Annotated in this window: 43 protein-coding genes, 1 other RNA gene and 1 riboswitch; of the genes, 28 read left to right on the forward strand and 16 right to left on the reverse strand. The window is 56.1% G+C overall.

Going from position 1 to position 48,780, the window contains the following annotated elements:
- Together QJ48_RS30210 and QJ48_RS30215 are read left to right on the forward strand one after the other, a co-directional pair.
- Positions 1-546: UDP-glucose 4-epimerase (locus QJ48_RS30210; RefSeq protein ID WP_157261806.1), on the forward strand; the 546-nt coding region annotated here is incomplete at its 5' end.
- Positions 547-603: 57 nt separating this feature from the next.
- Positions 604-2,196: a UDP-glucose--hexose-1-phosphate uridylyltransferase gene (locus tag QJ48_RS30215; protein ID WP_054977067.1), complete on the forward strand. Its 1,593-nt coding sequence runs from the start codon at positions 604-606 to the stop codon at positions 2,194-2,196.
- Between the two features lie 151 nt (positions 2,197-2,347).
- Here the strand turns inward: QJ48_RS30215 and QJ48_RS30220 are convergent, their stop codons facing one another.
- The 3 genes from QJ48_RS30220 to QJ48_RS30230 form a co-directional block, all read right to left on the reverse strand.
- Complete coding sequence (locus QJ48_RS30220; RefSeq protein ID WP_054977068.1) at positions 2,348-5,263, reverse strand: ATP-binding protein; 2,916 nt, start codon at positions 5,261-5,263, stop codon at positions 2,348-2,350.
- A 345-nt stretch (positions 5,264-5,608) separates the two neighbouring features.
- Positions 5,609-8,650 carry a DEAD/DEAH box helicase gene (locus QJ48_RS30225; protein ID WP_082420738.1) on the reverse strand — a complete coding sequence of 1,014 codons (3,042 nt, stop codon included), beginning with the start codon at positions 8,648-8,650 and terminating at the stop codon, positions 5,609-5,611.
- Positions 8,638-10,239 (reverse strand): SWIM zinc finger domain-containing protein, encoded by a 1,602-nt coding sequence (locus QJ48_RS30230; protein ID WP_054977070.1) that lies wholly within the window; start codon positions 10,237-10,239, stop codon positions 8,638-8,640. The genes QJ48_RS30225 and QJ48_RS30230 overlap by 13 nt, the downstream gene beginning before the upstream one ends.
- A gap of 169 nt (positions 10,240-10,408) precedes the next feature.
- On the opposite strand from QJ48_RS30230, the gene QJ48_RS30235 reads away from it, so the two are divergent.
- Together QJ48_RS30235 and QJ48_RS30240 are read left to right on the forward strand one after the other, a co-directional pair.
- On the forward strand, positions 10,409-10,822 hold the full coding sequence (locus tag QJ48_RS30235) for a hypothetical protein (protein WP_237763115.1): 414 nt from the start codon (positions 10,409-10,411) through the stop codon (positions 10,820-10,822).
- Positions 10,823-10,837: 15 nt separating this feature from the next.
- Positions 10,838-11,149 (forward strand): 4a-hydroxytetrahydrobiopterin dehydratase, encoded by a 312-nt coding sequence (locus QJ48_RS30240; RefSeq protein WP_054977071.1) that lies wholly within the window; start codon positions 10,838-10,840, stop codon positions 11,147-11,149.
- An 8-nt stretch (positions 11,150-11,157) separates the two neighbouring features.
- Here the strand turns inward: QJ48_RS30240 and QJ48_RS30245 are convergent, their stop codons facing one another.
- From QJ48_RS30245 to QJ48_RS30255, 3 genes are read right to left on the reverse strand one after another with little or no spacing between them, the layout of a single operon-like run.
- Complete coding sequence (locus tag QJ48_RS30245) at positions 11,158-11,715, reverse strand: hypothetical protein (RefSeq protein WP_054977072.1); 558 nt, start codon at positions 11,713-11,715, stop codon at positions 11,158-11,160.
- Between the two features lie 16 nt (positions 11,716-11,731).
- A complete protein-coding gene (locus tag QJ48_RS36380; protein WP_054977073.1) occupies positions 11,732-12,217 on the reverse strand; it encodes a DinB family protein in 486 nt (161 codons plus the stop codon).
- Positions 12,207-12,725: a GNAT family N-acetyltransferase gene (locus tag QJ48_RS30255; RefSeq protein WP_054977074.1), complete on the reverse strand. Its 519-nt coding sequence runs from the start codon at positions 12,723-12,725 to the stop codon at positions 12,207-12,209. The genes QJ48_RS36380 and QJ48_RS30255 overlap by 11 nt, the downstream gene beginning before the upstream one ends.
- Positions 12,726-12,828: 103 nt before the next feature.
- Between QJ48_RS30255 and QJ48_RS30260 the strand changes: the two genes are divergently transcribed.
- From QJ48_RS30260 to QJ48_RS30275, 4 genes are all read left to right on the forward strand, one after another.
- The gene (locus tag QJ48_RS30260; RefSeq protein WP_054977075.1) at positions 12,829-13,665 is read left to right on the forward strand and encodes a sulfurtransferase; all 837 of its coding nucleotides are present in this window, start codon (positions 12,829-12,831) and stop codon (positions 13,663-13,665) included.
- A gap of 330 nt (positions 13,666-13,995) precedes the next feature.
- Positions 13,996-15,504, forward strand: coding sequence for a dienelactone hydrolase (locus tag QJ48_RS30265; RefSeq protein ID WP_054977076.1), 1,509 nt, complete (start codon positions 13,996-13,998; stop codon positions 15,502-15,504).
- A 478-nt stretch (positions 15,505-15,982) separates the two neighbouring features.
- On the forward strand, positions 15,983-17,566 hold the full coding sequence (locus tag QJ48_RS30270; RefSeq protein ID WP_054977077.1) for a sigma-70 family RNA polymerase sigma factor: 1,584 nt from the start codon (positions 15,983-15,985) through the stop codon (positions 17,564-17,566).
- Positions 17,567-17,699: 133 nt separating this feature from the next.
- Positions 17,700-18,146 (forward strand): OsmC family protein, encoded by a 447-nt coding sequence (locus QJ48_RS30275; RefSeq protein ID WP_054977078.1) that lies wholly within the window; start codon positions 17,700-17,702, stop codon positions 18,144-18,146.
- 130 nt (positions 18,147-18,276) lie between these two features.
- Here the strand turns inward: QJ48_RS30275 and QJ48_RS30280 are convergent, their stop codons facing one another.
- The 4 genes from QJ48_RS30280 to QJ48_RS30295 all read right to left on the reverse strand — a co-directional run bounded on the left by QJ48_RS30280 (position 18,277) and on the right by QJ48_RS30295 (position 21,227).
- On the reverse strand, positions 18,277-19,104 hold the full coding sequence (locus tag QJ48_RS30280; protein ID WP_157261807.1) for an alpha/beta hydrolase: 828 nt from the start codon (positions 19,102-19,104) through the stop codon (positions 18,277-18,279).
- 240 nt (positions 19,105-19,344) lie between these two features.
- Entirely contained in the window at positions 19,345-19,986 is a 642-nt protein-coding gene (locus tag QJ48_RS30285) for an N-acetyltransferase (RefSeq protein ID WP_054977080.1), read from the reverse strand.
- A 3-nt stretch (positions 19,987-19,989) separates the two neighbouring features.
- Entirely contained in the window at positions 19,990-20,544 is a 555-nt protein-coding gene (locus QJ48_RS30290) for a hypothetical protein (protein ID WP_054977081.1), read from the reverse strand.
- 68 nt (positions 20,545-20,612) lie between these two features.
- Positions 20,613-21,227 (reverse strand): TetR/AcrR family transcriptional regulator, encoded by a 615-nt coding sequence (locus tag QJ48_RS30295; RefSeq protein ID WP_054977082.1) that lies wholly within the window; start codon positions 21,225-21,227, stop codon positions 20,613-20,615.
- A 262-nt stretch (positions 21,228-21,489) separates the two neighbouring features.
- Between QJ48_RS30295 and QJ48_RS30300 the strand changes: the two genes are divergently transcribed.
- On the forward strand, positions 21,490-22,116 hold the full coding sequence (locus tag QJ48_RS30300; RefSeq protein WP_054977083.1) for a DUF975 family protein: 627 nt from the start codon (positions 21,490-21,492) through the stop codon (positions 22,114-22,116).
- 263 nt (positions 22,117-22,379) lie between these two features.
- Here QJ48_RS30300 and QJ48_RS30305 read toward each other — a convergent pair whose 3' ends face one another.
- The 3 genes from QJ48_RS30305 to QJ48_RS30315 all read right to left on the reverse strand — a co-directional run bounded on the left by QJ48_RS30305 (position 22,380) and on the right by QJ48_RS30315 (position 26,206).
- Positions 22,380-22,847, reverse strand: coding sequence for a C40 family peptidase (locus QJ48_RS30305; protein ID WP_054977084.1), 468 nt, complete (start codon positions 22,845-22,847; stop codon positions 22,380-22,382).
- A 3-nt stretch (positions 22,848-22,850) separates the two neighbouring features.
- Positions 22,851-22,987: riboswitch (cyclic di-AMP (ydaO/yuaA leader) on the reverse strand.
- A gap of 185 nt (positions 22,988-23,172) precedes the next feature.
- The gene (locus QJ48_RS30310) at positions 23,173-23,985 is read right to left on the reverse strand and encodes a hypothetical protein (protein WP_193394518.1); all 813 of its coding nucleotides are present in this window, start codon (positions 23,983-23,985) and stop codon (positions 23,173-23,175) included.
- Positions 23,986-23,995: 10 nt separating this feature from the next.
- Positions 23,996-26,206, reverse strand: a complete 2,211-nt coding sequence (locus QJ48_RS30315) for a M1 family metallopeptidase (protein WP_054977086.1) — start codon at positions 26,204-26,206, stop codon at positions 23,996-23,998.
- Positions 26,207-26,435: 229 nt separating this feature from the next.
- On the opposite strand from QJ48_RS30315, the gene QJ48_RS30320 reads away from it, so the two are divergent.
- Positions 26,436-26,963: a YwhD family protein gene (locus QJ48_RS30320; RefSeq protein ID WP_054977087.1), complete on the forward strand. Its 528-nt coding sequence runs from the start codon at positions 26,436-26,438 to the stop codon at positions 26,961-26,963.
- Positions 26,964-27,141: 178 nt separating this feature from the next.
- On the opposite strand, the gene QJ48_RS30325 is transcribed toward QJ48_RS30320, so the two are convergent.
- A complete protein-coding gene (locus QJ48_RS30325) occupies positions 27,142-29,199 on the reverse strand; it encodes a transglycosylase domain-containing protein (RefSeq protein ID WP_054977104.1) in 2,058 nt (685 codons plus the stop codon).
- Positions 29,200-29,491: 292 nt separating this feature from the next.
- Here QJ48_RS30325 and speE point away from each other — a divergent pair, with 292 nt between their 5' ends.
- The 3 genes from speE to QJ48_RS30340 all read left to right on the forward strand — a co-directional run bounded on the left by speE (position 29,492) and on the right by QJ48_RS30340 (position 31,996).
- Positions 29,492-30,319: a polyamine aminopropyltransferase gene (speE, locus tag QJ48_RS30330; RefSeq protein WP_054977088.1), complete on the forward strand. Its 828-nt coding sequence runs from the start codon at positions 29,492-29,494 to the stop codon at positions 30,317-30,319.
- Positions 30,320-30,339: 20 nt separating this feature from the next.
- Complete coding sequence (speB, locus tag QJ48_RS30335) at positions 30,340-31,209, forward strand: agmatinase (RefSeq protein WP_054977089.1); 870 nt, start codon at positions 30,340-30,342, stop codon at positions 31,207-31,209.
- Between the two features lie 157 nt (positions 31,210-31,366).
- Positions 31,367-31,996 (forward strand): DUF2238 domain-containing protein, encoded by a 630-nt coding sequence (locus QJ48_RS30340; protein WP_082420740.1) that lies wholly within the window; start codon positions 31,367-31,369, stop codon positions 31,994-31,996.
- Here the strand turns inward: QJ48_RS30340 and QJ48_RS30345 are convergent.
- Positions 31,977-32,855: a metallophosphoesterase gene (locus QJ48_RS30345; protein ID WP_054977090.1), complete on the reverse strand. Its 879-nt coding sequence runs from the start codon at positions 32,853-32,855 to the stop codon at positions 31,977-31,979. The genes QJ48_RS30340 and QJ48_RS30345 overlap by 20 nt on opposite strands.
- A gap of 265 nt (positions 32,856-33,120) precedes the next feature.
- Here QJ48_RS30345 and QJ48_RS30350 point away from each other — a divergent pair, with 265 nt between their 5' ends.
- The gene (locus QJ48_RS30350) at positions 33,121-33,567 is read left to right on the forward strand and encodes a DUF1934 domain-containing protein (RefSeq protein ID WP_054977091.1); all 447 of its coding nucleotides are present in this window, start codon (positions 33,121-33,123) and stop codon (positions 33,565-33,567) included.
- A gap of 4 nt (positions 33,568-33,571) precedes the next feature.
- Here QJ48_RS30350 and QJ48_RS30355 read toward each other — a convergent pair whose 3' ends face one another.
- A complete protein-coding gene (locus QJ48_RS30355; RefSeq protein ID WP_054977092.1) occupies positions 33,572-34,738 on the reverse strand; it encodes a S8 family peptidase in 1,167 nt (388 codons plus the stop codon).
- Positions 34,739-35,146: 408 nt separating this feature from the next.
- On the opposite strand from QJ48_RS30355, the gene rpoE reads away from it, so the two are divergent.
- The 14 genes from rpoE to recR all read left to right on the forward strand — a co-directional run bounded on the left by rpoE (position 35,147) and on the right by recR (position 48,487).
- Positions 35,147-35,737, forward strand: a complete 591-nt coding sequence (rpoE, locus tag QJ48_RS30360; protein ID WP_054977093.1) for a DNA-directed RNA polymerase subunit delta — start codon at positions 35,147-35,149, stop codon at positions 35,735-35,737.
- Positions 35,738-36,005: 268 nt separating this feature from the next.
- Positions 36,006-37,607 carry a CTP synthase gene (locus tag QJ48_RS30365; RefSeq protein ID WP_054977094.1) on the forward strand — a complete coding sequence of 534 codons (1,602 nt, stop codon included), beginning with the start codon at positions 36,006-36,008 and terminating at the stop codon, positions 37,605-37,607.
- 236 nt (positions 37,608-37,843) lie between these two features.
- Positions 37,844-38,236 carry a response regulator gene (locus QJ48_RS30370; RefSeq protein ID WP_010500317.1) on the forward strand — a complete coding sequence of 131 codons (393 nt, stop codon included), beginning with the start codon at positions 37,844-37,846 and terminating at the stop codon, positions 38,234-38,236.
- A 170-nt stretch (positions 38,237-38,406) separates the two neighbouring features.
- Complete coding sequence (fba, locus tag QJ48_RS30375) at positions 38,407-39,261, forward strand: class II fructose-1,6-bisphosphate aldolase (protein WP_054977095.1); 855 nt, start codon at positions 38,407-38,409, stop codon at positions 39,259-39,261.
- Between the two features lie 140 nt (positions 39,262-39,401).
- A complete protein-coding gene (locus QJ48_RS30380) occupies positions 39,402-40,655 on the forward strand; it encodes a UDP-N-acetylglucosamine 1-carboxyvinyltransferase (protein WP_054977096.1) in 1,254 nt (417 codons plus the stop codon).
- Positions 40,656-40,743: 88 nt separating this feature from the next.
- A complete protein-coding gene (gene rho, locus QJ48_RS30385) occupies positions 40,744-42,051 on the forward strand; it encodes a transcription termination factor Rho (RefSeq protein WP_054977097.1) in 1,308 nt (435 codons plus the stop codon).
- Between the two features lie 12 nt (positions 42,052-42,063).
- Positions 42,064-43,341: a radical SAM protein gene (locus tag QJ48_RS30390; RefSeq protein WP_054977098.1), complete on the forward strand. Its 1,278-nt coding sequence runs from the start codon at positions 42,064-42,066 to the stop codon at positions 43,339-43,341.
- Positions 43,342-43,424: 83 nt separating this feature from the next.
- Entirely contained in the window at positions 43,425-43,622 is a 198-nt protein-coding gene (gene rpmE, locus QJ48_RS30395; RefSeq protein WP_010500323.1) for a 50S ribosomal protein L31, read from the forward strand.
- 88 nt (positions 43,623-43,710) lie between these two features.
- On the forward strand, positions 43,711-44,100 hold the full coding sequence (locus QJ48_RS30400) for a hypothetical protein (protein WP_054977099.1): 390 nt from the start codon (positions 43,711-43,713) through the stop codon (positions 44,098-44,100).
- Between the two features lie 47 nt (positions 44,101-44,147).
- Positions 44,148-44,411, forward strand: an RNA gene (ffs, locus tag QJ48_RS35425) — signal recognition particle sRNA large type.
- Between the two features lie 196 nt (positions 44,412-44,607).
- Positions 44,608-45,669: an ATP-binding protein gene (locus QJ48_RS30405; protein WP_054977100.1), complete on the forward strand. Its 1,062-nt coding sequence runs from the start codon at positions 44,608-44,610 to the stop codon at positions 45,667-45,669.
- A gap of 71 nt (positions 45,670-45,740) precedes the next feature.
- Complete coding sequence (dnaX, locus tag QJ48_RS30410; protein ID WP_054977101.1) at positions 45,741-47,489, forward strand: DNA polymerase III subunit gamma/tau; 1,749 nt, start codon at positions 45,741-45,743, stop codon at positions 47,487-47,489.
- A 21-nt stretch (positions 47,490-47,510) separates the two neighbouring features.
- A complete protein-coding gene (locus QJ48_RS30415; protein WP_025851926.1) occupies positions 47,511-47,822 on the forward strand; it encodes a YbaB/EbfC family nucleoid-associated protein in 312 nt (103 codons plus the stop codon).
- Positions 47,823-47,890: 68 nt separating this feature from the next.
- The gene (gene recR / locus QJ48_RS30420; protein ID WP_054977102.1) at positions 47,891-48,487 is read left to right on the forward strand and encodes a recombination mediator RecR; all 597 of its coding nucleotides are present in this window, start codon (positions 47,891-47,893) and stop codon (positions 48,485-48,487) included.
- Positions 48,488-48,780 lie beyond the last annotated feature (293 nt).

The raw sequence follows: 48,780 nt of genomic DNA on the forward strand, positions 1-48,780 counted from the left end.
GAGAAGATGATGCGTTGGTTCGATACCGCGCATGGCATCAAATACGTCTCGCTGCGCTATTTCAACGCGGCCGGCGCGCACGAAAGCGGCCGGATCGGCGAAGACCATTCGCCGGAGACCCATCTGGTGCCGATCATTCTGCAGGTGGCGCTCGGCAAGCGCGCGCATATCTCGATTTTCGGCGAAGATTATCCGACGCCGGACGGCACATGCATCCGCGACTACATTCATGTGACCGACCTTGCGGACGCCCATATTCTCGCGGTGGAAAAGCTTCGCGCCGGCGGGGATAGCAGCGTGTACAATCTCGGCAACGGCAAAGGCTTCTCCGTGAAAGAAGTGATCGACATCGCGCGCGAAGTGACGGGACATGCGATTCCGGCGGTCGTCGAAGCTCGCAGAGCGGGAGATCCGGCGGTGCTTGTCGCCTCCTCGGAGCGCGGCAGAACGGAGCTCGGCTGGCAGCCGAAGCGGGACAGCCTGCAGCAAATCATCGCCTCCGCATGGGCTTGGCATCAAGCGAATCCGGACGGCTACGGCAAGTAAAATTACGGGTGCAGGCGCTCGGCCCGAAGGCCGGCCGATCCGAAGGAGTGGAGAACAATGGAACAAAGACAGATGGAAACCGAATTCGGCTCCCCCGACCGGAAGGCGGCCTACCGGGTCGAACGGCTGCTGCAATTCGGCCTGAAGCGCGGACTATTGGAGCCGCTGGATGTCTATGCGGCCCGCAACGGGCTGCTCGATCTGCTGTGTATCGGCGAGCCGTACGAGGGCGAGCTGACCGAGCCGGTGGCGGACAGCGCAGTGGAGCTGCTGGAGCCGCTGCTCGATTACGCGGCCGAATCGGGCCTGCTTGAAGAAAATAACACGACAGTGCGCGATCTGCTGGATGCCCGTTTGATGGGGCAGCTGATGCCGCGAGAATCCGAGCTTGTGCACCGGTTCTGGACGACTGCGAAGTCCGAGGGCATCGGGGCGGCGACGGACGTTTTCTACAAGCTGTGCATCGATTCGAACTACATCCGGATGGACCGGATCGGCAAAAACATGTATTGGCTTGCTCCGACGGAATACGGCGATATAGAAATTACCGTAAACCTGTCGAAGCCCGAGAAAGACCCGAAAGAAATCGCGATGCTACGAAACGCGCCGCAGAGTCATTACCCCAAATGCCTGCTGTGTATCGAAAACGTGGGCTACGCCGGCAGGCTCAATCATCCGGCGCGACAGAACCTGCGGGTCATTCCGGTTGAGCTGGCCGGGGAAACGTGGTATTTTCAGTATTCGCCTTACGTGTATTACAACGAGCACAGCATCATTTTCGACCGGGAGCACCGGCCGATGAAGACGTCGAAGGAGACGTTCGAGCGTCTGCTCGATTTCGTGGAGCGCTTCCCGCATTATTTCGTCGGCTCGAATGCCGATCTGCCGATTGTCGGCGGATCGATCTTGAACCACGATCATTTTCAAGGCGGACGGCACAAGTTTCCGATGGAAAAGGCGGGCGTCGAAGAAAGCTTCAGCCATCCGGATTATCCCGGCGTGAAGATCGGCATCGTCAAATGGCCGATGTCGGTCATCCGCATCGCCACCCACAACCGCGATCAGTTGTTAAAGCTCGCTACGGCGATTCTGGACGCGTGGAAGTCTTACAGCGATCCGTCGCAAGACATCTTCGCGTTTACGGAGCAGGCGGGCGTCAAGGTGCCGCACAACACGATCACCCCCATTGCCCGCAACAATGCGAGCGGGGAATACGAGCTCGATCTGGTGCTGCGCAACAACCGGACAAGCGAGGAGCATCCCGACGGTATTTTTCACCCGCACAAGGAGCTTCACCACATCAAGAAAGAGAACATCGGTTTGATCGAGGTGATGGGGCTCGCCGTGCTGCCGGGCCGTCTCAAGGACGAGCTGGAGCTGGCGTCCAGGCTGCTGACCGGGGAGGAGAAGCTGGACGGGAAGATTACGCGCGATCCGTCGCATCCGCTGCACAAGCACGCCGAATGGCTGGAGGAGCTCGTTGGCCGTTACGGTACGGCTATGCCGGAGGAGGACGCGAGGCAAGCGCTGCAAACGGAGACGGGCCGCAAGTTCGCGGACGTTCTGCGCGACGCGGGCGTATACAAGCGCAGCGAGCAGGGGATGGTGGGGTTCCGGACGTTTTTGCGGCACCTTGGCGTTCGGGCTTAATGTGGGAACGGGAACGGTAGTCCAATGAACGTCTATGGAGCGAGCAAGAGCAGGCAGCAATTATTCCGGGCCACTTCAGCCTAACCTAAAAAGACCCCCATCCGGGCACCGTGTTGACGGAGCGCCGAATGGGGGTCTTGCCGCTTATCGTTTATCCCGCCCGGGAGCCTTCGTCGCCGGAGGGCCGGCGCGTCTTCGGCTCGATTTCGATCAGATCGGGCTTCCGGGTGATCTCTTCGACCTCGATGCCGTTTTTGGCGAGCGTGTTGGTCAGGAAATTTTCATCCTGTGCCGGGAAAATGTACGCCGGATGCCGATCGGTGTTGCTAAGCAACTGCTCGGCCACCTGCAGCAGCTTATCCATCGAGAACGGCTTGCGCAAAAACTTCTCGATATCTTTCTCGTGATAATCCTGCGGAGGCTCCAGAGCCGTGGATACGATCACCGGGGTCCGGTAAAACTTCGGATGGCGGTACAGCTCGCCGATGAAATCCCAGCCGTTCTTCGTTCCCTCCAGATGAATGTCCACAATGCACAGCCGGGGGCCGCCCTCTTCGATCCGGTGCAGGGCGAGGATCCCTTCCTCGGCCGAGCGCACATGCATCGTCGGAATATGCAGCTTGGCGAGCGCCACTTGAATCAGCTTCGCCAAATTATCGTCATCCTCCAAAATCATGATGCTGTTATCCGCCGTTCCGACCCGGTAAGCTTGGAGCGTCACGGTGAAGGTCGTGCCTGCGCCCATCTCCGATTCGAATGCGACCGTCCCCTCGTGGCCTTCGACGATTTCCCGTACGATGGACAGCCCGAGGCCTGTTCCGCCGATCTGTCTGCGGTCGGAATTGTCGACGCGGTAAAATTTGGAGAACAGCTTATCCTTGGCTTCCTCCGGGATGCCGAGGCCGTAATCCTGAACCAGGAATTGTACGTCTTGGCCGTCCTGCCGGAGCGTCAAATCGACGCGCTCCGCCTGAGGCGAATATTTGATCGCGTTGCTAAGCAGGTTATGCGCCACCTGCTTCAACCGGTCCGCGTCGCCGCGCACCCACACTTCCTGCTGCGGCAGATGAAGCGAGATGTCGTGGCTTTGCTTGCCCCGCCACTGCTCGACCACCTCCTGCAGCAATCCTCCCAGCTCTACCGGGGCAAAATGATAAATTTGCTTGCCGGATTCCATCCGCTGCAGATCCAAAAAGTCGTTGATCAGCGTCGAAAGCCGGGTCGCCTCTTTATAGACGGTTTGCAGGTAACGCTGCTGCTTCTCCGGCGTAAGCTGACGGTTGAGCAAAATCTCGATAAAACCGAGAACGCTCGCAAGCGGCGTCCGCAGCTCGTGTGAGACGATGCTGATGAATTCGTTTTTCATCTCGTCGACTTTCTCTTCCTCGGTCCGGTCGCGGAATACGAACAGGAAGCCGAGTTCCTCGTCGTGGCGTTCGACCATCATCCGGATGGCGTACAGCTCCACATATCTTTGCTGCTCCTCCCCGTCGGTGAAAGAGAAGCGCTCCGTCAGCGTATTCAAGTCGCCTCGGAGCAGGCCGCGGATCGATTGGGAAACGCGGGCAAAGCTAGGCGAACGATCAAGCAGCTCCCGGCTGATCTCGGCGATCGATTCGCCGGTGCGTCCGCTAAGCCGGAGGAAATCGTTCATGCGATGATTGAAAAACATCAGCTTCCCTGAAGCATCGCACATCATCATGCCCTCGTGTGTCGATTCGAGGATGTTGTTGATCAGGTCGCGCTGTTCCTCCATCGCCGCCTTCTCCTGCTGAAGCTGCTCGTAGAGCGCCTCCAGACGGGCGGATTGACGGCGGCGCTCCTCATTCATTTGCTGCGCCAGGAAGGCAAGTCCGAATTGGCGGATTAGCCCTTTGGCCAGCCGCGTTTTTTGCTCGTCCGGCGAAGTTAGATATCCGGTCAGCAGCAGGAAGCCGGTCGTTTCATGCTCATCGTTGAACAGCGGATAATAGCGGTCTATCGCGTGGGTGATGCCTTGATGGAAGCCGCCTTCCTGCGCGGTAGCTTGGCGCACGCTCTCCAGCGGCATTTTCTCCTTCAGGACGCGCCGTGCCATGCCGAACAGCTCGCTTTCCAGCATCGTGGGCAGCGTCGACGGATAGCCGATGGAATAGGCGACCTGATAAGACGCTTCCGCTCCGTCGCCGCCAGGTGTTTTCAACACAAGCAGAGCCGCATCGAGGTTCAGCGATTCCAGCAGCGCCGGGAGGGAAGCGTTCAAAAAGTCGGCCATGTCCGTCGAGCCGGTGAGCTTTTCCTGATAGCTGCTGATGGCCTCCAATTCCAGCTCGCGCTGCGACAGTTTCTCCAGCGTTGCTTCCTGCTCCTCCTGCTGGGCAATGATCTCTTCGTTCTGCACCTCCAGGCTTTCCGCCATGTGCCGGTACGTTTCCTCGCTTTTGCGCAGCTTGGCTTCAGCCTGATTGGCCCGGTTGAAGATGAAGAACGAGAACAGGCCGACGATAATGGCGATCCCGCCGCCGATGAAAACGATGACGCGCGCCCGTTTCTCTGCGGTTTGAGCCGATGAATATGCTTCCGCTGCAATGAGCTCAATCTCGGAGGTCAACTTCGTATGAATTTGGCGAAAGCGGTCCATCTGGTTTTTGCCCATGGACACCCGCTTGATCGCGTCAGGCAGCTTCCCGGCGCGGATCAGCTCGATTTGGCTGGCATAATGCTCCTGAAGCCGCTGAATTTGCGGGATCGCGTCGCCTTCCATGACGCTGCGCAGGCCGGGGTATTTTTTCTGAAACGCAGCCATGGCGAGCAAGTCGTCCTGCAACTGGGCTTTGCCGAAATCGTAGGGCTCCAAGTATTTTTCGTCTTGTGTCACTTCGTAGCCCCGCAGCCCGGATTCCATATTGACCAGATCGACAAGTAAGCTTTCGGCCAAGTTGTTTAGCGGAATCACTTCGTTCACGACGCTGTTCAGTTCTTTTTCCGTGCTGGAGGATGCGACAAAGCTGGAGACGCTGATCATCACAAGCAGGGAAATCACGACGATCACGTACCCGAGTGAAATTTTCGATCGTGTCATGTTCATGGCAGAGCCACCTTCTCGGCAAATAGACATTCTTTTTTTGTACGTTCCTAGTTCGACAAAAGCAGAGTAAATCCTCTATCGCGAACGGTGCTTTTCGAGCCGGAACGTAAAAAAAATCACTGTTTCGGCGAAAGGGGAGGCTTATGACGGCATGGGGCGAAGGATGTCAGGAAGCTTTGCTATTGTCTTCCGGAAACGGAGGGGAAAGGGAAGGGGAAAAGGACGCGTCTCTTCAAGCCGCATGCTGGAGCTCGCGCCCTTGCTTGATTCGGATTAGGCTGCGATTGCGCGAGAAAAAAGTTTCCTGCTGTCTAGCTGTATTTTAGATAAAATGGGGGGAGCGGCTCAGGCACGCTCCACCCATTCGCTGCGCAGGGAGAACAAATCTCTCAAGTCGTCCGTCGACAGCTCGGTGATCCACTGCTCGCCGGTGCCGACGATTTGCTGGCTGAGCCCGAGCTTTTTGTCGATCATCTCGTCGATGCGTTCCTCCAGCGTGCCCAGCGTGACGAATTTGTGCACCTGCACATGGCGCGTCTGGCCTATCCGGAAGGCGCGGTCCGTCGCCTGGTTTTCCACGGCGGGATTCCACCAGCGGTCGAAATGGAACACGTGATTCGCCGCGGTCAAGTTAAGTCCGGTGCCGCCAGCTTTGAGCGACAGCAGGAAAATGCCGGAATCGTTCTCCTCCGGCGGCGCTTCGCCTTGGAACGTTTCGATCATGCGGTCCCGCTCCGCCTTGGAGCTGCCTCCGTGAAGAAAGGGCACCTTGCCTCCGAACTCTTCCTCCAGCACCCGCTGCAGCAAATGCCCCGTCTCCACGAATTGGGTGAAAATGAGGCACTTGTCGCCTTCCTGCCGCAGCTCCTGCACCATTTCCAGCAGCCGTTCGACCTTGTTCGACCGTTCGCGCCAAGGCGCCCGGATGGCATCCTTGGCGAGCAGCGCCGGATGGTTGCAGATCTGCTTCAGCTTCGTCAGCGCGGCGAGAATCATCCCGCGGCGCTCCATCGCCGACAGCTTGTCGATCCGCTCGAACATGTCTTGAATATAGTTCTCGTACAGCGTCGCCTGTTCGGCCGTGAGCGAGACGTACGTTTTGTACTCGTACTTTTCCGGCAGATCGAGCTGAATGGACGGGTCCTTCTTAACACGCCGCAGCAGGAAGGGTCGGATCAGCCGCTGCACTTTGGCGATGAGCTCCTTGTCCTGCGTGCGCTCGATGGCGCCGACGTACCGCTGGGTGAAATCGCGCAGCGTGCCGAGATAGCCGGGGTTGAGAAAATCGAAGATGGACCACAGCTCGGTCAACCGGTTCTCGATCGGGGTCCCGGTCAGGGCGATCCGGTGCCGTCCGGCGAGCTTGCGGATCGATTGCGCCTGCTTCGTGTAGGCGTTCTTAATGTTCTGCGCTTCGTCGAGGCAGATCGATTCCCATGAAACGGAGCCCAGCTCCGTCTCATCCAGATGCGACAGCGTGTACGTCGTCAGCACGAGGTCGCTTTCGCTGCAGCTCTCGGCGAAGCTGTTTCCTTTGGCCCGGGCCGGCCCGTAATGCAGATGCACGCGCAGGTCCGGCGCGAAGCGCTGCAGCTCCTTCTGCCAGTTGCCCAGCACGGATGTCGGGCAGATCAGCAGGGAAGGGGCGGCTCCGCCCGTCTGCGGCTTGTCGGTCGCTTGGGTATCGATGGCCAGCTGCTGCTCCCGGAGATGCAGCAAATACGTGATCATCTGGATCGTCTTGCCGAGCCCCATGTCGTCGGCCAGACAGCCGCCGAGACCGCATTCGCGCAAGAACACGAGCCACGAGATGCCTTCCACCTGATACGGCCGCAGCTTGCCGCGGAAGCTGTCCGGCGGCTCCAGCAGCGGAGGGCGCTTCGAATGATTCAGCAGATCGACAAGCTCTTGAAGCTGCTCGTCAAGCTCGACTTCCATGTTGAGCGTACGGTGGAAGTCTTTGTCCTCTTCGCCTTCACTGGAGCCGAGCAGATGAAGCTCCAGCACGTCCCGGAACGACAGCCCTTGCTTCTTCTCCACCTGATGCATGACGCGCTGGAGTTGGGCGAGGTGTACCGGGTCGAGCTGCACCCATTGCCCGCGGATTTGCACAAGCCGCCGGTTCTGCTCCAGCAGCTCGCGGAACTCAGCTTCGGTCAGCTCGACGTCGCCCAGCGCGATTTTCCAATCGAACTGCATGAGCTGATTCAGGCCGAACATCGACTGCGGGCCGGAGCCGACCGACGATTTGATCTTCGCTTTGAGGCGCGGACGCCATCTGCGGATGCGTTCCCACCAAGCGGGCAGGATGACCGAATAGCCCGCTTCCATCAGGCGCAGGCTGCCTTTGGCCAGCAGCTCCCACGCCTCGTCCGGCGTCAGCGTGCTGCGCAGCCCGGCTTCGCCCTCGGCCAGCCATGGCAGCATGCGCCGCCATTTCGCCGCATCGCGCGCTGCGCGGCCGAGATGCGGGCGCCACTCGGCGGGGAGCGCCTCAGCCGCGGCGGCCGCCATGGCTTCGCAATCCGCGGCGGTACCCGCGGGCGCTTCCGCTTGCGCTTCAGGCGGCGCAATGCCGCCTGCCGCATCGCTCGCGGCTTCGTCCGCGGCCGTCACGCCGGCTTCCGGCTCCGCCGCGGCCCAACCGGCGACGGCGGACGGGGCCACCTCATGCTGCACGTCCTTGTCGCTGCGGTCCTGCAGCACGACGCGTAGCGGCCATGCGCCGCCGGACTCGGCCGGCTCTTCGAGCTTCAGGCACGTGCGGAACGGCGTGCCGTCCGACTGCCAGCCGATGGAGATGAGCCAGTCCTCCTCGTCCATCCACAGCTCGGCCGCCTGCCCGCCCCCGCGTCCAAGCAGCGGAAACGAGCGCTCCAGCTGCTCCAGACTTTGGCGCATGACGCCATCCTCCTGAATCCATGCCGGGATAAGCAGGTCCAGCCAATGCTGCGCAACCGGCGAGGCGGACCAGGCCGCTGCCGCCTCGGGCAGCTGCAGCTTCCAGCCGAGCTCCCCGGCCTTCCACTTGGCGAAATCCGGCATGAAGCGGCCGTGCGTCAGCGCTTCCTTGACATGGGGCGCAAGCTGCGTCAGCTCCTTCAGCTCGCGGCCGAAGGCGAGCCGTTGGTGCCGGACGACGCCCGGCGCCGCAAAATAGTCAAGCGCTTCCAGCACAGGCAGCAGCAATCCTTCGACGTTCTGCGACTCGACGACTTCGATGAACGTTCCGTAGAAGGAAGGCTCGTGCCAAGCGAACAGCCAGTCCCGCAAATCATAAGCGTCGCAGATGCCGCCGTTATAGCGGGCGCCCCACAGGAAGAAGCCGCCCTGCGGCGCCCAGCGCACATGGACGTGGGTGAGGCCCGTATCGGTCATGGAATCCATTTTCCTTTCCTCAGCTCTTCCTGCAGCGCGCGCAGGCGCGAATATTTCATCGCCAGCCGGTAAATGAAATCTTCCCAGTCGTTCGACCGGTTCAGTTTTTTGTACGTAGTGTGCAGCTTTTTCAGCAAGCGTACGGCATTTTTGTAGGCCGTCCGGTTTTTCTCCGCGATGCAACGCTCTACCGCCTGGTGAAACAGAGGCAGCATCAGCGACGGATCGTGCTTTTCGACCGTTTGCAAATCCAGCGAGTACAAATCCAGCGGCGAGACGCGGTTTGAGAGCTGCAAGTCGATCCAAGCCTTATAGCGCTGCGCCTTCATCAAGTAAGCCGTATAGAAATGGTACGTCCGCGGCAGCAGCGCGATCATGACCGACACCCACTCGCCGTCGTCGGTCTGCCGCTGCACCGCCTCCATCCAATATTGGCAAAACTGCCGCAGCTCCTCCTGCTGGGCCCGCTGCACGACCGGCAGCAGCCAGCGAAGCCAGGCCAGCATCCGGTCCCACGCTTCTTCCTCGTAGCAGCGGTGCAGATACAGGAAGTAATCCCGCGCTTCCCGCTTGGACAGCGCTTCGAGCTTCTCCCGCGCCGCGTCGTCGTCGCCTTCGATCACGGCAAAATGCGCCTCCGCCAGCAGCAGCGCATCCCGCCGTCTCGGCATCAGATCGGGCGATTCCAGCATGCGCCGCAGCCGGGCTCGTTCCTCCGCCATCCATGCGGGATAACTTGTCATCCGCCACCAGACGCTGCGGTATACGGTAGACCACGACAAAGGCGATTCCTTCCCCGACAGCGCCGCCTCCGCCAGCAGACCGAGCGTTTCCTTCCAGGGTGCCGAAGCTTTTTCCGCCAGAAGGTCGACATCGAGCCGGGGCACAAGCCGCAGCAGCTCCTCGAGACATTGGCGGCCGACCGTCCGGCAGCCCGTTTCGATATAATAAGAAAGGTAGGACGTTTTCGTCTCCTGATAAAATTGTTCGATTTTCCGCATCACGAAGAACAGCACATGAAGCGAGTACAACCCCCGCAGCGGCTGTTCCCAACCTTCGCCGTGGGGCAGCAGCTTTTCCTTGACTGCGCTGTAGAACAGCTCGATCGACTGCTGCTGATTGAGGGAAAAGCCGTAAAACTGCTGGTCAAAAAACTTCTGCCACTGGGCCGGCGTGTGATCCGGGGCCGGAGGCTCGAACCGGTCCTGCCGCTTCTCCGCAGCCTTGGAGACCGCCGTTTGCTTGGCCTGCTGCCGCGAACGCACGGCGATCGCCTGCTTGAGCTGCTGCAGCAGCAGCTCCGGACGGCCGAACGTCGCGTACAGAGCGAAAGCGACTGCGGCCATATGCTTGCAGTTGTCCCCGTCCGGGCAGCTGCATTCGCTTTTGCCGAACTGGTCCAGATCGAGAATTACTTCGTAGCGCTTCGTACCGCGCACCAAAGCATGCACTTCCACGCCATGCTTCAGCTCCAGCTCCGCCACTTGTCCCTTGTGGTAATAAGCCCATCCGCGCTCAAGCCTGGCCGGGTCGAAAGTGTCGCGCAGATGCCCGATCAGTTCATTCATTCGATTTTTCGGAATCTGCAGCTTCAGCATGTTTCGCCCACCGCCCTTTTTGTCTATCCTTATAGTGTACCAGATTTTGCATCGAAATGCGTGCCGGATCAAGGCCGAAATGCGACTTTTTTTCCTCGTACACGGCTTTATTGCTGCGGTTGCGGGCCGTCCGGTTTCCGAGTACAATGAGTCAAAAGGATTGCCAAACATGATTGCAGTTGCCGTCCGCCCGGCCGCGAGCCGCCGTCTCTTCGGAGAATATGGACCTACGGACAGGGCGAATCAGAATACGCGGAAACGACGGTGGCAGCGGGAAAGGCGGAGAACGATGGGCATTAAATTCGGCAGGGAATACCGAGACATTATCGACGATTTCACGAATGCGTTGCAAGAAATCGAGCGGTGTCACGAGTTTCTGGAAATGTCGGCCGAGGACTGGGGCGAATTGAACGAAGGCGAGCGGAAGGAGTGCATCAAGACGCTGGCCGACGACTTGTTCTACGGGCTTGGGACGGAAGCGCAGATGAGCGTTGGTGACTGTACCGTCACGCACGACCCGAAGCGGCATGTCATTCGCATCGATCAAGGGGAAGCGCTAACAAGGGTCATACACTTGGTATAAGGGGGGCGGCAGGGCATGGGGAGCAAGCTGACGGCGGAAGAAGTGAAGGCGCGGCTGTCCGGTCTTGAGGGCTGGACGGTGGAAGAGGGGAAGTGGCTGATGAAAAAATACCGCTTCCCCGCCTTCGCAGGCAGTATCGCGTTTGTGAACCGGATCGCAGACATCGCGGAGCCCATGAACCATCACCCGATGATCGCCATCGATTATCGGATGGTGACGCTCCGCTTGACGTCGTGGAATGCGGGCGGATTGACGGAGCTCGACTTTGCGAGCGTCACCCAGTATGACGAGGCTTATGCCGGAAATACAGACAAGCGCACGCCGTAGCTCTTGGTTTAGCCTCCCGCCTCTGCCATAGCTGCAAGCACGCGTGCGCGTACTTCGGCCGGCAGCGGCTGCCGCAAGGCGGCCTCCAGCCGGTCCCGCCGAACGCCCTGCCGCTTCAGGCAGGCTTCGATAAGATCGGCTTTGCCGCCTCGTCCTGGCATAAGCAGGTACAACACGAACCAATCTTCCAGCGGCGTCAGCGGGACGGAGACGCTCTCCAGCGGCTCGACCCGCGTGTTTGCGTCTCTGCGCCAATCCAACCGGTATATGCCTTCCGCATGACGGATGCTGAGCAATCCCATGACATCGACTTCCGTACCAAGTAGGGTGTAGTGGATGAAGTATTTGGTGCAGAACGGCTCCTTCGGCTCCATGGCTGCGTGTGTTCCGAGACGGCTCAGCAGCTCGTGCGCCCGCTGCGCATCGTGCTCCGCAACGAGCAGATCGATGTCGTTGGGGCGGTCGACAAGTCCGTGGAACCAGAGCATGGACGAACCTCCAAGCCCCCACTCGATGGCGTGCCGGTTCAGAACGTCCGCGATCCGGAGCAGCGCTTCTTTTTTCATGCGATGATCCCCGATCTTAGCTCGATGGATTCAAAAATTCGCGAATTTGCGTGATATGATGCCGGTCATGCCAGACGAAATCCGGGATGTATTCCGAGATGACGAACGGCTTGCCGTCCAAGTCCGGAAACGAACGGCCGAACTCCGTCTCGGGCAACGCTTCAAGCGTATCCGTAAGCCGGCTGCGCCATAACACGAGCTCTTCCACGAGCTTGCCGCCGGATTGATCCCGCCCGTACTGCGCTGCCCGGGCGTTAAACGCGTCGAAATCCAGATGCTTCAGCGTCAGCGGCTTGCCTTCAGCGATTTTGCCGACCGCCGACTCGTAGAAATACTGGTCCCACAGCAGCAGATGCCCGACCACTTCCTTCATCGTCCACTTGCCGGGTGCCAGAGGCTTGTCCCACGTCTGCTCGTCCACACTGCGGATTTCTTCCGCAAAAGCAAGCAGTCTGCGAAACTCGGCAAGCAGCTCGGCCTTCGGTCGTACGTCAATCCCCATTGTCTTGTCCTCCTTCGTTAATCGTGCCTGTCCATACCATGCAGTGAAACTCACCGGACCCTTCCGGCGTCGGGCGTTCATACGTATCCGTGATGACAAAGCCGGCCCGCTCGTAAGTCCGGATGGCCCGTTGATTCCACGTCAGCACTTCCAGATCGATTTCGTTGCCCGGCGCGCTGCGTTTGGCCTCGCGGACGATGGCATGGACAAACGCCTCACCGCTGCCTTGGCCGCACAAGTCCGGCCGCAGCCCGAGCCCGAGGCGCGTGACGCCGACCATCGGAAAAAACTGCGCAAAGCCGCACAGCTCCCCGGATTCGTCAAGCACGGCCCGGTACTGCGCCTCGCGGATGCGCGGATCGCCGAATTCCTCGCCGCGCGAAACCATTTGCTCCCACGGATCCCAGTGGTACAAATCGTAAGGGGGAGGGTACTTCCACGTACAGACATCGCGCCCATGCTCTTCCCGCATCGGAACGAGACGGAAGCTTTTCGTTTCGTTATGCATCGTCCCTCCTGTTTTGCGCCGACGATTGCGCTTCCGCCGGGCATTTTTCCGTTGTATACTGATAACTATACCGTATTTCATCCCATCTAAGGAAGTGATTGGTTTGAAGCATATTGTAAGCCAACCGTGGCTCTTCGAACATGGTACGGACGATCACATCGTCATCGCGGACTGCCGGTTCACGCTGGGGAAGTCGGAATCGGGGAAGCAAAGCTACGACATCGATCACATTCCCGGCGCGGTGTATTTTGACCTGGAGCGAGACCTGTCGGCCCCGATCACGGAGCACGGCGGCCGCCATCCGCTCCCTGACGTGCAGGAGCTTGCGGCGAAGCTGGGGCAAGCGGGCATCCATGCCGGCTCCACCGTCGTCGCTTACGACGATCAGGGCGGAGCGATGGCTTCGCGCTTGTGGTGGCTGCTCACCTACCTCGGTCATGAGAAGGTATATCTTTTGGACGGAGGCTATAGCAAGTGGAAAGCAGCCGGCTATCCCGTCACCGACGAGCCGCCGTTGCTGCGCGAGGCCGTATTTACGCCCCGCGTGCGCGAAGACTTGGCTGTCAGCGTCGAGCAGGTCAAGGAACGGCTGGGCAAGCCCGGCGTGACTTTGATCGATTCCCGCGAAGCGAAGCGCTACCTCGGCATCGAGGAGCCGATCGACCGGATAGCCGGACATATTCCCGGCGCGAAGTCGTATTTTTGGAAGGACGCCTTGGATGAGACCGGCGCTTGGAAGAACGAAGCTGCGCTGGCCGAGCGTTTCGACGCGCTCCGTCAGGCGGAGGAGATCATCGTCTACTGCGGCTCCGGCGTTACCGCCTGCCCGAATGTGATCGCGCTAAGCGAAGCGGGGCTGAACAATGTGAAGCTGTACCCCGGAAGCTGGAGCGATTGGATTTCGTATGAGGGGAATCCGATTGCGACTGGAGAAGAGTAAGAGCTGAAAGGCTGCGTTGGACGCGGGTCGGAGGGCTGTGACAGGTGGTGAGTAAGTGACCTGTTGCGGCCCTTTTTGGGCTTTCTTGTTCAACAGCTTGCAAACAAGAAGTCGAAGAAAGCAGTTACAGAACCCCGGAGCCAACCACAGCCCAGCAGTCGGGTCCAGGTTGAAAGGCAGGAGCCAGCACATAACTGCCGTTTTCTTCGCCATCGTAGCGCAACCTTACAAGAGTGTAAGGCAATGTCATCTAGATCAATGGTATCAACCTAGTTGCTTCTGTATACTAATCCTATCCATCGATGGGATTAGTTTTTAGGGGGAGTTGGCGTGAGGCTTTTTGAAATGCTGCTATTCTTTTCAAGTGCTTGTTTGTTGGCACTCCTGTTCATTTTCAATCAACGTATCCGAAGATCAACTTTGCTCCTGACAAGCGGAGCCGGCTCCATTTTTTTAGCGATACATTTTCTTGTCGAAGGATACAGGGTTCAGCTTTTATTTTTATACGGATTTACGCTCCTGATGCTTATGCTTTCGCTTATAGACGGTTTCATAACGCAGAAAGCCGTTCGGACTGCCTCGCGAATCCGTAGGGTGCTGGGCCGCCTTTTTATCGTGATTGGGCTAATCGCAACGGCGTGCTTCCTCTATGTGTTTCCCGTATTCGACCTTCCGGCGCCAACCGGCGAGTTGAAGGTCGGCACGAAAGTCTTTCATTTCGTCGATCCAAACCGGGAGGAGACATTTGGAAAATCCGCGACAGGCAAGAGGGAACTGATGGTTCAGGTATGGTATCCGGCTCAAGCTGGCACCGGCAAGTACGCTCCCTTTATCCCCGATACCCGTATTTTACCTTATATGGCGGCGAACTATGGCCTCCCCGGGTTTACTTTTCAACACCTGAAGTACGTATCCAGTCATGCTTATTCGGGGGCCGAAGTCTCTTCGGCACAGACTTCATACCCGCTGATCCTTGCGAATCCCGGCTTCAGTTCCTCTAGGTTCCTCCACACGTCGCAAGCCGAAAATCTCGCGAGTCACGGATATATCGTGGCAGTGATCGACCACACCTACAATACATTTGCAACCGAGTTTCCGGACGGTCAAATCACAACCAGCACAACCAACGACTTATTCTCGCCCGACCATGATTTCCAGACGGAAAGCGGAAACCGCGACAAGTTGGGAAAAGTGTTAACCGACGATGTGGCGTTTGCGCTGGACCAATTCGAGCTCATCCAATCGGGGCACATTCCAAGTCAGCTAAAAGGGAGGATTGATCTCGGCCATGTCGGGGTGTTCGGTCATTCCATCGGCGGAGCGACGGCCTATGACGCTTCTTACGATCCGCGAATCGCGGTTGGAATAGACATTGATGGAGGGCTTTATCGACTGCGTGACAGAGAGGGTTTGCGAAAGCCGTTTTTGTTCATGAACTCGGAAAGCGTATTCGAAAGATTAAAAATGGTGATGGATAACCGGGTCTACACGGATGCAGAGCTTAACCGTATAGGCAACACAAGAGAGTGGGTAGATCAAGAAACGGAATACAAAAAGTTGGAGCTTGAACGGATGCGCGAAACGGTTGCCGCAGGAGGGGGACAAGTCCTCTATATCGACAACACGGAGCATGTGAATTTTGCCGACGTACAGTTCATTTCTCCGATTTTCAAAATGCTGGGTATCACAGGAAAGATTGCGCCCGAAAGAGCGAACTCCGTTATCAATGCCTATATGCTGGATTTCTTCGATATGTATCTGAAAAATCAAGGCGGAATCTTAATGAAAGGGCCCGATAGCCGCTTTCCGGAGGTGAAGTTCGTAACCTCGCTATTTTAATTACGGAACAGGTTACCGATACTGCGGCAGCCTGTTCTCTATGAGCTTTTCCTTAAGCGTGGCTGCCAAATATGCCAGCAACCTTCGTATGTTGAGCTCTCATACCCATTGTGTCTACTTTCTTGACAGAGGTTCATTTCACGGTCCGCTCAAAGGGTCGACCTTGGAATCCAGTGCTGCCGCCGAATTACAGCCGCAGTTCGACACCCGTGGTGGTCAAACGAAACGGAGAGTGGAAAATTGCAGCGTTCCACAATTGCCGTATTCAAGAAATTCCGGGAGGCAGGGGTTAATTGTTGAAAAGTAAGGACGAGGTTTCGTGCGAAACGGCGGTGGGGTTGCAGCGGGCTGCTTTTGGGCAGCTTGGCGCAGCCCCTAGCTTATTTTCGTTATCATAGAACTTGAGAAGCTTTTGTAACCTTGGTGCCCTCCTTCGGCACCTTATACTGGAGCGGCAATGAAAGGGGGCGAAACTCACATGCTGCAGTGGATTGAACAGGCAAAACAGGGAGACCGGGAGGCATTTGACCTTATCGTCCGGCGCTTCGAAGCGATGGCTTATGCGGTGGCGTACGAGAGGCTGCGTGATTCCTATTTGGCGGAGGATGCCGTGCAGGAGGCGTTTGCGGAAGCTTTTATCCATTTGCGCAGGCTGAAGGAAGCGGAGGCTTTTCCCGGATGGTTCAAAACGATCGTGATCCGTCAATGTCACCGTCTTGTGCGGAGGAAGCGGCATCCAACGGTGCCATTTGATCAATTGGCCCAAATGATCGAGGGACAGCCAAGCGTACCGGAGATTGTCGAAAGAAGAGAATTGCAGCAACTGCTTCATGATTCCATAGCCGCTTTATCGTCCAATTTGCGCGTCGCGGTCCAACTGTTTTATTTTCAGGGCTACTCTCTGCAAGAGATTTCCGCTTATTTGGGGACATCGGTTCCGGTGTTGAAAAAACGGCTGTTCGACGCCCGCGCAAAGCTGAAAGGAACGCTCCCCGTTGCCGATTTCGTCTCCGTGTTTCACCAATTGTACGAAGGAGGAAAACGAATGCTGCACATTGTTAATGGCGATACCGTCGCGGAGAAGCTGCGGCAGGGCGTCGTCCAAGGCGACATTCTTGTCTGGAGAGAGGTGTATCCCGAAGGACCGGTATTTATCGATCCAACGGTGGGGGCCAACCGGTCCGTCCGGGCACGCTATTTGGAACAGGCGATGGGAATTCCGAGTGTGGAATTTATACGAATAAGCGAAGAGCAGGAGAAGGTACGCGCAGACTTTCGCAACTATGAGGAAATCGTGCTGTGGTTCGAGCATGATTTATTCGATCAGACGATGCTATGCTGTTTGCTGCATTGGTTCGCGAAGCAGACGTTAGGCGCGACGAAGCTAAGCTTGCTGTGTATCGGGGCTTTCCCGGGAATCGAGCTTTTTCGGGGGTTGGGGCAGCTGTCCGTGAACCAAATGGCGACCTTGTCGGGCACTTGGCAATCGGTTGGCAAAGAGCAGCTCGAACTGGGTACAATCGTCTGGGAGGCTTACTGCGCCCCGGACCCGGGCAAGTTAGTTCAACTGCTTGAAGAGGGCGATACCTCCGCGCTGCCCTATGTGCGCGACGCCTTTCGGCTTCATTTATCGCGGTTTCCCTCGACCCGGAACGGACTTGGCATTGTAGAACAAACCACACTGGAGATGATCCGCGGCGGCATGACTTCTCCGCTGGACTTGTTCGGGCATGTAGGAAAAGAGCTTCATGGGCTGGGCATGGGAGATCTTCAATATTGGCACCGCTTGGCCAAACTATCGCAAGGTCCGCAACCCTTGCTGAAGCTCGAAGGCTTGAGCGCATTTCCCGGTTATAAGGACCCGGCGCCGTCGTTTCGTCACAGTACGGTTGCATTAACGGAAGCAGGCAGAAAGGTGCTGGACGGGGAAGCGGATTGGATTGCTTTAAACGGAATCGACGAATGGTACGGCGGCGTACATATGCAGGGACGGTCGATCCCATGGCGCTGGGATGCGTCTCAAAACACGCTCGTTCCATGGACGGCCGCTGGCGGAGAGTAAGATTTACATACTCTAAAGCCCCGATGGTATTGACAAAATACCAAATTTATCCTATAATACCCACAATACCTAGTTAATAAGTTGGTTTTTTTGGGAAGCCGGAACGTACTCGATAATCAAAGGAGAGTATACCATGGCCGCGGTTCAAACCTTCAAAGCAACAGCACATTTGCAAGACGGAGTGAAAGTGAACGCCCGTTCCAGACAGTTCGAACTGACCATCGACGAGCCGAAAAGCTTGGGTGGGACGGATACCGGGATGAATCCGGTGGAAGCGCTGCTGGCTTCGCTAGGCGCTTGCCAATCGATCGTAGCCAGAGTCTATGCGCCCAAGTTTGGGGTCAAACTCGACGATTTCCAAGTGGACGTGGAGGGCGACCTTGATCTCGACGGATTTTTCAATCGGTCGGAGGTTCGTCCGGGCTACTCCGAAATCCGCTATACGTTTCGAATTAAAACCGATTCGCCAAAGGACAAGGTGGAGGAATTTATCCGGTTCATCGAGAGCAAATGCCCGGTAGGAGACACTATCGCCAATCCGGTCAATCTCAAATTAAACAGCATCGTTATCGAGAGCTGAGAGAAAATGAAAAAAGCTGCGGGGGACGCGGAATGTTAGAGCTGCAGCAGACCGCCGTCGGGCGGCTGCCGCAGCTTTTTTGCGCTTTATTCCTGCACCTTTTCGACTCCGGTGCGCTCGACCACAAATTTTACGAACGACCAACCTCCAATTGCTGACTGCCTTCCGAGGCAAACCGCAGCGCGCGGCTGATCAACACCGGGAGCACCGAGACGTGCCCTTCGCCTTCGAACTCGTGGAACTTCACGCGCACGCCGCGGCTCGCGAGAGCGGACAGCCGTCCCGCAAGCTCCTTCGCATTATCGTTCATATGGCTGTGATGATCTTTCTCGCGCTCTCCCACCGCGAGCAGTACTCCGAGGCTGCTTGGCTCCTTTTCCAAGCGGGAGGCGAATTGCCGTTCTTCTTCCAGCAGGATTCTTTTGCCCCAGTGAATGGAAGGACTTCCTGCGACATACGTCTGGAACGTCCCCGGCCTTGTAAAAAGCGCATGCAGCACGAAGAGGCCGCCAAGCGAATGGCCGAAAATCGTTTGCCTGCCGCGGTCTATGCTGAACTCGCGTTCGATCTCCGGCTTCAGGTCCTCTTCGATGAAATTCAAGAAAGCATTCGCTCCGCCCAGCTCCGGCCACTCCGTTCCGCGCGGACTTTTAGGCAGCTCCGCTGCGGGTACAGGCATCGTGAAATCGTAATAGCGGGCGTTCGAAAAAGGCCCTTCCGTATCATAGCCGATGCCGACGATTACGGCCGGAGCGACTCCGGTTTTCTCGGGTCGTCTCGATTGCAATCGTATCGCCTCGGCCATCGTACCGAACACGGAATTTGCATCGAGCAAATAAATAACCGGATATCCCGAAGGAGGCGGCTCAACGTCCGGCTTGGCGACGAAAATGCGATACTCGCGATTTTCGGCCCGCGAACGCATGATGCGCTGTTCTGTTCGAGGGAGGGTCACCAAGCCTTCGGCAGCAGTCTGTCCCTCCGTTGCGGATGATTTCCTTGTTTGATCGACCACCGTGTTCCTTCCTCCCTGATTCTACGTTTCTGAACCGATCAAAATCCTGCAAAGGACGATCATTCCCAAATTATAAAGCACGGCTCCCTGCAGAGCCATGGACGATATCCGGAAATCCCTTGAGTTCTAATCCGAAAAGGACAGGGAGCTCTCTCGGGGATCGGCGTCTGTGCTTACTGAGCTCTAGGGGCGCGGTCTGAACATACAGTAGGTGGTAACGCCACCCAGTTTTCTCTTCTCTACGAGCCGATATCCGAACCGCTCATACAGGAGAACATTGTCCTCGTTTTCCGTGTCCAATCCGATGCCCGCAGATGTCGGGTCCTGATCTGCAAGCGCATGAACTTCATTCAGCAGCAGCTTGCCCAAACCCGTCCCTTGATGTTCGGGGGCTACACCCACAAATACCAAATAATGATGAGGAACGGAGGGACGGACGGATGTCGTGAGCCGCATATACTCATTGATCAAAGCAAACGAGCGCGGCGGAACTTGACAGAGCAGTCCGATTGCCCGGCAGAGGAATCGCGCTTTTGCAAGGAATCCCGCATCCTTATAGCTTGTCGGAAGCTCCACGCATGCGGCGCCCCGCAGTGTCCCTTGTTCTTGAACGCGGATCAGCATTTCCTGCAGCAACAAGCTCTTATGAAATAAAAAGCTAAAAAAATGACCGATATGAATGAATCGCTTTGCCCCCGGGAACAGATGGCGGAACATCGGATCATCGGAGAAGGCTTTCGGCAAAATGTCCCTAGCTTGAGCGGCGTGTGCGGTTCCCAAACGGATAATTTCCCGGCTGCAGGTTGAATGGTCCCGGTCCGTCATCTTCTAATGCTCCCTCCGCGCATAATGATCCACCGCGAAGCTGAACACGACTTTAAAAATAAAGAAAAACAGCATGACGAGAAGAAGCTTGGGGATCGAGGCGAAGCACAGCAGCAGGCCGGCAAACCCGGTGCATATGAAAACTGCCGCAATCGTTCGTTGAGCCGGATGCCCGAGGAGGGCGTTGACGATAAAAGCCGACACGATCGTATAGCCCCACACGAAAAGGCAGGGAATAAAGTGCTCCCCCAGGACGGCAGCGAGCAGGATGGGTTGAACATGGATGGCCATAAACACCAGTCGCGCTACCGGATGAGCCTGGTAGTGGTTATTGGTCGACAGTGTGAAGTTGGCAATGACCCCGCCATGGATGTCCAGCGCCAAGAGCAGGATGGCAAGCAGCTGCCACAGGACAAGCCCGCTCCACTCGGAATACGTCAGAGCAAGGAGTGCCGCGCTCATGCCGCCGCCAAAACCTAAGGTTAGCGCCAACTCCAAGACGGTCGATCTTTTGCCGAACACTTCATGAAAAAAGGCCGGGATGTTTACAGGTTTCATGACAAATCCTCCTCAGACTAAAAATATGACCGTTCGAACGGTCAGTTTTATGCGAAACGAGCTCCGGCTTACGCCAGGGAGTCGTCTTCGGCCAAGTGTCGGCAGAGCATGCTAACTTGCAGCCGCCAAGCTTGTTCGTACAACTGACCGTTTCCATTCAGCAAATAATGCAGGCCCATGCCGTCCATGAGCGAAAAGAGAAGCGCAGTCACGGATTCCAGCGTTTTTTCGTCAAGGGGACGGGGAGCCAGCCGGTTGAGCTGATGGCGTAAGAGCTCGGTGATTTTATCGGTACAGCGTAGGAGGGCTTCCCGATATTCCGATTTGAACATTCCCTCATGATAAAAGGAAAAAAAGGCTTTGAACGCTTTAAGATAAGGTTCCGGCACTCGGAATACGGACTGCCCGAGCTGATGAAGAAACTGCTCCAAGTCCCGATATTCCTGCGTCATCGGCTCAAGGAGATCGTCGAACAAAATATGGAGTGCACCGTGAAGGATTTCGTCGATGGATTTGAAATGGTGAAATATATTGCTTTTGCTCACGCCTGTCAGCTGCGCGAGCTTGGCCGCCGATACTTCTTTGATGCCGTGCTCCGAAATGATGGCGATCGCAGCGTGTAAGATTCGTATCCGGGTTTGTTCGCCCTTTTCCATGCGCTTATCGTGTACTTTGGGATCCATGGCGAAGCTCCTTTCCGGATCATTATATAACTGACCAACCGGACAGTCAATGTGCTGATGATGTACAGATCGGTGGTTCAAAAGTGATATGGGCTGGCGGAGTAGTGAAAAAATAGGTCTAATTTACCAGAAAATTTGACAAATTGTGTCGAAAATCACATTGAAATGCCCTGCTTTTACCAGATATCATATAGTACATGCCGAATGGACGGGTAACCGTTGAATGCGCGTAAAAATTTTTAGCGGGAGTGGAAGTTTTGATATGCTGACAAATTCAGAGCTTCGCCGGATGGCGAGGGAGAGCTTGCAAGGGAACTGGGTGAACGCGGTTCTTGGCGTTTTCATTTATGGGATTATTCTTTCTGTGATGGCGAACATACCGTTAATCGGATGGATTGGCGCTATCGTGATTACCGGACCTTTGACGTACGGCCTCTACGGTTATTACCTGGGCACGGTTCGCGGCGAACTGACGTCGGTCAGCAATTTGTTCGACGGATTCAATAACAATCAGTTCGGGAATGCCTTCGTTTTAAATCTCGTGTCGGGCATCTTCATTTTCTTGTGGTCTCTGCTTCTTATTGTACCGGGGGTTATTGCAGCTTTGAGCTACTCGCAAGCGTATTTTATTATGCGCGACAATCCGGGAATACCGGCCCTCGATGCCTTGCGTCAAAGCAAGGAGATGATGAACGGACACAAGACCCGGCTGTTTATGCTTTATTTGAGCTTTATCGGATGGATTCTGCTCGGCATGATTCCGTTGGGCCTCGGCATGTTTTGGGTACAACCGTATATCTATGCGGCGATGGCTGCTTTCTATGAGGAATTGAAAAACCAGAATTTTTCCACGCCCTATGAGGAAGCGCCTCGCAGCTATACTCTCTAATTTGCCATGATCGTTGGCAAACCCGGAGCTCTTCCGGCAAGTGTATCAAAAAAACAGAGTTGTCTCCGTCGAATGACGTCAGGCAGCTCTGTTTTTTTTGGCGCGTACTCACAACCGTCGCACCGAGGGAGGAGAGCTTTTCATCCGCTAAAGACAGAAAGCCCTGCAGGCTTGTCCGGTCGGCTGTTCGTTGGAACGAACGCAGAGCAGACAAACGCTGAGGGCTTTCGAAGGTACGGGAAACTTCCGTTCAGGTGTTAAATTTACTTGTCAGTCATCACTTGCTTGTACTGCTCGTCCGACAGGACGCGCCGCGCCGTGACGTAACGCTTGGCGTAGTAGGAGTCACTGAGTTTCGTAACGGTGACGCCTTGATCCGTAGCGGAGTGATAGAACTTGCCTTCGCCTACGTATACGCCTACGTGGGAGATCCCTTTGCCATCGGTGTTGAAGAACACCAGGTCGCCGGGACGAAGCTGGTCTTTGGCCACCTCGGTACCAAGCTCGGCTTGGCCTTTGGACGTATGCGGCAGATCGACGCCGAATTTGTCGAATACCCAGGAAGTATAGCCCGAGCAATCGAAGCCTTTGGTCGTGGTGCCCGCGTACTTGTAGGGCGTGCCCATAGCCTCGTTAACCGCTGCGCTTAGTGGGGTTTCTGCAAAAACGCTACCAACCGAAATGCTGCAAAACAAGGTCAAAGAAAATGCAAAACCTACAAGCTTTTTCAAAGAAGTTTCCCCTTCCGGTGCCTACGAGGTTAGCTTGAGGGTTCGGTTGAAGGTTCCCTATGATCACTCTACTGCGAGATCAATTCACCCAAAAATGGATCCCCCGTTTTCTGCGAACAGAAATTCGGCAAAATTTTCTTTTTTAATTCCGAGTAGATATATTCGAGCAAACATGACGTTTTCCTCCCTTTGTCACATAATTGTCACAGAATCAATGTTTATTTATGAAACTTTTTGTTTATTAGCCAAAAAGAACGTCATCTCCCGGCACTTTCGGAAGATGACGTTCCTGTATTTTGGAATTATATTTATTCGGGGAGTAGGGTTATGCCTTCTCCGCCCAAAGTGCATACTGCGTGCCGATCTCCCATACCTTGAAAAACATTTGCACCAGCCGGTACGCCTGCATGAGAACGAGCGCCGCGAAGCCTGCCCACCAGAAGGACGACACCATGACGGCGGCGGACAGCACAAGCGACAGAGCGGCGACCGCAAGCGCGGCCAGCGCGATGACCGGCAGATGCCGGAAGGCGAACAGCAGCGTGTACAGCGTGGACCTTCCGTCCGTTTTGCCAATCTGCAGGAACAGGAATAGCAGCTGCAGCAGGAACAGGTAGGCGGCGTACAAGGCCAAGGCGGGCAGCAGGGCTTGCCCCAGCGAAGCGTAGGAGGCATGGACGGCGAATTGCTTCACGGCGTGAGGCGCAAGCCAGTAAAGCGGGCCGATCGACAGGACGAGCTGGAGCGCATACAGCCCGAGGAACGGGAAGAACAGCTTGCGGATGCCGGCCACAAACCGGTAGCCTGCATTCAGCTCCCCGTGCCGAAGGGAGTAGAACACTCCGGCGTTCAGCGCGGGATGCAGCAGCATCCGGAGCCCGAGCAGGCCGAGCCCCGTCCATAGGTAAGGTACGATCAGGTCGGTCTTCATCAATTGAAATTGGCCCTCCACCCAGAACAGCCGTACCGACTCGCCGGGAAGCGCCCCGCCGGGATACCGGTGAAGGAGGGGGAGTACGACCGATTGAATGAGTTTATACAAGACGACGCCCCAAAGCAGATTGTAGAAGAAGAGCGCGAAGACGGCGAACGGCTGATGCCAGGCGATGGCCCAGCCCTTTTTGATCCGATTCCACATGTTCATCACCTCACCAGACGACCCAGCCGAACAAGGTCTCCAAAAATTTGACGATCCCCATGTTCCATCGAACGGACAGCTTGGTATCGACCTCCGTTTTCATAAAGCTGTTGATCCGCTTGTTTTCCAGTACGATCGAATGCTGCGGGTCGAGCGATACCCAAGCGATCGGAGCGGTGTGATTCAGCTTCATGATCACTTCGCTGTCGACGCCGTCCCACGTCTTATCCAACTCCGAACCGTCGGCGAAGTGAAAGCGGATCGGCACATTGTTGTAGGTTCCGCCCAGCTTGCGCAGCTGCACGCTGTTCTCATAGACGGGCTGTCCGTTTTCGGCCCCTTTCCGGACCTTGATTCCGGTGACGGCGTAGTCAACCATCATGCCGTTATAGATGTATTGATGGAAAAATTCCTGCCAGCTTGTTTTCGTTACGTCCTCGACTGTCCTTTGAAAATCGGCCGTACCCGGATGCTTGAACTTCCAGCGCTGGAAATAGGTGCGCAGAATCTTATCCATGGTCTCCAGCCCGGCCTGCCGTTCCATCGCCTTAAGCACAAGCTTGGCGCGGGTGTAGACGTTCTCGGCGTATTGATTGTGTCCGCCGTAACTCCACGAATGCAGCTTGAGCGCCGCCGGATTCGTAATGTAGCTCGATTCGATGAGCAGGTTCGGGCGTACGCCGTATTCCGCTTCCATGATCCGGTCTTCGGCATACGAGGTGAAGCCTTCGTCGAGCCACGCTTCCTCGAACTCATTGCTGGCCACCATCCCGTACCAGAACTGATGGCCGATCTCGTGCACGACGACCCGTTCAAGCTCCAGAGTCGGGTTCTCTTCGCCGGCTCCCCAGGCGGTGACGAGCGTCGGATACTCCATGCCTCCGGCGCCGTTGCCGTCTGCGGGCGGCACGACGATCGACAAGGTCGAATACGGGTAGCTGCCGTACCATTGGGAGTAGCGGGCCAGCGCTTTTTTGGCGGCGGTCATGTAGCGGGCCTTGAGACGCTCGTGCTTCGGATCGAGATACAGCTTGATGCGGACGCCGGGCAGATGAGGAGTCGCGTAAGGCTCTTCGAAATAAACGAAATGCGGCGAGGCCGACCAGGCGAAATCATGCACGTCGTCGGCATAGAAGGTGTAGGTTCTCGTCTTGCCGTCGTCGGTAACAGGTTTGGTGGGAAAGCCGGTGGCCGCTACGGTATAAGCGGAGGGAACCTTTAGCTTGACGTCGAAGATGCCGAAGTCCGAATAAAATTCCGAGTTGCCGTGATACTGATGCAGGTTCCAGCCTTCGTCGGCCCGACCGCGGACTCCTTTGGGTTCATAGACGGCAACCTTCGGAAACCATTGGCCGGCCATGACGAAATCTCCGGCATACCCCATCCGGGCGAACACCTGCGGCAGTTTGACCGAAAAATTGGTGCGCAGCGTCACCTTCTCGCCGGGTCCGACCGCTTTGGGCAGCGGCACCTTGATCAGCGTTCTGTCATCTTTGTTGCCGTCGTCCGGCTGGACGTATTCGATCCGGTCGCCGAGCTCGATTTCGCTGCCGTCGAGCGTCTTGATCGAGCTGACGGTCATGTTTCCGAAGCTGCCGTCCTTGCTCGCGTCCTGCCGCAGCTTTCCGCCGGACTCCTTCAAGAAGGTCGATTTCTTCGATTCGAAGGCGTTCGGATACAAATGAAAATACAATTCCTGAACGGGTGCGCTTCCAGGGTTTTTCCAGGTTAATGCCGACGTGCCGCGGATCGATTTGCTCTGCGCGTCCAGCTCCGCGCTCAGATGATATTCCACGATTCGCTCGCTGAGCGGCTTCGGAGCCGGCTTTTCCGCCGGGCGTGCCGGCAGGCTGGGCGGCGCGGGCGGAGGCGCGACCGGTTCGTTCAGACGCGCGCTGGCCGGGAGCGCTCCGCCGGAGGGCAGGAAGATGCCCGTAGACGAGCCGTCCGCTTGTCCTTTGGCGGAAGGCCAGCGGGGCGCGGCGACGACGGCGCGTCCCGTCGTCGAAGGGACGGGCTTGAGCATCGTCAGCGGGTTCGCCGGTTCGTCTACAGGAAAGACGGAAGGAATGGCGGCATCTGCGGGCAGCATCCACCCTGCCGCCGACTTGATCGGCTGCGGGCCGGATTTCGGCAGGACGTTCGTCAGCAGCGTGGCCGTGAAGGTAAGAGCAAAGATCGAGCCCCATGTTGCGATTCGGTAGCCGAGTCGTATTTTCATTCAATATTCACCCCGTTGACAAGCATCTACAGCATGTATATGTGGGGGGGACGAGGATTATTTCTACCGTCCTCAAAAAGAATCGGCGGCTATTCGCAAGAGCCGAACTTGCCGGGGGGACCGCTTTTTAGTACAATTTTGATATCCTCAGGTTCAGGCTGCCGCATGGCTGCAGCGGATCGGGACATTTTGGAATAGCTTATTATCACGTGAAACAGGTGGTGCACGGATGGATATAAATGAACAAAACGCGCAGGCGGCAGATACGAAGAAGAAGCTGCCGACCTTGAACATCGTCAGCAGCAAGGAGACGAAGCACCGCGGCTTCGGGCAGGGCTCCATCGATCTGAGCCAGCTCTCCAGCGTCATTATCGACGGGGCGGAGGCGTATCTCGATCTGGGGGCGCTGCACGCGAAGAGCAAGGTGGAGAAGGGCATCAAGTTTACCGTCAACGCCGAAGAAGTGCCGAACGGCCGACCGTGCTGGATCGTATGGGTGGCGGTCGATTTTAAGGAAGAGGGCAAGTACTATGCCGGCGTCACCTCCTGCGAGATGCGGATCGATACCGAAGCGCGCAAGGGCTGGAAGCTGCTCGTCGACCATGTGAACCGGATGGATTATGCGCTCAAACGCCGCATCATGCTGGACAATCTCGGGCCGGAGCAGAAAGCGGCGCTGAAGCAATTGCTGGTGGACAACGATCCGGACATGTGGCAGCGTTCCGATGCCGCGCTGCATGAAGCGCTGGCCAATTAAATTTTTGTACATTATGTGACGGTCTTGTACCGTTTGCTATAACGATGTATACTAATGACTAGTATATGCATCATATACTAGGACAGCAAAAAGGCAGACCGTAGGTCTGCCTTTTTGTGTTTCCGCTAACAATACATTTTCCCCCTGCCATGCGCCATTCTTTTTTGTTCCCCGGCTTTTAGCTGCTCCACCAGCGCTTCAGGTCTTCCCACCAAGAGCGGTTCTGCTTTCCTTTGCCGGCTTTGCCCGCGTCGTTCGTCCCGGGCTGCTGCGTGCAGTATTCCGTCGGCTCCGTCCCTTGAATGAACGTTTCCATCCGCGAGCCCGGGCAGTCGTCGTTCGCCAGCTTGCCTGTCGCCGGGTCGATATAGACGCTCACGACACCCTCGGGTACCGGGAATAGCTTCGGCGGCACCGATTCCAGCGTCCGCTCCGTAAACTCCGCGAAGAGCGGAGCGGCCAGGTGCGATTCGACGTTGTTGATGTTGCGCCCTTTGTCGTAGCCCACCCAGACGGCGGTCGACAGCTCGGGCGTATAGCCAACGAGCCAGGCGTCCGTGTCCGTTGTGCCGGTTTTGCCCGCTACGGGGCGCTTGATCACGCTGGACACGCGGCTGCCCGTGCCGCCTTGGTCGAAGACGCTTTCCATCAGCTGTGTCAGCACATAGGTATAGGCGGGCTCAATGACCGTTTCCTGCTTCGGATTTGCCTCGTAGAGCACCCGCCCGCGCCGGTCCTCGATGCGCACGATAGCCGTCGGCTCGACGCGCACGCCTTGGTTGGCGAGGATGCCGAAGGCCGAAGCCATCTCGTAAGGGCTGACGGGGAACGTGCCCAGCGCGAGCGAAGGCATCGGCTTCATCGGACTCGTGATCCCCATCCGACGGGCCATTTCAATGACGCGGTCCGGCCCCGTTTCCAGCACCGTATGCACGGCGTAGATGTTGTCCGATTTGGCGATGGCCGTTCTCATATCGATCCAATCATAGTAGGCGTTGCCGAAGTTGTTCGGCGTATAGGATTGCCGTCCCTGATCGTAGGTGAACGTCGTCGGCTCGCTTTTGTAGCGGGTGGCCGGAGTGAATCCCTTTTCCTTCAGCGCCGTCAAATACACGATCGGCTTGAACGAGGACCCCGGCTGCCGCGTGCTGGACAGCGCCCGGTTGTATTGGTTCTGGGCGTAATTGCGTCCGCCGACCATCGCTTTGACGTACCCGGTGCGCGGATCGATGGCGACAAGCGCCGCCTGCAGCTCCGGATATTTTTCCAGCTGCTTCGCCACGACTTCCTCGGCGACGGCCTGCGCCTTTAAGTCCAGCGTCGTATAAATCCGCAGGCCGCTTTCGACGAATTCCTTGTCTTCGAGGCCGAGCAGCTCGGCCGCCGCGCCCCGCACATGGTCGCGGAAGTAGGGGGCCGTCACCGCTTTTTTATGCTCCTCCAGCGGCAGAATGCGCAGCTTCTCCCGCGCCGCCCGGTCCGCTTCGGCGGACGTGATGTAACCGGCTTCCACCATCGTCTGCAGCACCGTTTTTTGCCGGTCGAGCGCACTGTCCATATCGTAATAAGGCGAATAATAACGCGGCCCTTTCGGAATGCCGGCGAGCAGCGCGCTTTCGGCCAGCGTCAGCTCCTTGGCCTCCTTGCCGAAGAAGAGCTTCCCCGCAGCCTCGATGCCGTACGTCGCATGCCCGTAATATATTTGATTCAAATATTGCTCCAGAATCTGGTCCTTGCTCATTTGCAGTTCCATCTGCACGGCGTAATACGTTTCCTTGATTTTGCGGCTCCACGTCCGCTCGTGTGACAAGTAGAGATTGCGTGCGAGCTGCTGCGTGATCGTACCGGCCCCTTGCACCTTGGACATATGCTGCAGGTTGACCCAGGCCGCCCGGACGATCCCTTTCGGATCGAACCCGTAGTGCTGGTAGAACGTGCGGTCCTCCACCGCCAGCGTCGCTTCGAGCAGCTTTGGGGAAATGTCCCGCAGCGATACGCTCTGTCGGTTTTTCACCGCGCCGTACGCTTCGATCAGCACGCCGTGCACGTCGTACATCTCCGACGCCGCCTCCGTCTTGGACACGGGAAGCGCCTGCGAACGCATGAACAGCAGCAGCACGATCATGATTCCGGCGCCAAGCAGCAGACACGTAAACGAAAACGACAGCCACCCTTTGAGCCGCCGGGCGAAGCGGAGCGCTCCGCCGTCTTCCGGCGCAGGCTGTTTTTTGGGCATGTCCGACACGTTCCGTCAGCTCCTTCCGTCTTTCCGCCGATGCTTTCCGTCTCTATTTCCAGTATGGAAAAACATAGCAGCGCGTATTCACGCGAGACAGGCGGAAACGTTAATTTTTTTTGAAAAACGGACGGAACGACCCTCTTTGTATTTGCAATTTTGGGGAGATACTCTATAATACAATTTGACATGCCAGAGACAAGCTGAATCCTTGGAAAAAAGCAGATGTCCGCCCGTCTTCCGGCCCTTGCACGGCCGGCCCTAACGAACCGAACGAAAGGTGGAATTACATATGGAATTGTGGTACACGGAGAAGCAGACCGATAACTTCGGCATTACGGCAAAAATCAGCAAAACGCACGTCACCGAAAAAACCGACTTCCAAGATCTCGCGATGATCGAGACGGAAGAATGGGGCACGATGCTCGTGCTCGACGGCATGGTCATGACGACCGTGAAGGACGAGTTCGTTTACCATGAGATGGTTGCGCATCCGGCGCTCTATACGCATCCGAATCCGAAGCACGTCCTCGTGGTCGGCGGCGGCGACGGCGGCGTCATTCGTGAAGTCATGAAGCACCCGGAAGTGGAAAAAGCGGTGCTGGTCGACATCGACGGCAAAGTCATCGAGTACTCCAAGAAGTATTTGCCGACCATCGCAGGCGAACTGGACAACCCGCGCGTGGAAGTGATCGTGAACGACGGCTACATGCACATCCACGATCATAAGAACACGTACGACGTGATTATGGTCGATTCCACCGAACCAGTCGGTCCGGCGGTGAACCTGTTCACGCAGGGCTTCTATAAAGGCATCTACGACGCGCTGAAGGAAGACGGCATTTTCGTGGCCCAAACGGACAACCCGTGGTTCAAAGCGGACCTGATCCAAAACGTCAACCGCGACGTGAAGCAAATTTTCCCAATTGTCCGCGTGTACTGTGCGAACATCCCGACGTATCCGAGCGGCCTCTGGACCTTCACCATGGGCAGCAAAAAGCACGATCCGCTCGCCGTCGACGAAACGAAAATTCCGGAGATCGACACGAAGTACTACTCGCCGCGTCTGCATAAGGCGGCTTTCGTACTGCCGAAATTCGTGGAAGATTTGACGAAGTAAGCGGAGGAGACCAACGACTGATGAAACTCGATCAAAAATATTCCGGCAATGTGTTCATTCTAAGCTCGGACGACTATGCGGCGTCCCGCGCCGTTATTTACGGCATGCCGATGGACTATACCGTCAGCTTCCGTCCCGGTTCCCGGTTCGGCCCTTCGCGCATCCGCGAGGTGTCGATCGGTCTGGAGGAATACAGCCCGTATTTGGATAGAAGCCTGGAAGACATCACTTACTTCGACGCAGGCGACCTGCTGTTGCCGTTCGGCAACCCGGGCCGCAGCCTCGACATCATCGGCGAATACGTGCGCGGACTGTTGGCCGACGGCAAGTTCCCGCTCGGCCTGGGCGGCGAGCATCTCGTGTCGTGGCCCGTCATCCAAGAGGTGTATGCAAGATACCCTGATCTTGCGCTCATTCACATCGATGCGCATGCCGATCTGCGCGAGCAGTACGAAGGCGAGCCGTTGTCCCACTCGACGCCGGTCCGCAAAGCGGCGTTGCTCATGGGCGGCAAGAACGTTTACCAGTTCGGCATCCGTTCCGGCTCCCGCGAGGAATTCCAATTCGGACGCGAGAATATCAACTTCTACCCGTTCGAAGTGCTGGAGCCGCTCAAGAAGGTGCTGCCGGAGCTGGCCGGACGTCCGGTTTATTTGACGATCGACATCGACGTGCTCGATCCGATGTGCGCCCCGGGTACCGGTACCGCCGAAGCAGGCGGCATCACGTCCAAGGAGCTGCTCGCGGCGATTCATGCGATGGCTGCCTCCGAATTGAACTTCGTCGGCGCCGATCTCGTCGAAGTGGCCCCGGCCTACGACCCGACGGAGCAGACCCAGATTGTCGCCAGCAAGCTGATTCGCGAAATGCTGCTCGGCTTGGTGAAGTAGGCTAAATCGCGCGGAAACAGCCGCCGCCATGTTGCCCCTTGCGGGAAGCATGGCGGCTTTTTGCGTTGGCTTCCCGCCCGGTACTAGTCGAAATTAGTACTTATCCCCCTGCTGGATGCGGCCTACAATAGAGCCATAAAGAGAGGGGGTCCCGCGTTTGAATGCGGCAAAATCATTGGCAACAACAAAACCTGCGTTTCCGGTTTTCGTCCTTCTGGCGTACGGGGTATTCTGGGCATGGATGGCGATAGCGCCGTTAAACCGGTTCGACTGGCTGCTGGAAAATTTGCTGATTTTTCTGTGCGTGGGGGTGCTGATCGGAACTTACCGTTTGTTTCCGCTCAGTCACGGTTCTTATGTGGGGATTGCTTTGTTTTTGGCGCTTCATACGTACGGGTCGCACGGCTCCTACGGCGCGACGCCGATCGACCCGCTGCTGCAGCTGTTGTTCGGCGGGGGGCGTCTGCCGTATGACCGGCTGGTGCATCTGGCTTACGGAGTGCTGCTGGCCGGACCGATCCGGGAGGCGCTCATGAGGCTTGCAGGCTTGAGAGAATTTGCGGCGGATGCGCTTGCCGTTGCCGTCGTGCTGGCCACCGGCGCATTTTACGAATTGATCGAGATGTGGGTCGCCGGATTGGTGGCCCCGGAGATGGGCGCGTTGTTTCTTGGATCGCAAGGCGATCCGTGGGACGCGCAGCACGATATGGAGCTTGAACTGGTCGGGGCCGTGGCGGTATTGGGGCTGGGGGCCTTGCTGCGCCGCTTCAACCTTTTCGCAAAGTGAACACTGTCAACTCCGGACGGCATAGAAAGCGGACGGGTTGTTCGGACACGCCGATGCCCCGGTTGACGTACAACTGCAGCTTGCCGGCGCCAAGAACGTAATGCCCGAGAACATACTTTTTTCCGAATTTCGGCGTAATCACATGCCCGTAGAACGGCAGTCGCACTTGCCCTCCGTGGCTATGTCCCGACAGCTGGAAGTCAACCGGATAGCGTACGGCGATATCGGCAAAATCGGGGCAATGCGACAGCAAAATGACGAAGTCCTCCGGTCTAACGCCGGTCAGCGCCTTGTCGATGTCGGGGTATCCTTTCCATTGGTCGTCTACGCCTGCCATGACGAAGCTGCTCCCCGGGTGCTGAATCCGGACCATTTTATTGGTCAGGAGCTCGAAAGCGGCGTTTTTCAATAGAGCTTGAACTTTTGGAGCATCTTTATAGTAATCGTGATTGCCCAGCACCGCGTATTTTCCCAGCGGAGGCCTCAGCTCCGAGAGGACGCGGGCATAGGCGTCGCCGTCCGGTCCGACGGCATAATCCACCAGATCTCCGGTAAAGCATACGATATCCGGTTGAATCCGGTTGATCAATCCAATCAGTTCCGACAAGTCCTTCGTATCAAAATTAAAGCCGAGATGCACGTCGCTGAACTGAACCACTTTTGTTCCGTCCATCTGTTGGGGCAGTCTTGCAAAAGACAGTGTATATTCCGTGACTTCCAGCCATTTCGGCTCGGCGTAACGGGCATATCCGTAGGTGGCCCCGGGCAGGGCAACGAGTCCGGCGGCGGTTAACGTCAATGTTTTCAGAAATGATCTTCTTGACAACTTTTTATTGCGCTTGCTTTCGTTGGAATCCATAGGTATGAGCAATCTCCTCGGGATGGATTGGCCGGCGGTCTCTCGCAGCTGCCGAAACTTACTATAACAGACGTATAAAGGTTTCATTTGGTTTCCATAAATGGAAGCCCATCAATCCTATATCATCTTAGCAAGAATAAGGAGTCTTGCAAACCGCTGCCTCCCGCCGGATCCGGGCTTGTCCGGGAGCGGAAGAAGACCTGTCCGCGGACTTCATTTTTTTGTACAATAGGAGGATCACAGCAGAACGGGAGAGAAAACGAAGATGACGGAAAAGCAGCAGACTGGCGCCTGCAAGCGGGCCGTACGCATTACGCTGGAAAGCGACAGCGGTGGGGAACGGATCGTCCGGCAGATGACGGGCGAATGGTTCTCGAAGGGACGGCATGCGTACCTCCGGTATGCGGAGCCTCCGGAAGCGGAGATGGGCCGTACGGTAACGACCGTCCGGGTGGATCAGGGGGAAGTGCGGATTGTCCGGCACGGGGACGTATCGTTCGAGCAGACGTTCGTTCCGGACCGGCGGCATTACGGCTACCTTCAAACCCCTCAAGGGCGGCTTGAGCTGGAGACGTTCACTCAAACGCTGGACGTTGCCGCAGAAGGACCGGACGCTCTGCTTGCCGTCCGCTGGAGCTATGAGCTGTCGGTGATGGGGCAAACGCCTGAACGGTGCAGCATATGCCTGACCGCCGTACCCGTACCGGAGTGACCGGTTATTTGGATACGGCGGATACGCTTCGGAAGGCGTGAATTTCCTTGGCGCCGGTCATCAATTTGCGCGATTTTACGATATAGCGGGCATGCTTGCGCAGCAAATTTTTTATTCGCAGCGGCTTGAGGCCTGGCTTTCTCGCGAGCATCAGCGCGATAACCCCGGTGACATGGGAGGTTGCCATGGACGTGCCGCTGAGCTCGTGATACTTGCCCCGCAACCAGGTGGAGTATACTTTTTCCCCGGGCGCGTAGATGTTGATCTGTTTGCCGATATTGCTGAAAGGAGCAATCCGGCTTTTGCGGGTCGTCGCGCCGACGGCGATCACTTGCCGCAGCCGGGCGGGATAGTCGACCTGGGCCTGATTGCCTTCGTTGCCCGAGGAGGCTACGACGATGATGCCGCTCCGGTAGGCGCTGAGCACCGCCGCTTCCAGCGCTTTGCTGTACGTTCTCATACCGAAGCTCATATTGATGATATCGACGCCGCTGGAGACGCACCAGTCAATGCCTCCGATAATATCGGAGACGAATGCGCCGCCGTGCTGATCGAAAGCTTTCACCGGATGAAGAACGGCCTGCGGCGCCACGCCGATAATGCCCCGGTGCCGGGTGTACGCCGCGATCGTTCCCGCGATATGCGTGCCGTGGCCGTTGTCGTCAATCGGCGGCAGCTGACGGTTCAAAATATTGACGCCCCGCGACAAGCAGTGGCGAAGGTCGGGGTGCGTATAATCCGCGCCCGTATCGATGACGCCGATGCGTACCCGTTCCCCGCGCGATTTGCTCCAGGCCTGCGGGGCGCGAATGTGGCGGACCCCCCAAGGGATGACGGCCTTCGCGGGCGATTTTTTTTCTTCCCCGGAAGGCAGAGCGGACGAAGCATGGCCCAGGGCATGCAGCTTGATGCGCGTATCCGGCTCGATTGAACGGATAAAAGGGGCCGAAACCGCTTCGCTGCCGGTCCGAAGCGTGCAGGAGATGGCACGGATAAGACGGAGCGGCTGAATCTGGTGCAGCCGGGGCAGTGATTTCCGTTGCCGGCCGATTTGCCGGGCGAAAGCGGCATAGTCCCGGTCGTTCAGAAACCGGATAATATGCCGCTTGTCGGTACCCTCGGAGCCTTCCATGGCTTCGTGAAGCCATGACACGAACGTCGACGGATCCATGTCGTTCCCTCCCACAGGCTCGGAAATTCCTTTTTGTATCGTATGAGGGACCGAAGGCTTCTGTATGAGCGCATGGCCTTATTCAAAATAATTAGGTGCGTGACCGTGTCAAAGCGAAAGCGGGCACATACCATATTAGGGGAGGGTCTGGCACTCCTCCGTTTTTCATTCAGCAGGGGCAAAAGACAGCGGTCGGTCGGCCACTTGTCTTTTGCGGATACAGTCGGAACAAGGATCACGCCTGCAGCGGACGGCGCCGAGTGCGAAGGAGCTGCCGGTGCGGTCCTTGTTTCCATTTCGGGAAATGCCGCGCCGCCAGTTGCTTTTTTACATAAAATAAGGTTTACTTATTGGTGATAGTGGATAGTTTAGTGGTAGTTAAAGACGTTGGAAGGGATGTGCCCCGAAATGAGTGCTCAAAACTTACTGCTTAAAATCGGCGCAGAGCAAGCCAAGGAAATGCCTATGGTCGACCTCGCCTTTGAGCTTCTGAAAGCGGCCAACACGCCGTATTACTATCGGGATTTGATGGCGGAGATTGCCAAAATCAAAGGTCTGTCCGATGACGAAGTCATGCAGGTCATTGCGCAATTATATACGGAGATTAATATCGACGGCCGTTTTGCGTGCGTCGGCACCAATCTGTGGGGATTGAAACGCTGGTATCCTGTCGAGAAGTCCGAGGATTCGGTGGGCAGCGGCAAGCGTCCGCGCATCATTAACGACGAGGACGACGATCTCGACGACGAGGATCTGTACGCCGAGGAAGAAGACGTATTCGTCGAAGAAGAAGAATACGATTCGTTCGATGCGCCTCGCGACGACGATTTTGACGCGGAAGAAGAAGTCGAGGAAGAAACCGAGTTTTTCGAAGACGAAGAAATCGAAGACGAGGACCTGGACGAAGCGCTGGATGAGGAAGGGTCCGAGGAAGAGGATCTGGAAGATTTGGGCGATGACGACGACAGTGCGGACGACGACGAAGAAGAAAATAAATAAAACAGGCTTGTCCTTGACAGCCGGGACCGTTCAGAGTAAACTATTTTCTGGGCTTTAGATGGAACGTTACGAACCTTGATGACTTTTGATAAAAAAGTGCCCCGTATTCACGGGGGCTTTTTCTTTTTTTTTGTTGGAAAAATTTTATAAGTTTTCGTAACTTGTCGCTTCGTATCAACCTTGATAAACGTGCTTATCCTTTTAAAGATAGAGACGTTGGAGCCGTTTATCATGGATCGGGATGCAAAACTTTTGGGAGGTATTACAGATGACAAAGTACATTTTCGTGACCGGGGGCGTCGTTTCCTCCTTAGGCAAAGGCATCACGGCCGCATCGCTTGGAAGACTGCTCAAAAACCGCGGACTGAAGGTCACGATCCAGAAGTTCGATCCTTACATTAACGTGGACCCGGGAACGATGAGCCCTTACCAGCATGGGGAAGTATTCGTCACCGACGACGGTGCGGAAACGGATCTTGACCTTGGACACTACGAACGTTTTATCGACATCAATCTGTCGAAGAACAGCAATGTCACCACGGGGAAAGTATACTCCTCTGTCATTGCCAAGGAGCGCCGCGGCGAATATTTGGGCGGGACCGTTCAGGTCATTCCGCACATTACGAACGAAATCAAGGAGCGGGTATTCCGCGCCGGACGCGAAGCGCATTCGGACGTCGTAATTACCGAGATCGGCGGTACGGTGGGCGATATCGAGAGCTTGCCGTTCCTTGAAGCGATTCGTCAGATCAAGAGCGACATCGGCCGTGAGAACGTCATGTATATTCACGTCACGCTCATTCCTTATTTGAAAGCGGCCGGCGAAGTGAAAACGAAACCGACCCAACACAGCGTCAAAGAGCTGCGCAGCATCGGCATCCAGCCGCATGTGATCGTCTGCCGGACGGAGCATCCGCTGACCGAGGATATGAAGCGCAAGCTGGGGCAGTTCTGCGATGTCGACCCGGGTGCCGTTATCGAGTGCATCGACGCCGAGACGTTATACGAAGTGCCGTTGATGCTGCGCGAGCAAGGGCTTGACGACATCGTCGTCAACCACCTGAAGCTGTCCACGAACGAGCCGGACATGACGGAGTGGGAAAACCTTGTGGGTCGGGTGAAGTCGCTTAAAACGACGACTGAAATTGCCATTGTCGGCAAATACGTTGCTCTGCACGACGCCTACCTCAGTATTGTCGAAGCGCTTGGCCACGCCGGAATCGACTGCAATACCGAAGTCAAGATCCGTTGGGTCAATGCGGAGGAAGTATCCGATCATAACGTGGACGAGCTGCTCTCCGGCGTTCAAGGCATTCTGGTGCCGGGCGGCTTCGGCGACCGCGGCATCGAAGGCAAGGTAACGGCGATCCGTTACGCGCGCGAGAACAAAATCCCGTTCTTCGGCATTTGCCTCGGCATGCAGGTGGCCGTTGTCGAATACGCCCGCTCGGTGGTGGGACTCGAAGGCGCGAACAGCTCGGAGATTCATCCGACGACGCCTTATCCGGTCATCGACCTGCTTCCGGAGCAGAAGGATATCGAAGACCTCGGCGGAACGATGCGCCTTGGCCTGTATCCTTGCAAGCTCAAGGAAGGCTCGCTCGCGATGCGCTGCTACGACGACGAGCTCGTTTACGAGCGCCATCGCCACCGGTACGAGTTCAACAACGAGTACCGCGACCGCATCGAAGCGGCCGGCTTGCAGATTTCCGGCACAAGCCCGGACGGCCGTTTGGTCGAGATTATCGAATGTCCGGACCATCCGTGGTTCCTGGCCGTGCAATTCCATCCGGAATTCACCTCGAGACCGAACCGTCCGCAGCCGCTGTTCAAGCATTTCGTGCAAGCGGCGTACCAACATTCCAAATAAATTGCTGCACGCAGCTATCGAAACAGGAGACGTATCCGGTATGTACCGGACGCGCCTCCTGTTTTTTTTGTATCCCAAGAAGCGAACGGTTTGTGCATGTCTGCTTAATTTGTAAAAGTTTTCAACTTTTTTTAGAGATACGGCAGGAATCGCGGGAGCGGCAGCGAATACTGTTATTGCGGGCATAACAGAACGGAATTCTTAACCTCAGGGAAACGGAATAGGAGGATACCTCGATGAAAAAGAAGCTGCTCATTGTTGACGATCAAAACGGCATCCGCATCCTGTTGATGGAGGTTTTCAGCAGCGAAGGCTACGAAACCTATCAGGCTTCCAACGGAAAACTCGCACTCGAGATTGTAAGAAACGTATCGCCCGATCTGGTTTTACTCGATATGAAGATACCGGGCATGGACGGTCTCGATATCCTCAAGCACATTAAAAGTATCGATGCGTCAATCAAAGTCATTATGATGACGGCATACGGCGAGCTGGACATGATCAAGGAAGCGACCGATCTCGGCGCGATCATGCACTTCACGAAGCCGTTCGACATCGACGAGCTGCGCCAAGCCGTCAACCAGCAGTTGCGAACTCCTAACAATAACTCTTACGCCGTAGGATCCTGATGAGGGTCCTCTTTTTTCTTGGGCGTTTCGCGGAGTTTATCGTCTTGGGCAGGGTGTGCGATAGATTATTAACGTTTGTCGCGATCTATGATATAATGGGCCAGTATGACAAAAGAGTACAGACAAGCACTCTGGCACGGTCATTAACGACATAGGAGGAGAGAACCACCATGCCACTCGTTTCGATGAACGAATTTTTGCCTAAAGCAAAAGCGAACAAGTACGCCGTAGGTCAGTTCAATATGAATAACTTGGAATTTGCCCAAGCTATTACGGAAGCGGCGGAAGAATTGAAATCCCCGTTTATTTTCGGCGTATCCGAAGGCGCGCTGAAGTATATGGGCATCGAATTTACGGTAGCAATCGCGGAAGCGGCCGCCAAGAAATCCGGTCTTCCGATCGCTCTGCATCTCGACCACGGCAGCAGCTTCGAAGTCGCGATGAAATGTATCCGCGCAGGCTTCAGCTCCGTCATGTTCGACGGCTCCCATTATTCCTTTGAAGAAAATATCCGTCTGACCAAAGAGGTCGTGAAAACCGCGCATGCGATGGGCGTATCCGTCGAAGGCGAGCTTGGAACGATCGGCGGCGTGGAAGACGACATTAGCGTAGATGAGTCCGATGCCAACCTGGCGAAGCCGGAAGAAGCGATCCGTTTCTACGAAGAGACAGGCGTCGACTGCCTGGCCATTGCCGTAGGTACGGCACACGGCATGTATGCCGGCGAACCGAACATCCGTTTCGATATTATCGAGAAGGTATCCAAAGCGATTCCGGTTCCGGTCGTATTGCACGGCGGCTCCGGCGTACCGGACGAAATGATCCGGAAGTCTATCGAAGCCGGCGTAGGCAAAATCAACGTGAACACCGAGAATCAAGTGGCTTGTACGCAAACGATCCGCGAAGTTCTTAACAAAGACGCGAAAGTGTACGATCCTCGCAAATACCTCACTCCTGCCCGCAAAGCCATGGTTGAAGTGGTTAAATCCAAAATCCAGCTGTTCGGAAGCGCCAACCAAGCTTAATCGACTACAGCGGGAAATACACCGGGATTCGGTGTATTTCCCTCTCTTCTTTTGTCAACGTAGGCACGGAACCCAACTTAGACGAGTTTGCACCTGACTGGTAATGCGTTAAAGCAGTGAAGTGGGAGGAAGAACAACGAATGGAGAAATTGATGATCGCCGGTGGGCGCCCGCTGCGGGGAACGGTTCAAATCAGCGGGGCCAAGAATAGCGCGATTGCGCTTATTCCGGCCGCCATTTTATCGGAAACGGCTGTTACGCTCGATAATTTGCCTGCGCTTAGTGACGTGGCGATTTATACCGAGCTGCTTCAGGAACTCGGCGCATCGGTAGAATGGAGCAAGGATCAGATGATGATCGATCCGAGCCGGCTGTTATCCCGGCCGATGCCGAACGGGAACGTGAAGAAGCTTAGAGCTTCCTACTATTTGATGGGAGCCTTGCTCGGGCGTTTCGGCGAGGCGACGATAGGTTTGCCTGGCGGCTGCAATTTCGAACCGCGGCCGATCGATCAGCATATCAAAGGTTTTGAGGCACTGGGGGCACGAATTACGAACGAAAACGGCGCCCTGCACATCCAAGCGAAGGAATTGCGCGGAGCCAAAATCTATCTGGACGTCGTCAGCGTAGGGGCGACGATTAACATCATGCTGGCGGCCTCGCGGGCCAAAGGCGTCACGACCATTGAAAATGCGGCAAAAGAGCCTGAAATTATAGATGTAGCTACACTTTTGAACTCCATGGGCGCGAAAATCAAAGGCGCAGGAACCGAAACGATCCGGATCGAGGGCGTCGATGCGCTGCACGGCTGCCGTCATTCGATCATTCCGGACCGCATTCAAGCAGGTACTTACATGATTGCCGCAGCGGCGACGCGCGGTGACGTCATTGTCGATAATGTCATCCCGAAGCATATGGAAGCTTTAACCGCCAAGTTGCAGGAAATGGGTGTACATATTTACGAAATGGACGAATCGATCCGCGTAGTCGGACAGCCGGAATACGAAAGCGTGGACGTGAAAGCGCTCGTATATCCCGGATTTGCGACCGACTTGCAGTCTCCGATGAGCAGTCTGCTTACACAGACGCGCGGAGTCAGCATTTTGAGCGACTACGTGTACAGCAACCGGTTCAAGCATATCCCGGAGCTGTTGCGTATGGGGGCCAAGATCAAAGTGGAAGGCCGTTCTGCCATCATCGAAGGCAGCCAGCTGAGCGCGGCCAAGGTCAAAGCGACCGATCTTCGCGCAGGCGCAGCGCTGGTTATTGCCGGACTGACGGTCGCCGAAGACGTTACGGAAATTACCGGCGTTGAATATATCGACAGAGGCTACGATCATCTGGTAACCAATCTATCGAATTTAGGAGCGGAAGTTTGGCGGCAGAATGACTAAGATTGGTATAGATTGCTCCGAAATTGGGTAAGGCTAGAGTATATTTTGCGCTGGCTTGAAAAATTAATAGTTTGGTGGTTGAAAATTTATGGATATGCATCTCGCTCAGCTTGAAGCGTTGAAGCTCACGGAGCTTTACAAGCTGGCTAAAAAACATCAAATCCCGTACTACGGCCAAATGAAGAAGAAGGAACTCATTTTTGCCATTCTACGCGCACAGGCCGAACAGAGCGGCTTGATGTTCATGGAGGGCGTGCTCGACGTCCTGCAGGAGGGCTTCGGGTTTTTGCGGCCGATCAACTATTTGCCGAGCTCGGAGGACATCTACATCTCCGCTTCGCAAATTCGCCGATTCGATCTGCGCTCCGGCGACGTCGTATCGGGCAAATGCCGACCTCCCAAGGAGAACGAACGTTACTTCGGGCTGCTGCACGTGGAAGCCGTCAACGGCGAAGACCCGGAAACGGCCTCGGAACGGCTGCACTTCGCTGCGCTCACTCCTCTTTATCCGCAAAGGAAACTGGTTCTGGAAACCTCTCCTACGAAACTGTCCACCCGCTTGATGGATCTTCTGGCTCCTGTAGGCTTTGGCCAACGCGGCTTGATCGTAGCCCCGCCGAAAGCGGGAAAAACGCTGCTGCTCAAGGAAATCGCCAACAGCATCTCGACCAATCACCCGGATGTCAAGCTGTTCGTTCTCTTGATCGACGAACGTCCGGAGGAGGTTACCGACATGCAGCGCTCCGTCAACGGGGAAGTGATCGCTTCCACCTTCGACGAGGTGCCGGAAAATCATATCAAGGTTGCGGAGCTTGTGCTGGAACGCGCACAGCGGCTTGTGGAGCATAAGAAGGACGTCGTTATTTTGCTGGACAGCATTACGCGTCTGGCGCGGGCTTACAACCTCGTCGTACCGCCGACAGGCCGGACGTTGTCCGGGGGGATCGATCCCGGGGCCTTCCATCGGCCGAAACGTTTCTTCGGTGCCGCGCGCAATATCGAAGAAGGCGGCAGCCTGACGATTCTTGCGACAGCCTTGATCGAAACCGGCTCGCGGATGGACGACGTCATCTATGAAGAATTTAAAGGAACCGGGAACCTGGAGCTGCATCTGGACCGCAAGCTGGCGGAACGCCGCATTTTCCCGGCTATCGATATCCGCCGTTCGGGTACGCGCCGCGAAGAAATGCTCCTGACGAAAGAAGAGCTCGACAAAGTATGGGCGATCCGCAAAGGAATGAACGATTCGCACGATTATATCGATGCGTTCCTCAAAAAATTCGCCGAGACGAAAACGAACCAAGAGTTTCTGGACACCCTCGATCCGAACGGCGGCAGCCCGCAATCGGGCGGAAGCGGCGGCACCTCCCGTCGGGTCAAGCACTCCGTCTCGTAGAAGGAGGACCTTATGAATCTGGTTTATGCGGACCGTGACGGCAACCTGTTCGACCATCCGGAATACACGGGCCTTGGCCGCAGCGGCGAACTGGTGACCGAAATGATGGAAGACGAGCTTATTCCATTGCCCGAAGGCGCCACTCTCGTCAGCTTGCCGGATACGCGGCCGATCGGCGTTCATAAGCGGACGGGCGAAATGCAGGTCGTGCCGGGGGACTTCACCGCGGTCGGAGCTTTGCTTCCGCAGAGTTTTACCCGCCTGCTGCTGCCGGGTTACGTGAAGGCCGACAAATCCAAAGTGCTGCCTTTGTTCGGCTATACGGCGGTCGTCTGGAAAGACGGCGGCTTCTACGTCGCAGCCGAGGCTTGCGACGATCCGGAGCGGTGGAACCCGCGCAACTGCGATCCCGACGAATTGGAGCTTGGAGTAAAGCGGATTCTCGGAGAGTACAGGGACAACCGGCTGTTTCAGCATTTGTCGAATTGCGCCCTCGGATATGAATGCCTGACGGCTTCCAATACGTTTTTGAACCGATGGGAAGGGGCTGTTCCGGTCTCGTTCTCCTGTAATGCAGGCTGTTTCGGCTGTATCTCCGAGCAGCCGGATGATAGCGGGTTTCCGGCGCCGCAGACCCGGATGAACTTCAAGCCCTCGACGGAAGAAGTCGTGCAGGTGATGCTGGAGCATTTGAAGACGCCCGAGAGCATCATCAGCTTCGGGCAAGGCTGCGAAGGCGAGCCGTCCACCCAAGCCAAGACGATCATCGAAGCGATCCGCGAAGTGCGCCGCCGTACCGATCTGGGCTACATCAACATCAACACGAACGCCGGCTTGACCGATCATATCCGCGGCATCGTGGACGCCGGTCTCGATCTGATGCGCGTCAGCACGATCAGCGCGCTGGACGACCATTACAACGCCTATTACAAACCGCGCGGCTATACGCTGCGCAATGTCGAGAAATCGCTGCGCTACGCCGCCGACAAAGGGATTGTCACGTCGATCAACTACCTTATTTTCCCCGGGGTCACCGACCGGGAGGAAGAGATCGAAGCGATGATCGAATTCGCCCGCCGGACCGATCTGAAGCTGATCCAGCTGCGCAACCTGAACATCGATCCGGAGAGCTATTTGAGCCTCATTCCTGCGGCCCGGGGCGAGCGGTACGGCATGAAGCAGATGCTGGACATTTTCCGGGAAGAGCTGCCGGATGTCGTGCTCGGTTCGTATACGCACATTCCGGACGAACTGGCGGAACGGCGCAAGAAACAGTTGCAGCGCGGCTAATGAACGTGATATAATCGCTCATGTGTGTTTAAATGATAACTCTGATTCACATGGTGTTTCAGGGCAAAAGAGGTGAAAGGGCAATGAAAACAGCGATTCATCCGACTTATCATCAAACGACGGTTACTTGCGCATGCGGTAACACGTTTGAAACGGGATCCATTAAGCAAAATCTTCGTGTAGAGATTTGCTCCGCTTGCCACCCGTTCTTTACCGGGAAGCAAAAATTTGTGGATGCCGGTGGTCGCGTCGATAAATTCAAAAAGAAATACGGCATGTAAGTTGTTGCCAGCAGCATAACGGCATAAGCGCGCCTCCTGTGGCTATCCTAAGATCATCCGATCTTAGAGCTGCAGGAGGTGTTTTCATTTGTTAAGATCGCTTGCCGTTCTGCTGAGCGCAGCTTTGGCGTTGTCCGGGCTTGCGGCATGTCAGCAGCAGAAGTTCACCAAAAATTCAGCGACGCATACCCGGGACGGCGCCCTCGGGATAACCGAGACGAACCCGAATATGCCGCTCAGCGCCAGCTACCGTACGTATCCCGACGATCTGCGCGTCATGCAGAATGCGATTAGCCAACGGTTTCCGAACGTCAGCATCACGAACATCAGCTTGAACGGGCCGACCGCTTACGTTCGCTTGAGTGCTCCAGCCCATACCCCGTCGGAGGAAATCGAACGGATCCGGCAGGGAGCTGCCGAAGCTTTAGCCGCCGCTGCGCCGAGATATAATGCTAACGTTACCGTTACTGCTAAATAACCCCTTGAGGTTGCTATTTGGACACGAATCGACTATACTTATGTATGCCGTGCTAGACGGGGAGGTAGCGGTGCCCTGTAACCCGCAATCCGCTGCAGCGGGGTCGAACGCCTATTCGCGGTATTGCGATGTAAGGTTTGGGTTTTAAAGTTGGTGTTGAGAGTCGGGTCCTCCGCAATGGATGCCTTTGAATCTGGTCAGGTCCGGAAGGAAGCAGCCATAAGCAGGAAGTTTCATGTGCCGGAGGGTGGCCTAACTTGAGCTGACGATAAAAATTCCACTTGGATCGTAATATCAAGGTAGGTGCGCGGTTTCCTAATATTAAAAAACAAGAACACCAAGATCATGAGCTGTAAAAGCTTGTCGAACTTGGTGTTTTTTTGTATTTGACAGAAGGAAAATGAAAAAATTAGGAGAATTGTATACTAAAGTTAACCAGACTAAGTAAACCATAATCAGACACCCATTGCGCTCGGCTATCCGCTGATTAATGGGGGGAGGAAGACGATGCGGCACGAACTGACCTTGCTTCAACGCTTTGCCGGCATATTCCTTAGGGACGTGAATCTGGGAGTGATGCTGATCAATACCGAATTTGAGCTGATCGATATCAGCGACATGGCCTGCCGCGTGCTGGGGTTAGAAAGAGAAAAGGTACTCCATCAATCGATGGATTCCATTTTTGCCGATCTGCCTGTCGAGCACTGGTTGGTGCAACGGAGTATATTGGACGGGATGGTCGTACGCAACCATGCCTTGTCTTGGACCAATAACCAGGAGCGATACGAGCTGCTGGTCGATTCCAGTGTGCTTCGGGATGAGGACGAGCGGATCGTCGGAGCTTATCTTATTTTCAAGGACGTCACCAATCTGCGTTCCCTGGAGGAACAGGTGCAGCGCAGCGATCGTCTGGCGATGATCGGTCAAATTGCCGCAGGCACGGCCCATGAAATCCGCAACCCGCTCACGTCGATCAAGGGCTTTTTGCAAGTACTGCGCAAAACCTTTCAAGAGCAGGGCATGGAACGCGAAGACGGATATACCGTGGTGATGCTGAAAGAAATCAATCGGATCAACGAGCTGGTCAACGAATTTTTGTTGCTCGGCAAGCCGAAGCACGTTACATACGATGAAGTGGACATCTCCGAAGTGCTGCGGGACATTTTGCCTATTATCAATAACGAAGCGATCCTGCACCGGGTCGTCGTTCAATATGAATCGCTCTACGGACTGCCGCATGTGGTCGCGGACCGTGAGATGCTGAAACAGGTGTTTCTCAATATCAGCAAAAATGGAATCGAAGCGATGGGCGAAGGAGGTATTTTGACGGTAAGCGAGAAAGTCGATTTGGAGGAACGCTTGGTCAATATCGAGATTCATGATACCGGTCCAGGTGTCCCCGCCTATGTGATCGATAAAATTTTCGATCCGTTCTTTACGACCAAAGCGGAAGGAACGGGACTGGGCCTGTCGGTCTGCCAGCGGATCATTCACGATATCGGAGGGCATATTCGGGTATCGTCCAAAGGGTACGGCACGACGTTTACCGTCAGCATTCCGTTTCCTTAAAAGCAGCGCGGCTTCAATCCTCCCTCCAAGTGTAGTATAATAGACGACAAACAATCATTGGAGAGGGCAAGATGGCACATATCGCCTTATATCGAACGTGGCGGCCGCAGTCGTTCCACGATATGGTCGGCCAAAAGCATATTGTCCAAACCTTACAAAACTCGCTTCGCGAAGGGCGGTTCAGCCACGCCTATTTGTTCAGCGGTCCCCGCGGGACAGGGAAAACGACCACGGCCAAAATATTGGCCAAAGCCGTCAACTGCTTGAACGGGCCGGGCGTCGAGCCTTGCAACGAATGCGATGCGTGCGTGCGCATTACCGAAGGCGCGGTCATGGACGTCGTCGAGATCGATGCCGCCTCCAACCGCGGCGTGGATGAAATCCGCGACATCCGGGATAAAGTCAAATATGCGCCGACCGAAGTGCGCCAGAAGGTGTATATCATCGACGAGGTGCATATGCTGACGACGGAGGCGTTCAACGCGCTGCTCAAGACGCTGGAGGAGCCTCCGCCCCATGTCATGTTTATTTTGGCTACGACGGAGCCTCACAAGCTGCCTGCGACAATTATTTCGCGTTGTCAGCGGTTTGATTTTCGCCGGGTGTCGCTTGAGGAGCAGGTCGAGCGGCTGCGTCAAGTGTGCGCCGACGAACAGATCGAGAGCGACGACGACGCGCTGGCGTTCATCGCGCGGTTATCCGATGGCGGTATGCGCGATGCGCTCAGCCTGCTCGATCAGATCATCGCATTTTCAGGCGAGCGGGTGACGTATGACGACGTATTGTCGATTACGGGCGGGATGGCTTCGGATCAGTTCGAGCGCCTGGTGATGGCGATACAAGATCGGGACGTAGGCGCCGCTTTGCGGTTAATCGATACGTTCATGCAGGAAGGCAAAAGCGCCGATAAGTGCATGGAGAGCCTGATCTATTATTTCCGAGACCTGCTGATGGTCAAAATGGTTCCCGGCTCGCAGGCGCTCACCGAGCGCATTCTTGACGTGAAACGGTTTGCCGAGGTGGCACAGCGATTTTCCGCCGATGCGTTGATTGCCATGATCGATACGTTGAACTATTATCAGACGGAGATGAAATATTCCGTTCAGCCGCAGACGCTGCTGGAAGTCGCGCTCATGAAGCTTTGCAGTCAGGCGGGCGCATCGTCCGCTCCGGCAGGCGGACCGAGCGCAGGCGGGGGGGCGGCCACGGAACGTCAGGACGGGGTAGTCGGACAACTGATGAACCGCATTCAGCGGTTGGAAGAGCAGCTGGCGCAGCTGCTGAAGCAGGGAGTCGCCCCCGCAGCCTCAGGTCCTGCATCCGGTGCAAGCTCGCGTCCGGCACCTGCGCCTGCCGTCACCAAGAAGATCGAGAAGCTGGACGCTTACCTGCAGGGCAGGGAGGATCCGGCTTTCCGGAACGTCGTTCAGCAGTGGAGCCAGGTGCTTGGCCGGGTGAAAGAGCTTAAAATCACCGTTCATGCGTGGCTCGTGGACGGGGAGCCCGTCTCCGTACATGACAGCAACGTGCTCGTAGCCTTCAAGAGCGCGATGCACCGGGAGACGACCGAGAAGCCGGCCAACAAGCAGCTGATCGAACAGGCGTTGGCCGAGGTTTACGGTCAGCCTTACCGTCTCGTGACCATGATGCTGAAGGATTGGAAGGCTGCCGCCGACCAAGCGAAGCCGGGCGACGGACCGAAGGAGGAGCTGCAGCTCGTTCCGGAGGACGAAGGAGCATCCGGCGGCGCGAAGGAAGAATGGATCAGCGAGGCCATTCAATTGTTTGGGGAAGATTTGGTTAAAATTAAAGAAGATTAAGCGACGAGGAGCGTGTCTTTCATGAACAACATGAATCAGATGATGAAGCAAGTGAAAAAAATGCAGGAGCAAATGCTCAAAGCTCAGGAGGATCTCGCGAACCGAACCGTCGAAGGAACGTCCGGTGGCGGCGTCGTCAGCGTAACGGTAAACGGACAAAAGAAAGTTACGGCCGTTGTTATCAAGCCGGAAGCGGTCGATCCGGACGATGTGGAAATGCTGCAGGATCTGGTGCTTAGCGCCATCAACGACGCAATGACCAAAGCCGAAGAAATGGCCGGCAAAGAAATGTCCAAATTAACCGGCGGTATGAATATCCCGGGATTGTTCTAATCGAAGCCGGATCAAGCCCCAGAACCTACTCTGGGGTTTTCAACTTTAATGCGTGAGGAGCCAATCGCTTGTTTTATCCGGAACCGCTAGCCAAACTGATCGATTCCTTCTCCCGTCTGCCGGGGATCGGACCCAAAACGGCGGGGCGTCTTGCTTTTCATGTGCTGCGCATGAAGGAAGACGATGTCATCGACTTTGCCAAAGCTCTGGTCAATGTCAAACGCAATCTTCACTATTGCTCGATATGCTGCAATATCACCGATACCGATCCCTGCCGCATCTGTCAGGATAAAAGCCGGGACGCTTCCGTCATTTGCGTCGTGCAGGAGCCCAAAGACCTGGTTGCCATGGAGCGGACCAAGGAATTTAACGGCTACTATCATGTTCTCCACGGGGCGATTTCCCCAATGGAAGGCATCGGGCCGGACGAGATCCGGATCGCCGATCTTCTGAAGCGGCTGAGCGACGAACAGGTGCAGGAGCTGATTCTGGCAACGAACCCGAATATTGAAGGCGAAGCAACTGCAATGTATTTATCCAGGCTCGTTCGCCCGTTCGGCCTCAAGGTGACTCGGATTGCGCACGGATTGCCTGTCGGAGGAGATCTCGAGTATGCGGACGAGGTGACTTTGACCAAGGCGTTGGAAGGCAGAAGAGAACTGTAATGAAATATTGATTTGATACCACAAGAAGCCGGCTTGCAGTCGTCCATTTGCGGTTACGCATAAGGCTGCTGTAAGCTCTCGAAGCATGATTTGCGCGGTTCGCCGCGTGGATGCCTTTGAGAAGGCTTCTTTTTGGTTCTAACCCGGCTAAGCTCCCTATAGATATTTAAGTAGCAGGACAAACCTGAGACTTGAATCGGGAGGTTGGACTGAATGAAGCTCTGGAAATGGGAAATAGGAAGCAAGAAAGACCGACTGCAGCGCGAAGCCGTTGAACAAGACCGTCTGCTGCT

The organism is Paenibacillus sp. A3 (assembly GCF_001399685.1).
Classification (GTDB): domain Bacteria; phylum Bacillota; class Bacilli; order Paenibacillales; family NBRC-103111; genus Paenibacillus_G.

Coding starts and splice junctions, on each gene's coding strand:
- QJ48_RS30230 (WP_054977070.1), bottom strand. CDS start 10,239: ATGCTGAAGCTGCAGATTCCGAAAAATCGAATGAATGAACTGATCGGG.
- QJ48_RS30225 (WP_082420738.1), bottom strand. CDS start 8,650: ATGGATTCCATGACCGATACGGGCCTCACCCACGTCCATGTGCGCTGG.
- QJ48_RS30370 (WP_010500317.1), top strand. CDS start 37,844: ATGAAAAAGAAGCTGCTCATTGTTGACGATCAAAACGGCATCCGCATC.
- QJ48_RS30310 (WP_193394518.1), bottom strand. CDS start 23,985: ATGTGGAATCGGATCAAAAAGGGCTGGGCCATCGCCTGGCATCAGCCG.
- QJ48_RS30275 (WP_054977078.1), top strand. CDS start 17,700: ATGGCCGCGGTTCAAACCTTCAAAGCAACAGCACATTTGCAAGACGGA.
- QJ48_RS30365 (WP_054977094.1), top strand. CDS start 36,006: ATGACAAAGTACATTTTCGTGACCGGGGGCGTCGTTTCCTCCTTAGGC.
- QJ48_RS30325 (WP_054977104.1), bottom strand. CDS start 29,199: ATGCCCAAAAAACAGCCTGCGCCGGAAGACGGCGGAGCGCTCCGCTTC.
- QJ48_RS30350 (WP_054977091.1), top strand. CDS start 33,121: ATGACGGAAAAGCAGCAGACTGGCGCCTGCAAGCGGGCCGTACGCATT.
- QJ48_RS30245 (WP_054977072.1), bottom strand. CDS start 11,715: ATGAAAAAAGAAGCGCTGCTCCGGATCGCGGACGTTCTGAACCGGCAC.
- QJ48_RS30285 (WP_054977080.1), bottom strand. CDS start 19,986: ATGACGGACCGGGACCATTCAACCTGCAGCCGGGAAATTATCCGTTTG.
- QJ48_RS30320 (WP_054977087.1), top strand. CDS start 26,436: ATGGATATAAATGAACAAAACGCGCAGGCGGCAGATACGAAGAAGAAG.
- rpmE (WP_010500323.1), top strand. CDS start 43,425: ATGAAAACAGCGATTCATCCGACTTATCATCAAACGACGGTTACTTGC.
- QJ48_RS30300 (WP_054977083.1), top strand. CDS start 21,490: ATGCTGACAAATTCAGAGCTTCGCCGGATGGCGAGGGAGAGCTTGCAA.
- QJ48_RS30270 (WP_054977077.1), top strand. CDS start 15,983: ATGCTGCAGTGGATTGAACAGGCAAAACAGGGAGACCGGGAGGCATTT.
- QJ48_RS30405 (WP_054977100.1), top strand. CDS start 44,608: ATGCGGCACGAACTGACCTTGCTTCAACGCTTTGCCGGCATATTCCTT.
- QJ48_RS30315 (WP_054977086.1), bottom strand. CDS start 26,206: ATGAAAATACGACTCGGCTACCGAATCGCAACATGGGGCTCGATCTTT.
- QJ48_RS30380 (WP_054977096.1), top strand. CDS start 39,402: ATGGAGAAATTGATGATCGCCGGTGGGCGCCCGCTGCGGGGAACGGTT.
- QJ48_RS30220 (WP_054977068.1), bottom strand. CDS start 5,263: ATGAACATGACACGATCGAAAATTTCACTCGGGTACGTGATCGTCGTG.
- QJ48_RS30295 (WP_054977082.1), bottom strand. CDS start 21,227: ATGGATCCCAAAGTACACGATAAGCGCATGGAAAAGGGCGAACAAACC.
- QJ48_RS30345 (WP_054977090.1), bottom strand. CDS start 32,855: ATGGATTCCAACGAAAGCAAGCGCAATAAAAAGTTGTCAAGAAGATCA.
- QJ48_RS30355 (WP_054977092.1), bottom strand. CDS start 34,738: ATGGATCCGTCGACGTTCGTGTCATGGCTTCACGAAGCCATGGAAGGC.
- QJ48_RS30290 (WP_054977081.1), bottom strand. CDS start 20,544: ATGAAACCTGTAAACATCCCGGCCTTTTTTCATGAAGTGTTCGGCAAA.
- QJ48_RS30215 (WP_054977067.1), top strand. CDS start 604: ATGGAACAAAGACAGATGGAAACCGAATTCGGCTCCCCCGACCGGAAG.
- rho (WP_054977097.1), top strand. CDS start 40,744: ATGGATATGCATCTCGCTCAGCTTGAAGCGTTGAAGCTCACGGAGCTT.
- QJ48_RS30240 (WP_054977071.1), top strand. CDS start 10,838: ATGGGGAGCAAGCTGACGGCGGAAGAAGTGAAGGCGCGGCTGTCCGGT.
- speE (WP_054977088.1), top strand. CDS start 29,492: ATGGAATTGTGGTACACGGAGAAGCAGACCGATAACTTCGGCATTACG.
- speB (WP_054977089.1), top strand. CDS start 30,340: ATGAAACTCGATCAAAAATATTCCGGCAATGTGTTCATTCTAAGCTCG.
- QJ48_RS30415 (WP_025851926.1), top strand. CDS start 47,511: ATGAACAACATGAATCAGATGATGAAGCAAGTGAAAAAAATGCAGGAG.
- QJ48_RS30255 (WP_054977074.1), bottom strand. CDS start 12,725: ATGCATAACGAAACGAAAAGCTTCCGTCTCGTTCCGATGCGGGAAGAG.
- QJ48_RS30390 (WP_054977098.1), top strand. CDS start 42,064: ATGAATCTGGTTTATGCGGACCGTGACGGCAACCTGTTCGACCATCCG.
- dnaX (WP_054977101.1), top strand. CDS start 45,741: ATGGCACATATCGCCTTATATCGAACGTGGCGGCCGCAGTCGTTCCAC.
- QJ48_RS36380 (WP_054977073.1), bottom strand. CDS start 12,217: ATGGGGATTGACGTACGACCGAAGGCCGAGCTGCTTGCCGAGTTTCGC.
- fba (WP_054977095.1), top strand. CDS start 38,407: ATGCCACTCGTTTCGATGAACGAATTTTTGCCTAAAGCAAAAGCGAAC.
- rpoE (WP_054977093.1), top strand. CDS start 35,147: ATGAGTGCTCAAAACTTACTGCTTAAAATCGGCGCAGAGCAAGCCAAG.
- QJ48_RS30235 (WP_237763115.1), top strand. CDS start 10,409: ATGATTGCAGTTGCCGTCCGCCCGGCCGCGAGCCGCCGTCTCTTCGGA.